This window comes from Synechococcus sp. 1G10 (assembly GCF_002252625.1).
In the GTDB taxonomy this organism is placed as follows: domain Bacteria; phylum Cyanobacteriota; class Cyanobacteriia; order PCC-6307; family Cyanobiaceae; genus Regnicoccus_A.
In genome coordinates, this window is record NZ_NQKW01000001.1 from 1 (window position 1) to 55,899 (window position 55,899).

At 66.5% G+C, this 55,899-nt stretch carries 52 protein-coding genes, 2 tRNA genes and 1 pseudogene (1 of these 55 only partly in view); 30 read left to right on the forward strand and 25 right to left on the reverse strand.

The features are described from left to right. The coding region (locus CJZ82_RS00005) for a sigma-70 factor domain-containing protein (RefSeq protein ID WP_304442147.1) at positions 1–151 on the reverse strand (151 nt) is incomplete at its 3' end. A 148-nt stretch (positions 152–299) separates the two neighbouring features. Between CJZ82_RS00005 and CJZ82_RS00010 the strand changes: the two genes are divergently transcribed. After that, positions 300–1,025, forward strand: coding sequence for a pseudouridine synthase (locus CJZ82_RS00010; RefSeq protein ID WP_094553769.1), 726 nt, complete (start codon positions 300–302; stop codon positions 1,023–1,025). A gap of 32 nt (positions 1,026–1,057) precedes the next feature. Beyond that, the gene (locus CJZ82_RS00015; RefSeq protein ID WP_233129924.1) at positions 1,058–1,990 is read left to right on the forward strand and encodes a RodZ family helix-turn-helix domain-containing protein; all 933 of its coding nucleotides are present in this window, start codon (positions 1,058–1,060) and stop codon (positions 1,988–1,990) included. On the opposite strand, the gene malQ is transcribed toward CJZ82_RS00015, so the two are convergent. Continuing rightward, positions 1,933–3,537, reverse strand: a complete 1,605-nt coding sequence (gene malQ, locus CJZ82_RS00020) for a 4-alpha-glucanotransferase (protein WP_094553770.1) — start codon at positions 3,535–3,537, stop codon at positions 1,933–1,935. The genes CJZ82_RS00015 and malQ overlap by 58 nt on opposite strands. Continuing rightward, entirely contained in the window at positions 3,537–4,688 is a 1,152-nt protein-coding gene (locus CJZ82_RS00025) for a Coenzyme F420 hydrogenase/dehydrogenase, beta subunit C-terminal domain (protein WP_094554082.1), read from the reverse strand. The genes malQ and CJZ82_RS00025 overlap by 1 nt, the downstream gene beginning before the upstream one ends. Before the next feature lie 288 nt (positions 4,689–4,976). Between CJZ82_RS00025 and CJZ82_RS00030 the strand changes: the two genes are divergently transcribed. Continuing rightward, positions 4,977–5,858, forward strand: a complete 882-nt coding sequence (locus tag CJZ82_RS00030) for an LCP family protein (RefSeq protein ID WP_158218460.1) — start codon at positions 4,977–4,979, stop codon at positions 5,856–5,858. Here CJZ82_RS00030 and CJZ82_RS00035 read toward each other — a convergent pair. Continuing rightward, positions 5,855–6,448 (reverse strand): hypothetical protein, encoded by a 594-nt coding sequence (locus CJZ82_RS00035; RefSeq protein WP_143593484.1) that lies wholly within the window; start codon positions 6,446–6,448, stop codon positions 5,855–5,857. The two genes, CJZ82_RS00030 and CJZ82_RS00035, sit on opposite strands and share 4 nt — an antisense overlap. A 69-nt stretch (positions 6,449–6,517) precedes the next feature. Between CJZ82_RS00035 and CJZ82_RS00040 the strand changes: the two genes are divergently transcribed. After that, positions 6,518–7,513, forward strand: coding sequence for a ribose-phosphate pyrophosphokinase (locus CJZ82_RS00040; protein WP_094553773.1), 996 nt, complete (start codon positions 6,518–6,520; stop codon positions 7,511–7,513). Positions 7,514–7,611: 98 nt separating this feature from the next. Next, positions 7,612–8,823 (forward strand): glycoside hydrolase family 10 protein, encoded by a 1,212-nt coding sequence (locus tag CJZ82_RS00045; RefSeq protein ID WP_198949580.1) that lies wholly within the window; start codon positions 7,612–7,614, stop codon positions 8,821–8,823. On the opposite strand, the gene pepN is transcribed toward CJZ82_RS00045, so the two are convergent. From pepN to CJZ82_RS00065, 4 genes are all read right to left on the reverse strand, one after another. Next, positions 8,793–11,513 (reverse strand): aminopeptidase N, encoded by a 2,721-nt coding sequence (gene pepN, locus CJZ82_RS00050; protein WP_094553775.1) that lies wholly within the window; start codon positions 11,511–11,513, stop codon positions 8,793–8,795. The two genes, CJZ82_RS00045 and pepN, sit on opposite strands and share 31 nt — an antisense overlap. 40 nt (positions 11,514–11,553) lie before the next feature. Beyond that, a complete protein-coding gene (locus tag CJZ82_RS00055; protein WP_143593485.1) occupies positions 11,554–12,021 on the reverse strand; it encodes a glycine zipper 2TM domain-containing protein in 468 nt (155 codons plus the stop codon). A 135-nt stretch (positions 12,022–12,156) separates the two neighbouring features. After that, entirely contained in the window at positions 12,157–12,573 is a 417-nt protein-coding gene (locus tag CJZ82_RS00060) for a cAMP phosphodiesterase (protein WP_094553777.1), read from the reverse strand. A 33-nt stretch (positions 12,574–12,606) separates the two neighbouring features. Beyond that, complete coding sequence (locus CJZ82_RS00065) at positions 12,607–13,188, reverse strand: hypothetical protein (protein WP_233129925.1); 582 nt, start codon at positions 13,186–13,188, stop codon at positions 12,607–12,609. A 205-nt stretch (positions 13,189–13,393) separates the two neighbouring features. Here CJZ82_RS00065 and CJZ82_RS00070 point away from each other — a divergent pair. Together CJZ82_RS00070 and CJZ82_RS00075 are read left to right on the forward strand one after the other, a co-directional pair. Beyond that, positions 13,394–14,505: pseudogene (locus CJZ82_RS00070) on the forward strand (histidine kinase). A gap of 50 nt (positions 14,506–14,555) precedes the next feature. Then, positions 14,556–14,628 (forward strand) — tRNA-Glu (locus CJZ82_RS00075). A 478-nt stretch (positions 14,629–15,106) separates the two neighbouring features. Here the strand turns inward: CJZ82_RS00075 and CJZ82_RS00080 are convergent. Beyond that, positions 15,107–15,667 carry an SRPBCC family protein gene (locus tag CJZ82_RS00080; RefSeq protein ID WP_094553778.1) on the reverse strand — a complete coding sequence of 187 codons (561 nt, stop codon included), beginning with the start codon at positions 15,665–15,667 and terminating at the stop codon, positions 15,107–15,109. 159 nt (positions 15,668–15,826) lie between these two features. On the opposite strand from CJZ82_RS00080, the gene petH reads away from it, so the two are divergent. The 6 genes from petH to CJZ82_RS00110 all read left to right on the forward strand — a co-directional run bounded on the left by petH (position 15,827) and on the right by CJZ82_RS00110 (position 22,480). Then, positions 15,827–16,984, forward strand: a complete 1,158-nt coding sequence (gene petH, locus CJZ82_RS00085; protein ID WP_094553779.1) for a ferredoxin--NADP reductase — start codon at positions 15,827–15,829, stop codon at positions 16,982–16,984. A gap of 155 nt (positions 16,985–17,139) precedes the next feature. After that, positions 17,140–18,663, forward strand: coding sequence for a glucose-6-phosphate dehydrogenase (gene zwf / locus CJZ82_RS00090; protein ID WP_094553780.1), 1,524 nt, complete (start codon positions 17,140–17,142; stop codon positions 18,661–18,663). Between the two features lie 71 nt (positions 18,664–18,734). After that, complete coding sequence (locus CJZ82_RS00095; RefSeq protein WP_094553781.1) at positions 18,735–20,021, forward strand: glucose-6-phosphate dehydrogenase assembly protein OpcA; 1,287 nt, start codon at positions 18,735–18,737, stop codon at positions 20,019–20,021. Positions 20,022–20,041: 20 nt separating this feature from the next. Then, positions 20,042–21,520 carry a cobyrinate a,c-diamide synthase gene (locus CJZ82_RS00100; RefSeq protein WP_094553782.1) on the forward strand — a complete coding sequence of 493 codons (1,479 nt, stop codon included), beginning with the start codon at positions 20,042–20,044 and terminating at the stop codon, positions 21,518–21,520. Positions 21,521–21,522: 2 nt separating this feature from the next. Then, positions 21,523–21,771 (forward strand): acylphosphatase, encoded by a 249-nt coding sequence (locus CJZ82_RS00105; protein ID WP_233129926.1) that lies wholly within the window; start codon positions 21,523–21,525, stop codon positions 21,769–21,771. Positions 21,772–21,793: 22 nt separating this feature from the next. Then, positions 21,794–22,480 (forward strand): GAP family protein, encoded by a 687-nt coding sequence (locus CJZ82_RS00110; RefSeq protein WP_094553783.1) that lies wholly within the window; start codon positions 21,794–21,796, stop codon positions 22,478–22,480. On the opposite strand, the gene CJZ82_RS00115 is transcribed toward CJZ82_RS00110, so the two are convergent. The 4 genes from CJZ82_RS00115 to folD are packed head-to-tail and all read right to left on the reverse strand — an operon-like array spanning position 22,477 to position 26,330. After that, positions 22,477–23,949 carry an AAA family ATPase gene (locus CJZ82_RS00115; protein WP_369819994.1) on the reverse strand — a complete coding sequence of 491 codons (1,473 nt, stop codon included), beginning with the start codon at positions 23,947–23,949 and terminating at the stop codon, positions 22,477–22,479. The two genes, CJZ82_RS00110 and CJZ82_RS00115, sit on opposite strands and share 4 nt — an antisense overlap. Next, positions 23,931–24,476: a divergent PAP2 family protein gene (locus tag CJZ82_RS00120; protein ID WP_094553784.1), complete on the reverse strand. Its 546-nt coding sequence runs from the start codon at positions 24,474–24,476 to the stop codon at positions 23,931–23,933. The genes CJZ82_RS00115 and CJZ82_RS00120 overlap by 19 nt, the downstream gene beginning before the upstream one ends. Further along, a complete protein-coding gene (crtE, locus tag CJZ82_RS00125) occupies positions 24,473–25,375 on the reverse strand; it encodes a geranylgeranyl diphosphate synthase CrtE (protein WP_198949581.1) in 903 nt (300 codons plus the stop codon). The genes CJZ82_RS00120 and crtE overlap by 4 nt, the downstream gene beginning before the upstream one ends. Positions 25,376–25,427: 52 nt before the next feature. Then, positions 25,428–26,330 carry a bifunctional methylenetetrahydrofolate dehydrogenase/methenyltetrahydrofolate cyclohydrolase FolD gene (gene folD, locus CJZ82_RS00130; RefSeq protein ID WP_094553785.1) on the reverse strand — a complete coding sequence of 301 codons (903 nt, stop codon included), beginning with the start codon at positions 26,328–26,330 and terminating at the stop codon, positions 25,428–25,430. 75 nt (positions 26,331–26,405) lie between these two features. Between folD and CJZ82_RS00135 the strand changes: the two genes are divergently transcribed. The 3 genes from CJZ82_RS00135 (at position 26,406) to CJZ82_RS00145 (ending at position 30,322) form a co-directional block, all read left to right on the forward strand. Further along, positions 26,406–28,499, forward strand: coding sequence for an HDIG domain-containing metalloprotein (locus CJZ82_RS00135; protein WP_094553786.1), 2,094 nt, complete (start codon positions 26,406–26,408; stop codon positions 28,497–28,499). A 103-nt stretch (positions 28,500–28,602) separates the two neighbouring features. Further along, positions 28,603–29,766 (forward strand): sirohydrochlorin chelatase, encoded by a 1,164-nt coding sequence (locus CJZ82_RS00140; RefSeq protein ID WP_094553787.1) that lies wholly within the window; start codon positions 28,603–28,605, stop codon positions 29,764–29,766. Between the two features lie 322 nt (positions 29,767–30,088). Further along, on the forward strand, positions 30,089–30,322 hold the full coding sequence (locus tag CJZ82_RS00145) for a DUF2811 domain-containing protein (RefSeq protein WP_094553788.1): 234 nt from the start codon (positions 30,089–30,091) through the stop codon (positions 30,320–30,322). 167 nt (positions 30,323–30,489) lie between these two features. Here CJZ82_RS00145 and CJZ82_RS00150 read toward each other — a convergent pair whose 3' ends face one another. The 6 genes from CJZ82_RS00150 to CJZ82_RS00175 form a co-directional block, all read right to left on the reverse strand. Next, on the reverse strand, positions 30,490–32,169 hold the full coding sequence (locus CJZ82_RS00150) for a GMC oxidoreductase (RefSeq protein WP_233129927.1): 1,680 nt from the start codon (positions 32,167–32,169) through the stop codon (positions 30,490–30,492). A 103-nt stretch (positions 32,170–32,272) separates the two neighbouring features. After that, positions 32,273–32,349, reverse strand: a tRNA-Met gene (locus CJZ82_RS00155). 51 nt (positions 32,350–32,400) lie between these two features. Continuing rightward, positions 32,401–33,384: an asparaginase gene (locus CJZ82_RS00160; RefSeq protein WP_094553790.1), complete on the reverse strand. Its 984-nt coding sequence runs from the start codon at positions 33,382–33,384 to the stop codon at positions 32,401–32,403. Between the two features lie 31 nt (positions 33,385–33,415). After that, entirely contained in the window at positions 33,416–33,919 is a 504-nt protein-coding gene (locus tag CJZ82_RS00165; RefSeq protein ID WP_094553791.1) for a CGLD27 family protein, read from the reverse strand. Positions 33,920–33,982: 63 nt separating this feature from the next. Continuing rightward, the gene (rsfS, locus tag CJZ82_RS00170; protein ID WP_094553792.1) at positions 33,983–34,390 is read right to left on the reverse strand and encodes a ribosome silencing factor; all 408 of its coding nucleotides are present in this window, start codon (positions 34,388–34,390) and stop codon (positions 33,983–33,985) included. Beyond that, entirely contained in the window at positions 34,383–35,018 is a 636-nt protein-coding gene (locus CJZ82_RS00175) for a DUF3318 domain-containing protein (protein ID WP_094553793.1), read from the reverse strand. The genes rsfS and CJZ82_RS00175 overlap by 8 nt, the downstream gene beginning before the upstream one ends. 117 nt (positions 35,019–35,135) lie before the next feature. Between CJZ82_RS00175 and carB the strand changes: the two genes are divergently transcribed. Both carB and CJZ82_RS00185 read left to right on the forward strand, forming a co-directional pair. Then, entirely contained in the window at positions 35,136–38,441 is a 3,306-nt protein-coding gene (gene carB, locus CJZ82_RS00180; protein WP_094553794.1) for a carbamoyl-phosphate synthase large subunit, read from the forward strand. A 26-nt stretch (positions 38,442–38,467) separates the two neighbouring features. Continuing rightward, a complete protein-coding gene (locus CJZ82_RS00185; protein ID WP_233129928.1) occupies positions 38,468–39,202 on the forward strand; it encodes a DUF3386 domain-containing protein in 735 nt (244 codons plus the stop codon). A 27-nt stretch (positions 39,203–39,229) separates the two neighbouring features. On the opposite strand, the gene CJZ82_RS00190 is transcribed toward CJZ82_RS00185, so the two are convergent. The 3 genes from CJZ82_RS00190 to CJZ82_RS00200 are packed head-to-tail and all read right to left on the reverse strand — an operon-like array spanning position 39,230 to position 41,643. Further along, entirely contained in the window at positions 39,230–39,460 is a 231-nt protein-coding gene (locus tag CJZ82_RS00190) for a DUF6447 family protein (RefSeq protein ID WP_094554089.1), read from the reverse strand. 29 nt (positions 39,461–39,489) lie between these two features. Beyond that, positions 39,490–39,858 carry a hypothetical protein gene (locus CJZ82_RS00195; protein WP_233129929.1) on the reverse strand — a complete coding sequence of 123 codons (369 nt, stop codon included), beginning with the start codon at positions 39,856–39,858 and terminating at the stop codon, positions 39,490–39,492. Between the two features lie 45 nt (positions 39,859–39,903). Further along, positions 39,904–41,643 (reverse strand): ABC transporter ATP-binding protein, encoded by a 1,740-nt coding sequence (locus CJZ82_RS00200; protein WP_094553795.1) that lies wholly within the window; start codon positions 41,641–41,643, stop codon positions 39,904–39,906. 38 nt (positions 41,644–41,681) lie between these two features. Between CJZ82_RS00200 and CJZ82_RS00205 the strand changes: the two genes are divergently transcribed. Next, a complete protein-coding gene (locus tag CJZ82_RS00205) occupies positions 41,682–41,867 on the forward strand; it encodes an RNA-binding S4 domain-containing protein (RefSeq protein WP_094553796.1) in 186 nt (61 codons plus the stop codon). Positions 41,868–41,899: 32 nt separating this feature from the next. Further along, the gene (gene tpiA / locus CJZ82_RS00210; RefSeq protein ID WP_094553797.1) at positions 41,900–42,640 is read left to right on the forward strand and encodes a triose-phosphate isomerase; all 741 of its coding nucleotides are present in this window, start codon (positions 41,900–41,902) and stop codon (positions 42,638–42,640) included. Between the two features lie 28 nt (positions 42,641–42,668). On the opposite strand, the gene CJZ82_RS00215 is transcribed toward tpiA, so the two are convergent. Further along, positions 42,669–44,192 carry an FAD-linked oxidase C-terminal domain-containing protein gene (locus CJZ82_RS00215; protein ID WP_233129930.1) on the reverse strand — a complete coding sequence of 508 codons (1,524 nt, stop codon included), beginning with the start codon at positions 44,190–44,192 and terminating at the stop codon, positions 42,669–42,671. Positions 44,193–44,478: 286 nt separating this feature from the next. Here CJZ82_RS00215 and hemL point away from each other — a divergent pair, with 286 nt between their 5' ends. From hemL to CJZ82_RS00245, 6 genes are read left to right on the forward strand one after another with little or no spacing between them, the layout of a single operon-like run. Continuing rightward, entirely contained in the window at positions 44,479–45,765 is a 1,287-nt protein-coding gene (hemL, locus tag CJZ82_RS00220; RefSeq protein ID WP_198949606.1) for a glutamate-1-semialdehyde 2,1-aminomutase, read from the forward strand. Further along, positions 45,765–46,982, forward strand: coding sequence for an ABC transporter substrate-binding protein (locus CJZ82_RS00225; RefSeq protein ID WP_094553799.1), 1,218 nt, complete (start codon positions 45,765–45,767; stop codon positions 46,980–46,982). The genes hemL and CJZ82_RS00225 overlap by 1 nt, the downstream gene beginning before the upstream one ends. Positions 46,983–46,989: 7 nt before the next feature. Beyond that, on the forward strand, positions 46,990–47,922 hold the full coding sequence (locus CJZ82_RS00230; protein ID WP_094553800.1) for a branched-chain amino acid ABC transporter permease: 933 nt from the start codon (positions 46,990–46,992) through the stop codon (positions 47,920–47,922). Then, positions 47,919–48,800 (forward strand): branched-chain amino acid ABC transporter permease, encoded by an 882-nt coding sequence (locus CJZ82_RS00235; protein ID WP_233129931.1) that lies wholly within the window; start codon positions 47,919–47,921, stop codon positions 48,798–48,800. Before CJZ82_RS00230 ends, CJZ82_RS00235 begins: the two co-directional genes overlap by 4 nt. Then, positions 48,800–49,597 carry an ABC transporter ATP-binding protein gene (locus CJZ82_RS00240; RefSeq protein ID WP_094553801.1) on the forward strand — a complete coding sequence of 266 codons (798 nt, stop codon included), beginning with the start codon at positions 48,800–48,802 and terminating at the stop codon, positions 49,595–49,597. The genes CJZ82_RS00235 and CJZ82_RS00240 overlap by 1 nt, the downstream gene beginning before the upstream one ends. Positions 49,598–49,602: 5 nt before the next feature. Further along, positions 49,603–50,352 (forward strand): ABC transporter ATP-binding protein, encoded by a 750-nt coding sequence (locus CJZ82_RS00245; protein ID WP_094554093.1) that lies wholly within the window; start codon positions 49,603–49,605, stop codon positions 50,350–50,352. Positions 50,353–50,373: 21 nt separating this feature from the next. Here CJZ82_RS00245 and CJZ82_RS00250 read toward each other — a convergent pair whose 3' ends face one another. Next, on the reverse strand, positions 50,374–50,814 hold the full coding sequence (locus CJZ82_RS00250; protein ID WP_094553802.1) for an Rrf2 family transcriptional regulator: 441 nt from the start codon (positions 50,812–50,814) through the stop codon (positions 50,374–50,376). A gap of 24 nt (positions 50,815–50,838) precedes the next feature. Beyond that, the gene (locus CJZ82_RS00255; protein ID WP_094553803.1) at positions 50,839–52,404 is read right to left on the reverse strand and encodes a UbiD family decarboxylase; all 1,566 of its coding nucleotides are present in this window, start codon (positions 52,402–52,404) and stop codon (positions 50,839–50,841) included. Positions 52,405–52,457: 53 nt separating this feature from the next. On the opposite strand from CJZ82_RS00255, the gene CJZ82_RS00260 reads away from it, so the two are divergent. The 4 genes from CJZ82_RS00260 to murI all read left to right on the forward strand — a co-directional run. Next, positions 52,458–53,213 carry a 2-phosphosulfolactate phosphatase family protein gene (locus CJZ82_RS00260; RefSeq protein ID WP_094553804.1) on the forward strand — a complete coding sequence of 252 codons (756 nt, stop codon included), beginning with the start codon at positions 52,458–52,460 and terminating at the stop codon, positions 53,211–53,213. Positions 53,214–53,295: 82 nt separating this feature from the next. Further along, positions 53,296–54,114: a carbon-nitrogen hydrolase family protein gene (locus CJZ82_RS00265; protein ID WP_094553805.1), complete on the forward strand. Its 819-nt coding sequence runs from the start codon at positions 53,296–53,298 to the stop codon at positions 54,112–54,114. A gap of 35 nt (positions 54,115–54,149) precedes the next feature. Then, positions 54,150–55,223: an N-acetylmuramoyl-L-alanine amidase gene (locus tag CJZ82_RS00270; protein ID WP_094553806.1), complete on the forward strand. Its 1,074-nt coding sequence runs from the start codon at positions 54,150–54,152 to the stop codon at positions 55,221–55,223. Next, positions 55,223–55,899 carry the 5' portion of a glutamate racemase gene (gene murI / locus CJZ82_RS00275; RefSeq protein ID WP_094553807.1) on the forward strand. The gene runs 154 nt beyond the window's last position, so 677 of the gene's 831 nt are visible here — the first part of the coding sequence; it begins with the start codon at positions 55,223–55,225; its stop codon lies beyond the right edge, outside the window. The genes CJZ82_RS00270 and murI overlap by 1 nt, the downstream gene beginning before the upstream one ends.

Below are 55,899 nucleotides of genomic sequence, written 5' to 3' on the forward strand. Positions count from 1 at the left end.
TCAGGTCCTGCACCTGACGACCCAGGGTGATCTCCTGCTCATGGGTCAGCAGCGGCACGCGGCCGATGTCGCGCAGGTAGGAGCGCACCAGGTCGCCGGTGGGGACCAGGGACGAGGCGGAGGCTGCGGCGGCCACGGGGAGAGAGGGCATGGGGCCGAATCGGTGAGTTAGGAAACCTTTGTGTTTCGTAAATTACCATCAACCTGACGGTCCACGCCATCTCTTCCGCCTGCTCAGTGGTGAACCGGCCTCGCCCGTCCTGCCATTCCCGGTCAGAGACCAAACACGGCACCCAGGCATGACGGCGCAACGAATCCAGAAATTGCTGGCCAGTGCCGGACTCTGCTCCCGACGTCGGGCCGAGGAGCTGATCCTGGAGGGGCGGGTGAGTTTGAACGGGACCGTGGCGCGGTTGGGGGACCAGGCCGATCTTTCCAGTGATCGGCTGGAGCTCGATGGGACTCCGGTGGGTGCGGCAGCCCGCACCATCACCGTCCTGCTCAACAAGCCCCGCGGCGTGATCTGCAGTTGCCAGGACCCCGAGGGGCGAACCACGGTGCTCGATCTGTTGCCGCCGGAGCTGAGCATGGGGACCGGCCTCCATCCCGTAGGGCGTCTTGATGGCGCCAGCCGGGGAGTGCTGCTGCTTAGCAATGACGGTGCGCTCACCCTTCGCTTCACCCACCCCCGCTTCGGTCACCGCAAGCACTACCGGGTGTGGGTCAGCGGTGAACCCGGGCCTGAGGTGCTGGAGCAGTGGCGCCGCGGTGTGCCGCTCGACGGCCGGCCCAGTCAGCCCGTGGTGGTTCGGGAGCTGGCGCGGGAGCGAAAAGGCACCCTGCTGGAGCTGGAGATGGGTGAGGGCAGGAACCGACAGATCCGGCGCACAGCCGAACTGCTGGGTCATCCAGTGCGCGATCTTCAGCGGGTGGCGATCGGCCCGCTGCGCCTCGGCGATCTGCCTGAGGGACGCTGGCGCCACCTTGCCCCCCAAGAATGGAAGGATCTGGAACCGCGGGATTGAGCCGTGGACCGATCGAACCACTGCCCTGATCGATGCCGCCAACCAGTAATCCCACGGCTGCACCGCGCCTAAGGCGTCGGTGGCCCTGGCAGAAAGCCCTGCCCAGCCTGCCGGTCGAGCCGCGGGAGGATCCCCTGCTCAACGCCGGCCGGCAGCTGCGGCAGCAGCGGGAAGCCCGGGGCCTGAGCCTGCGGGAGCTGGCGATCGAGACGCGGGTGAGCACCCCTGTCCTCGAAGCCCTGGAGCGGGGATGGCGCGAGCGACTGCCTGAGCCGGCTTATCTCAGGACCATGCTGCCGCTGCTGGAGCAGCACCTGGATCTTTCCGCCGGCGCCCTCGAAGGTGCCCTGCCGGACCGGGGCGAGACGACCAAGCAGGGCGTTTCCGGGCGTCAGGCCCTGCTCTCACGCTTCACTCCAGGCTCGATCGATGTCTTCACCACCTGGCAGGGGACCGTGCTCTACGGGGTGCTGACGCTGGCCCTGATCTATGGCGTGAATCTGCAGCAGCGGCGCTTGGCGGCAGAGAACCTGCTGGCCCTGAAGCCGATCCCACCCCTGCCGGCAGCTGAACAACGGGCTCCTGACCCCAACGCCGAACTGTTGCAGGCCTATCCGGACCTCAGGCCCCTGCAGCAGGCAGCCCAGGGTGTGGCAAGGCAACGCTTGCTGGAGGGGGGTGTTGAGCGCCGTCCCGCAGCCGGGGTGCTGCGGCTGCAGCTGGGGCAACCCACCCGCGTCAGCCTGGGCAGTGATTCAGGGGTGAAGACCGAGCTCAACGGAGCCACAGGTGAGCTGGTGCTGCAGCTGAGGCCTCCCCTGCGCCTGAGCCTGGAACCCGTGCCGTCACAGGGCTCGGTGCTCTGGGACGGCCAGCCATTGGCGCCGGAGCCTGGCGGAGCTGGCCGTTACCGGCTGCCGCCGGCCACAGCCCCAGGGACGCCAGGCTCCCCAGTGCGCCCGTAGCGCTTTGCCAGCCCCTGGAGCCCCTGAAGAGGGTCATCGAGGCTGGCGATCGGTTGGCTCAGACGCCAGGTCCAGTTTCCCGAGGCGGTGCCAGGGGTGTTGAAGCGGGCCTGATCATCGAGGTGGAGCAGATCCTGCAGGGGTACTACCGCCAACTGGGCCGAGGAGCCCAGAGCCAGCTCCAGCAGCTGCCAACCGGGTGCGTCGATGGTGTGTCCCACCAGCTCCCCCACCTGACGCCGCTGGTCTTCCTCCAGATTCCGCCACCAGCCCAGGCAGGTGGCGTTGTCATGGGTACCGGTGTAGACCACCCAGTGATCACCCAGGTAGTTCGCCGGCAGGTATGGGTTATCTGGCTTGCCATCAAAGGCGAACTGCAGAATCTTCATCCCCGGCAGGGCGAAGCGATCGCGCAGGGCCTCCACCTCCGGGGTGATCACACCCAGGTCTTCGGCGATCAGGGGCAGGGCTGAGGCTGATGCTGAGCTGCTGCTGTTGCCGGCCTGCTGCCTCTGCCAGCGGGCCTGAAGAGTGGCGAGCAGGGCCACCCCAGGCGACGGGCGCCAGCGGCCCTCCTGGGCCGTCTCGGCCTGGCCAGCCACGCTCCAGTACGACTCCAGAGCGCGGAAATGGTCGAGCCGCAGCAGGTCGAGCAGCTGCATCTGCCGCTCCAGCCGGCGCATCCACCAACGGAACCCCGTGAGCCGGTGCAGGCTCCAGCGGTAGACCGGCGTTCCCCACAGCTGGCCGGTGTCGGAGAAGTAATCGGGGGGAACGCCGCTTTGCTCAGTGAGCGAGCCATCGGCGCGCACGGAGAACAGGCGGCGGTTTGCCCAGACATCGGCGCTGTCGTGGGCGACATAGAAGGGCAGATCACCGATCAGGCGCACGCCCTGCGTTCTGGCGTGTTGGTGCAGCAGCTGCCACTGCCGCTGCAGCTGCCACTGAACCAGGGCCTCCTGCAGCAGCGGACCGCAGGCTTCCCGATCAAGCTGGCGCAGGGCCAGGCGGCCGCGCCGCGCCAGAGCCCTGGGCCAGGTCCACCAGGGCTGCTGGCCCTGGCGATCGCGCAAGACCATGAAGCGGCAATGGTCTCGCAGCCAGTCGTCCTCCTGACGCCGCCAGCTGGCGAATGCCTGCTGGCGCTCCAGGCTCTGAGCAGACCAGCGTTTAAGCAAGCGCTCTCCCAGAGCCGCAGCCCGCAGCCGTGCCGCCTCCAGGTCAAGACGCTCGAAGCTGCCGCTTGGCAGAGTCTCGAGGTCGACGGGGTCAAGGAATCCCTCGTCCACCAGCTCGTCGGCATCGAGGAACCAGGGGTTGAGAGCGAAACCGCTGGGAGAGCTGTAAGGGGAGCCGGTGCCGTCAGTGGGAGCCAGCGGCAACAACTGCCAGGCGGCGATGCCGGCCGCGGCCAGCTGGTCGATCCACTGGCGAGCCGCCATGCCGAAGGTTCCACAGCAAGGTGTGCCTGGAAGGGCGGTGGGATGGAGCAGCACGCCGCAGTGCCGGCTGGAGGGCCCGTGGTCGGGGCCAGAGGGCACGGGCATCAATCGGGCAGGCGATATCGGCTGATGATGGCCTTGGCGAAGGCAGGGATGTGGCGATCCGCCTGATCCGGGTGGTTACGTCTCACCCAGATGGCATTGCGGGTGAAGTGGGAATCGATCGAGAAGCGACCGTATTCCAATCCCTTCGGACCGAAGCGCTTCACGAAGAATCCCACCAGTTCCGCCAGCCAGAGGGGAAGCTTCACGGCCTTGTCATAGGCCTCGATCCCCTGCTGAACCGCGGCGCGGCGGTCCCCCTGGCTGGTGACCGGGGCGGTGTCGAGCTCGGCCTCCACCAGATCGAGCAGCAGCTGACCCTTCGGGTTGCGCACCACCAGCCACTGGCGGCCAAAGGTGGCTCCCATGTAACCCACCACCAGGTCGGCGCCGGCGTTGGTGTAGTCGAAGCAGCTCAGGCAGCTGGGGGCAAAAACGCTCTTGAGATTGGGGGTGTCGAGCCCGAAGAACGGCACGGTTTCCTCGCTGCCGTCGCTGTGGCGGAAATGGATGCGGAAGTCCTGCATGAACTCGTAGTGCACCACCGTCTCCGGTGAGCGGCTGGCACTCTCCAGAAAGGTCTGCAGCCCGCTGCGGCTGACGTTATCGACGCAGGGCATGCCCAGCACGTAGAGCTCGTCGAGCGGCAGGGTGTCCTGCACGGCCCGCAGAGCCTGGATCTGGCAGCCCACCCCAATCGCCAGCAGGCGGCGGATGCCGCTGCCTGGCAGCTGCTGCAGCACCTCCAGATTGGGCGAGAGGGTGGGCTTGTTCACCCGCGCCGCCAGCACCTGCTCTGGGGTTCGCGCCAGCACCGGCACCGGCGTGAAGCGATCGTCGGGACTCTGCTGCACGCACAGCACCGCATCCACCAGGCCGCTCTCAAGGGCGCGCACGCCGATCCGGCTGACGATGCCGGTCCACTGGGCGCCATCGATCGGGGCTTGCAGGCGAGCGCTGAGCATGAGCTGATGCACACCGAAGTAGAGCTCGTCTTCGTCGGCCAGATCGCGACTGCGACCGTGGGCCCGCTCCTCCATCCGGTCGAAGCCCTGGGTCAGGAAGGCGCAGGCGCTGCGCACGTAGGCCACCCAGCCCGTATCGCACAGCCCGCACTCACTGCAGAGATCCCTGGCCGGCTTGACACTGCCCATGGCCAGGGGCCGGGCCCGCTCGTGGGGGGCCAGCTCTTCGCCACGACCGGGACCGGCGGCCTGGGCGGGACCTGAACGGGAAGCGGCGCTCAATGCTGAATCCCGACGGGAATGGTGGAGTTCCTCAACTTATCGGCCACTGCACCGACCCTGAACAAGCTGCGTCAAAGTGAGGCGATTCCTCAAGCCAATTCAGTCGTGGCAGGCAAGTCAGCACCTCCAGCGGGGCCACGACGTGGCGGGCCATGGAAGCTCCTGGCTGGGCTGGGCCTGGGCGCCCTCGGGCTGGTGGCCTCGTTGGGCCTGATTGGCCGGCTCTGGCCGCAGCAGGATCAGGGACTGAGTAGTGAGGAGCAGAACGGCGAGGCCGCACCCTTGGCCAGTCCCCCCTCCAGGCCGATCACGGTGCTGCTGATCGGCAGTGATGCCGATCGTCTGGCGGCCGCCAGCAACGGTGCTGCCCCGGCCGGGGCAGCCAACAGCGACACCCTGATGCTGCTGCGGGTGGACCCCGCCGGCCCCCTGCAGGTGCTCGCCATTCCGACCGAACTGGCCGTGAAGCTGCCCGGGCAGACGAACGTGCAGCCGCTGGGATCGCTCTACAAGCAGGGGGGCGCTGCCCTGAGTGCGGGAGCGGTGGCCGAGCTGGTGGGACTTGATTCCGGCCAGCCCGAGCGCTACGTGGTGCTGCCGCGCTCGGCTCTGCGGGAGCTGGTGGACGGATTGGGGGGACTGGAGGCGAACCTGGATCAGCCCCTCAGTTACAAAGACAAAAGCCAGGCGTTCAGCATCGATCTCCAGGGCGGGTTGCAGCGGCTCAAGGGTGCTCAGGTGGAGCAACTGGTGCGCTACCGCAACAAGGACCAGGGGGAAGCCGGCCGCCGGGAACGGCAGGAGAAGGTGGTCGGTCTGCTGGTGAGCGAGCTGACCCGCCCGGACCAATGGGCCCAGTTACCGGAGCGCTGGCAGCGGCTCACCTCCCAGCTCGACACCAACCTCACTCAGGAGGAAGCCCTGAGCCTGGTCACGGCCGGCCTGCGCCAGAACAAGCCGGTGCGCTATAGCCGGGTGCCGCTCGAAGCTCCGTCCAAGCCGGATCAGACCCTGCGCCAGATCAGCGCCAAGGCCCCCACACCTCTCTGGCCGCTGAAGCCCTCAGCAGCCGACTAGATCGCCTCGGCGGCGATCTGGCTCCAGCGCCGACTCAGGTTCAACAACAGATCCGCACAATCGTCAGCGGCTTCGTCCTGAGCCAGCACCCCCAGCCAGGGGAGTCCATCGCGACGGCGGGCCTCCTGATCGAAGCGGCCGCCCCACTGGATCAGGCCCAGGAGCGGCACCCCACAGCGCTGCATCAGGGCAGTGCAGGCCGCGGGCAGGCCTCCATCCGCCTGGTGGGCCTCGATCAGCAGCACGGTCGGCTGGCGCCAGGCTCCCAGCAGCTCCGACCAGCGCCCACCCCAGGGCTGAAAGCGACCTGGATCCTGGAGTAACGGCACGATCCAGGAGCCGCTGCGGCCGCTCAGCTCTGTCATCAACACGTTCACATCCGTGTCCGGACAGTCTGAGGTCGTTCCTCCTCTGCCCTCATCGCTGGCCGCCACCAGCGGCGGCAGGGAGCACACTCCGACCAAGGCCGCCAACCTGCCGGCGGCCTCCTCGATGCCAGCGGCGGCATCTGCAGCCGCAGCACCCGCCAGCACCACGCGCAGGGGGGGGATCGAGCCCGCGGCGGTGGGGGGCGAACCCGCTGGCTTCATCATTGTTTGCCTACGCCGGGCCGGGAGGCTTCTACCATCAGGCTCCAGCCCTGCTTGATCACGCCCCCCGTGACCAGTTTCTTGACTGCTGAACGGGTGGAGCAGGACAGCAAGCCCCACGACACCCGCCGTCTGCGCTTGTTCAGCGGCACCTCCAACCCCGCCCTGGCCCACGAGATAGCCAGCTACCTCGGCGTGCCGGATGGTCCGCGAGTGATCAAGCGCTTCGCCGACGGTGAGCTCTACATCCAGATCCAGGAATCAATCCGGGGTTGCGACGTCTTCCTGATCCAGCCCACCTGCGCCCCGGTGAACGATCACTTGATGGAGCTGCTGATCATGGTGGACGCATGCCGCAGGGCCTCCGCCCGCCAGATCACCGCCGTCATCCCCTACTACGGCTACGCCCGTGCCGACCGCAAGACCGCCGGTAGGGAATCGATCACCGCCAAGCTGGTGGCCAACCTGCTGGCTCAGTCAGGAGTTGACCGGGTGCTGGCCATGGACCTGCATTCCTCCCAGATCCAAGGATATTTCGACATTCCCTGCGACCACATCTACGGCTCACCGGTTCTGGTCGACTACCTATCAGCCCGCGACCTAGGCGAGATGGTGGTTGTTTCCCCAGATGTCGGCGGTGTGGCGCGGGCACGCGCCTTCGCCAAACGGATGCACGATGCGCCCCTGGCGATCATCGACAAGCGGCGCTCAGACCACAACGTGGCCGAAAGCCTCACCGTGATCGGCGATGTGGCCGGCAAGACGGCGGTTCTGATCGACGACATGATCGACACCGGCGGCACGATCTGCCAGGGCGCCCGTCTGCTGCGGCGCCAGGGGGCCCGTCGCGTGCTGGCCTGCGCCACCCATGCGGTCTTCTCGCCCCCTGCCATCGAGCGTCTCTCGGAGCCGGGACTGCTTGAGGAGGTGCTGGTCACCAACAGCATCCCGATCAGCGACGAACGTAACTTCCCTCAGCTGAAAGTGCTGTCGGTGGCCAAGATGCTCGGCGAGGCCATCTGGCGCATCCACGAAGAAAGCTCCGTGAGCTCGATGTTCCGTTGAGCCATTCCGATCAATCCTTCTGTTAGGCCACTCCGCTCAGTTCCACCCTGTTCAGACATCTGTTGCCGCGTCCCACTCCCCCTGGCCTGAACGGGCCAATGCCCCGCAGGGTCCGGCTGAAGAGGGCTCTGCCGGCCCTGGCCACCGTGCTGCTCACCTCCACCCTGCAGGCCCTGGGAGCCCTGCCAGCCCTGGCTGCCAGCCAGCGGGTCGGTGTCTGGCTCACCAACAGCCCCAGCCCCCTCTATTACGACGCCAACCTGATCGAGAAGGCCGTTGCCGAACTCGATGCCGCTGGCTTCAACACCCTTTACCCCAACGTCTGGAGCCGGGGGTTCACGTTCCATCGCAGCCGCTACGCGCCGATGGAGCCGAAGCTGAAGCAGGTAAACGCCTCCCTCGATCCGATCTGCCGTCTGACCAAGGCCGGTCAGCGGCGGGGCATGAAAGTGATCCCATGGTTCGAGTACGGCCTGATGGAGCCGGCCGATGCCGAAGTGGTGCGCCTCCATCCTGAGTGGGTGCTGCAACGCAGCGACGGCTCCACCTTGTACGCCATGCATGGGGCCAACCTCAAGACTTCGCCGCTCAAGGATCTGCGGGTCTGGCTGAATCCGTCCCATCCCGGCGTGCGCGAGCGGGTAATCGGGCTGATCGGTGAGATCGTCGACCGCTGCGGCGTCGACGGGATCCAGCTTGATGACCACTTCGCCTGGCCAGTGGAGCTCGGCTACGACCCCCATACCCGCGCCCTGTTCCGTCAGGAGAAAGGTCGCGAGCCCCCCCGCGACTACAACAACCGGGAGTGGATGACCTGGCGGCGCCAGCAGCTCACAGGATTGCTGCGCGACTTGCGCGCCAGGATGAAGAAGGAACGCAGCGGTGCTGTGATCAGCCACTCCCCCGGGCCCTTCCGTTTCGCCTACAACCACTGGCTGCAGGACTGGGAGATCTGGGCTCTGGGGGAGCTGGTGGATGAACTGGTGGTCCAGAACTATGCCCACTCCGTGGCCGGGTTCACCAAGGACCTCGACCAGGCCGCGCTGGTGAAGGCCCGGCGTTGGGGCATGCCTGTGCAGATCGGCGTGCTGGCGGGCTTTGGGGGCCGCACCACCTCCTCAGCAGTACTGGAGAAGAAGGTGGAGCAGGTGGCCAGGCGTGGCCTGGGAGTGATCTACTTCTACTGGGAAGGGCTCTGGGGAACCTATGGGGGGCCGGAGGGTGCGAGTGCGCGCCGCTCCAGCTTCCAGCGACTACACGGGACCCTCTACCCGGATCCTTACCCGCGCAGCTCCCGCCCCAGGCTCTGATCCAGCACTTCCCGGGTATTGGTAGAGAGTTCGGCGGCCGCGAGCTGCTCCATCGCCTCCCGCATCCGCTCCCCCCGCTCGGGCGCGTAGCTCTGCCAGCGGCTGAACACTTTGGCCATCCTCGAAGCGGTGATCGGATTGCGCTGGTCGAGCCGAGCGATCTGATCGGCCATGTAGCGGTAGCCGCTGCCATCAGCGGCATGGAACACCGGTGTGTTGGCCACCAGGCCGCCGAGCACGGCCCGCACGGAGTTCGGAGCTGCCGGGTCATAGCGCGGATGAGCCAGCAGGGCCTCCACCCGCTCGAGCCCATCAGGGAAGGGGGCGGAGGCCTCCAGGCTGAACCAGGCATCGAGGATCACCGGTCTTGCCTGCCAGCGCTCGTAGAAGGCCGCCATCGCCCGCTCCCGCTCGGGCCCCTCCAGGGGTTGCAACGCCCGCAGCCCGGCCCTCGCGAGGGTCATCGAAGGACCCTCCACTGCTGCTGCGGCCTCGGCCATCACTGGCCCATCGCCGGCGGCAGCACGCCAGGACCAGACCAGTCCTGTGATCTGGCGATCGCCGACACCCTTGGGCCAGGGGAGCCCCCACTGGGGACGGCAGCGCTCAAGGCAATCGCTGAGGGGATCGGCGAGGGCTTCACCGAATCGGGTTTGCAGTGCCCTGATGGCCAGGAACAGCGCCGGCGGATCAGGCTGAGCGGTGGCTGCCTCCAGTTCCGCCAGACCCGGCATTGTCAGCAGGGCACAGCGGTTGCCGTCGCTGAGAGTGCCCTCCAGCAGAATCCGCCTGAACGCCGCCACCAGCCCATCTTCGAGGGCCTCATCCGAGGCTCCTGCCGCTCGGCGCAGCAGCACCTCAGACAGCAGTCGCTGGCCGGTATCCCAACGGGCCAGCGGCTCGCCATCAGTGCTGAGCAGATGCAGCAGTTCCTCGTGCGGGCGATCTAACTCCAGTTGCACCGGAGCGGAGAAGCCGCGCAACAGGGACAGGGCCGGCGGGTGGCTGTGGGGCTCGAAACCCTCGAACACCACGGTCTGCTCGGGTTTATCGATCACGAGCAGCCGCGTCAGCGGCCCCCAGGCATGGTCGAGGCTGGCGGCCTCAGCTGTGGCTGTGGTTTCGCCTGGGTATTGCAGCAGCAAGGGCTCTCCGGCCTGGTCCACCGCCCCAAGCGCCAGCGGGATCACCAGTGGCAGCTTGTCGGGCTGGCCAGGGGAAGGCGGGGTGTGCTGGCGGATGGTCAGCGACAGGCGGCCCTGATCCCCATCCCAGTGGCGCTGCAGCTCCAGTCGCGGCGTTCCCGCCTGGTGATACCAGCGGCGGAACTGTTCGAAGCAGAACTTGCTGGCGGCGGTCTTGCCGTCATCGCTTGGCGTCGCGGCAGCATCCTGCATGGCCTGAATGAAGTCGTCGCAGGTGGCGGCAGTGCCGTCATGGCGCTGCACATAGGTGGCAATGCCACGCATGAAGGTTTCCGGGCCGATCAGGGTATGCAGCATGCGGATCACCTCCGCACCCTTTTCGTAGATCGTGGTGGTGTAGAAGTTGTCGATAGCCTGATAATGATCCGGTTGCACCGGGTGGGCAGTGGGACCTGCATCTTCGCGGAACTGGGTATTGCGCAGCATCGCCACATCTTCGATCCGCTTCAGCGACGGCGCATGCAGATCCGCTGTGAAGCACTGATCTCTGAAGACGGTGAGTCCCTCCTTGAGTGAAAGTTGGAACCAGTCGCGGCAAGTTATGCGATTGCCCGTCCAGTTGTGAAAATATTCATGGGCAATCACGCTCTCGATCCTCTCCAGTTCGGCATCGGTGGCCGTGGCTGCATCGGCGAGCACCAGCTTGGAATTGAAGATGTTGAGGCTCTTGTTCTCCATCGCGCCCATGTTGAAGTGGCGGACGGCCACGATGTTGTACTCGTCGAGGTCGTATTCCAGCCCATAGACGCGCTCATCCCAGGCCATCGAGCGCTGCAGGGAGGCCATGGCATGACCCGTGTAGGGCGCATCGCCAGGCTCCACATGCAGGCGCAGCTGCACAGTGCGGCCACTGGCGGTGGTGAAGCTGTCGCGGACCTCCTCCAGCACGCCAGCCACGAGGGCGAACAGGTAGGAGGGCTTGGGAAACGGGTCGTCCCAGACCACATAGTGACGCTCCCCTTCGCCGGCCTGGGCCGGCAGGATGCCCTGCTCGATGCGGTTGCCGTTTGAGAGCAGAACAGGGAAGGCGGCACGCTCGGCCTCGATGCGCACCTGGAACAGGCTGAGCACATCGGGGCGATCGGGGTGGAGGGTGATGCGACGGAACCCCTCCGCTTCGCACTGGGTGGTGACCATGCCTCCGCTGGCGTAGAGACCCTCGAGGCTGCAGTTGGCACGGGGGTGCAGGCGCACCTCGCTGGTCAGGCGAAACGGCCCAGCGGGAGTGCTCGAGATGATGTACGCGTCGCCGTCGCGCCCGATCTCGTCGAGCAGCAGGGGCCGGCCATCGAGGCTGAGGGAGAGCAGCTCCAGCCCCTCACCGCGAAGCACCAGCGGATCTCTGGCTTCACCAACTGCGGCGAGGGACTCAAGCAGCAAGGTGGTTTCCACCAGGGCCTCGTCACCGAGGAAGCGCACCGTCATGTCGGTGCGCTCAAGCCGGTAGGGGAAGGGTCGATAGTCGGCCAGCCGCACAACGCTCATCAGGCCAGGGGGAGAAGACCCCCTGATCCTGACGCCCCGCTCACCAGGGCAGAGGCCCACGGCCCTGTCCGGCGTTGCATCCCACCTGGGATCCGAGCAGGGCTCCCAGGGGCACCGCCCAGGTGCGGCCGTCATCGCGGGAAGCGGCATAGCCGAGGCCACCACCGATGACACCGCCCACCAGCCGACCGATCGAGCAGCGCTGCTGCAGGGCCTGGGCTTCCTCCCAGGTGGTGGGCACCGGCTGCCTGTAAGGGGTGCTGCCGTTGGGCAGTTGGCTGTTGTAGTCCCGGCTGTCGTAGTCCTGGTAGGGAGCCGGCGGCCAGTTGCGGACTGGAGTCACGCCATAACCGGCGTTGCGGGAGATCGGGTACCGATCCGTAGGCAGCCGGTAGCCCTCATAGCCCCATCCGTACTCCTGGGCTGAGACTGAGGCGGGCAGCGAAGCGCCGAGGCCACAGACCCCGGCAGCGAGGAACAAGTGAAGACGACGAATGAAGACGGTCATGGTGATCAAGCTGGAGGACAGCCCCGAGGGGATGCCATCAGCAAAGCCAAAAGGACCGTCTGAATTGCAACTCTGGCTGGGGCCGGATGTGTCCGGATGCGTCCGCCCCAGGGCCAGCGGAGTTGGCTCTCGGGACTACTTGCCGCCCTGCTGCTTGAGGGCATCATTCACCTTCTTGACCACATCCGGCGGCACCTCCTTGGGGCAGAGCTCAACGGCACCGATCACCGCGGAGTTCACAGAGCCGCGCCGCAGCTCCTCGATCGTGAGGGCTTTGGTGCCTACCTGCTTGATCTGACCTTGGTGCTGGCCCATGATCAGCTGGGCGATGGTTTCCCCGGCGATGCTGGCTGCCTTGTCGAATTCGACTTTGGCGCCACGGGCAATGCAGACATTGACGGCCGCAATCCTGGTGTAGAGCGACATCTCGCTTTCGCTGGCGGGTGCCGCCTGGGCGGGGGCAGCTCCTGCAGAGGCTGGAATGATCAGAGCGGCAGCCAGCAACAGGAACCGGCGGAGGCGGTGTGTGAGGCGCAAGGGAAGCGTGTTCATCAACGTCCATGCTGATGCACAGGGGCGCGAACTTCAATCGGCGGGGAGAGGATCTCCGGGACCCTCCAGACGGATCTCATGGTGCGTCTCGGTGATGTCGAGCTCTCCGTCCCGCCAGGAGAAGATCGAGCTGCTCCGAAAGCGATCCCAATCGATCAGCCGGATGTGCTGCTGGATGTCCCAGTTCTGGTGCTGCGACTCGAACATCAGTTGATGCTCATCCACCTGGCGAATCTGGGATCGCATCGGCTGCTCCACGAGATACCCCCTGCTGCGCCGCAGCTGGTGTCCGCAGAGATAGACGTCAAGGCTGCCCTCTGGCTGGTACTGGGGCTTGCGGGCATAGAAGCCGAAATCCTGCTCCGGCTTCCAGCTGAAGCGGTAAGCCGCCTCCCCCTCCACCGGCTGCTGGAAAGCTTCAATCCGCAGCAGGAGGTCGAGGCGCAGGGGCTCCTCCTCGCCACGGAAGAAATAGAGGCGCCGGGAGCGCCACAGTCCGAGGTTGCGCGAAAACCACCGCCGCAGGCTGCTGTCCAACTGGATACGGCTGTCCTGGGGGGGTCGACTCGAAGGCCCGGACGGGTCCAGCGGCACCCGTTCCGTGGATGGGGTCATGAAGTGCGTGAACGTCAGAGGGACGGTTGACAGGTTCGTCATAGCCAGCCCTCGGCCCAGTGTTTGAAGCCATAAGGTGATCTGCACGATCTCGCCTGCCCCCAAGGTGCCTGAAGCGGGAAACCCTGACTCCGGCACGCCTGCCCCGGGGCCCGTCCCTGCCAACACCAAGGGCAGCCTCCCGGCGAAGCGGCGGCCGCTCACACTGCTGTTGGTGGCGGCCCCGCACCATCTCGCTTCCGCCGATCTGACCGGGGTCCTGCGTTATCTCGAAACCTGCGACTGTGGTCTCGACGTGGCCCTTGAGCTGGCCGACCCGGCCCTGCGCCCTGATCTGCTGGAGCTGCACCGCCTGGTGGCCACCCCGGCCCTGGTGAAACTGGAGCCGCCCCCTCGCCAGGTTCTGGCCGGGAATGCGGTGCTGGATCAGCTGAAGGGCTGGTTGCCCCGCTGGCAGCAGCAGGAGGTGGTCAGCGATCTGGGCATGAGTCTGCGGCCCGCCGAAATGGATGGCAGCCGCTCCCAGCGGGAGCTGCAGCTGGAGGATCAGGTGCTGGTGCTGCGTCAGGAGAACGAAACCCTGATCGAACGCCTGCGGGAGCAGGAGAGGCTGCTGCGCATGGTGGCCCATGAGTTGCGCACCCCTCTCACCGTTGCCAAGTTGGCTCTGCAAAGCCTGCAACTCGGGCACATCAACAACACCCGCTGCAGGGATGTCCTCGACCGCCGCCTCGATGACATCGAGCATCTGTCCAAGGATCTGCTGGAGGTAGGCACCACCCGTTGGGAGGCCCTGTTCAACCCCCAGCGGCTTGACCTGGCGCCGGTGGCCGCGGAGGCGATCCTGGAGCTGGAGAAATTATGGGTTGGCAGGACGCTGCGCCTGACCACCGACATCCCCGCCGACCTGCCGGATGTGTTCGCAGATCAGCGGCGGATGCGACAGGTGCTGCTGAACCTGCTGGAGAACGCACTGAAATTCACTCCCGACGAGGGCGAGGTGACCCTTTCGCTGCTGCACCGCACCAGCCAATGGGTGCAGGTGAGTGTCTGCGATACCGGTCCTGGAATTCCCCGCGGTGAGCAGGAGCGGATCTTCCTTGAGCGGGTGCGGCTTCCGCAGACCTCTGGAACGACCTCTGGCTTCGGGGTGGGCCTCTCGGTCTGTCGCCGCATCGTCGAAGTGCATGGCGGGCGAATCTGGGTGGTTTCCGAGCCAGGTGAAGGGGCCTGTTTCCACTTCACCGTTCCGGAGTGGTCAGGGCAGAACTCCCCCAGCCAGGTCTTGCCTTGACGAAGGGACACTCCGACCCGTAGCGTCCGGATATCGGAAACGGCGCCTGAAAACGCTCTCACTCCGTGGCCTCGCCCCCATCGTCTAGAGGCCTAGGACACCTCCCTTTCACGGAGGCGACAGGGGTTCGAATCCCCTTGGGGGTATACCGATCAATTTTTTTGTCAATATTCTATATTTGATTTTTGCCTGAGCAAGCAGAGCAAACATAGATTTCCCTTCTCGACTGGAACTGAACTGTCAGCTGTTTCAGATGGTATGCTGATTGCTTGGATTCGTGGAATGACCTGATCTTGGTTAATAAGATATTTTCATTTAGCTCTCATCGGGGTAATCTTCATCCGATATGAACTTTTATATTGGAATAACAACAACTGCAGCTGAAGCTCTATTTTGTCGCGAGCTGCCCTGAGCAAGGGGTTGCTCGATATCTCTATTCTTCTTGCTGGCTTAAGCGATATAAGGCCAATCGTTAAGAACTTATTTCGGTGCTGCCAACTTCTTTCGGTGCGGTCAATATTTTCTTGAGATCCAGCATGAGCCCTACTCCAATCAGTTGTGGCTGGGGGCAAGTTTGGTCGGGGCGGGAAATGATCCCAATTCGTCGCTGATGGCGCGTTGCTTTCAGGTTTTCCGGGCGCGGCTCAGGGCTTCCCGCTGCACGGCGCGAAGGTTGGCGGCGAGGTCTTCGCGCAGGCGCTGCTCGATCAGCCCGATCGGCATGCCCTGGCGACCCTGCACGGTGAGTTCGTAGAGCAACCGCGATCCACCGGGCTCGCCGCTGACCTGCCAGGCCCCCTCGAAGCGGCGGAAGTCGCCCTCGCGCATGCTGAAGCTGAGCAGGCCGTCGTCGTGATGCTCCTGCAACTCGAGCTCCACGCGGGCGCTGAACCGCAGGCCGCAGAACTGCTGACAGCCCACCTGCTCAAGTCCCACGGTGTTACCCCGGCGCCAGAGCAGCCGGGAGGTCGAGAGGTTGGGGATGAAGCGGCTGAGGTTCTCGTAATCGGTGAGAACAGCCCAGATCTGAGGTGGTGGTAGCTCGAGGCGCAACTGAACCGCCAGACGGCGAGCTCCCTGGGGCAGCCGCTCCATGTCCTGCTGGATCGTGTCCAGAGAACAGGTGTCCTGGCTGCTGAGCAGGCCCTGGATGGAAGGATTTGTCAGAACCGAAAGTTGCGCCAAGTGGGGGGAACGCCGGATTCGGGGCAAGCCGGATCAACCCAGCCACCTCCAAGCCTAACCGCAACACTCGGTTGCTGGTGCGGAAAGGCCAACGGTCTGGGGAGGAACGATCTTTGGCGTTCCCTATGATCGTACGGATTTTCAGGAGTTTGAGGGTTCATGCGCATCTCGACCGCAGCGCTTCGTCAGTCCGATGCCCGCATGTTCACTCTTGTGGTGGAGGGCCTCAAAGCTGCTGGCACGCGCACGGCCGAGCGTTGCTTCACCATCCCTTTTTCTCAGATGCAGGCCACCCTGCGCATGATCAACCAGCAGGGCGGACGTCTTCTCTCGGTCACCCCGGCTGACCAGGCCTCCGCCGCTCCCACTCCCGAGCCCGCCTCGATCGCTGCCAACGCCGCCCCTTCTCCCGTGACCACCCCCGTCAAGCACGAAGCTGTTCCCGTCAATCTCTACAAGCCGAAGGATCCCTACATCGGCACCGTGCTCGGAAACTATTCGCTTCTGGCTGAAGGGGCGATCGGCAGGGTCAATCACATAACCTTCGATCTCTCCGAGGGCAACCTTCACTACGTGGAGGGCCAGAGCATCGGCATCATTCCCGATGGAGTCGACAGCAATGGCAAGCCCAACAAGCTTCGTCTCTACTCAATCGCCAGCACCCGCCACGGCGACAACCTCGAAGCCAAGACCGTTTCCCTCTGCGTCCGCCAACTTCAGTACGAAAAGGATGGCGAGACGATCAATGGAGTTTGCTCCACCTTCCTCTGTGACATTGAACCTGGCGCCAAGGTAAAGATCACCGGCCCAGTGGGCAAGGAGATGCTGCTTCCCCCCGATGAAGACGCCAATGTGATCATGCTGGCCACCGGCACCGGCATCGCCCCCATGCGGGCCTACCTGCGCCGCATGTTCGATCCAGGCGAGCGGGCCAAAAACCCCGGCTATCAGTTCCGGGGCAAGGCCTGGCTGATCATGGGTGTTCCCACCACTCCGAACCTGCTTTACGAAGAGGACCTCCAGAGCTACCTTTCCGAATTCCCCGACAACTTCCGCTACACCAAGGCGATCAGCCGTGAACAGCAGAATCCCAGCGGTGGTCGGATGTACATCCAGGATCGTGTTGCTGAGCACGGCGATGAGATTTTCACCATGATCGAAGACCCCAAGACTCACGTTTACATGTGCGGCCTGCGGGGTATGGAACCCGGCATCGATGAAGCGATGAGCAAGGCCGCCGAAAGCAAGGGTCTCAACTGGTCAGAACTTCGTCCCCAGCTCAAGAAGGCCGATCGCTGGCACGTGGAAACCTACTGATCAGGCACCCTCAGCACAGCCCTTGCCGTACCGCTTCAGCCCGCCATGACGGCGGGCTTTTTTTTGCCGAAATCAGCACAGAGGGGGCCTGCCCATGCCCTTTGCTGGGTGTTCCCCGCTTTCGTGGGTAAACCAGTGTCATCACCTGCAACTCCATGACCGTCACGCTCACCAATCCACTGAGGGTCGGGCTACGCCAGGAGCGTGTGGTCTCGCCCCAGTGCCTGGTGATTTTCGGGGCGAGCGGAGACCTCACCTCTCGCAAGCTGGTGCCGGCCCTGTTCGAGCTGTTCCGCCAGCGGCGGCTCCCCACCGAGTTCGCCGTGCTGGGCTGCGCCCGGCGCCCCTGGAGCGACGAAGAGTTCCGCGGCCAGATGGCCGAAGCCCTCGGTGACCTGATCCATGAGCACCGCGGAGCCTGGGACCAGTTCGCCGCCGGTCTGTTCTATGAGCCGGTGGATCTGCAGCAACCCGAGCACCTGGTGCGCCTGGCCCAGCGGCTCGAGGTGATCGACCGCCACCGGGCTACGCGCAATAACCGCACCTTCTACCTCTCGGTGTCGCCGAAGTTCTACGGCAGTGGTTGCAGCGCCCTGGCCGCCGCTGGCCTGCTCAGTGACCCCGAGCGCAGCAGGGTGGTGATCGAGAAGCCCTTCGGTCGTGACTACGGCAGTGCGCAGGAGCTCAACCGGATCGTGCAGACCAGCGCCAAGGAGAGCCAGGTCTTCCGCATCGACCACTATCTCGGCAAGGAGACGGTCCAGAACATCCTCGTGCTCCGCTTCGCCAACACGATCTTCGAGCCGATCTGGAACCGGAACTACATCGCCAGTGTCGAGATCACCGCGGCTGAAACCGTGGGTGTGGAGGAGCGGGCTGGCTACTACGAAAGCTCCGGCGCCCTGAGGGACATGGTGCAGAACCACCTCACCCAGATGCTTGCGCTCACAACGATGGAAGCCCCGGGACGCTTCGATGCGGAGGCGATCCGCAATGAGAAGGCCAAGGTGCTGCAGTCGGCGCGGCTGGCCGATGAGCTTGAACCCTGGAACTGCTGCGTGCGCGGCCAGTACGGCCCCGGTGGCACCGCCAGGCGCCCCCTGACCGGTTACCGCCAGGAACCCGGGGTGAATCCCAACAGCACCACGGAAACCTATGTGGCGATGAAGCTGTTCATCGACAACTGGCGCTGGCAGGGGGTGCCCTTCTACCTGCGCACCGGCAAACGCCTGCCCAAGCGCATGAGCGAGGTCGTGCTCACCTTCCGGGAGGCACCTGTGCATCTGTTCGATGCAGCCGGCGGCAGTCCCACCGCCAACCAGCTGATCCTGCGCATCCAGCCCGATGAAGGGGCCGGCTTCCGCTTTGAAGTGAAATCCCCGGGATCGGGGATGCGCAGCCGTCCGGTCGACATGCACTTCTCCTACGACGAATCCTTCGGTGAACCCTCCGACGAGGGCTACGTTCGCCTGCTCGCTGACGCCATGCTGGGAGACCCCACTCTCTTCACCCGCGGCGATGAGGTGGAGGCCGCCTGGCGGCTGTACACCCCGTTGCTGGAGCTGATCGAGGACAGCCCCTGGCAGCTGCCCGTCCACCCCTATGAAGCCCGCACCTGGGGCCCCGCCGCTGCCGACAACCTTCTGGGCCGCGATGGCCTGATGTGGCGCCGCCCCTGAGGTGCGCCCCGCTCCGAGCCCAATTCCGATGGCTGCCCCCGGCATTGCCCCTCTCCTAACGAGCCAACCCCATGTCCCCCCAGCTCACCCTTCAGGCCCCCGTGGCCCTGCCACCGCCCGAGCTCACCGACTACCTCGAGAAGCTCTGGAGCCAGGACCTCGAATCCGCCAGCGGGGCCTCCACCTTCACTCTGCTGGTCTGGCAACCGGCCTGGGTTGAGCAGCATCTGGTGCGTACCGGCCGCCTCGACGGCCCCGTCACCGGTGTGGTCCGCACTGAACTGCTGGAGGCCGCGCGGGAGGCCGTGCTCACCTGTGATCTGCCCCTGAGCATCTCCCCCCTCTCGCCCAAGCTCGCCTGGGCCCTGGGTCAGCAGAGCGGTGACCATGCCATCGAAGATCTGCGCGGCCAGCACATTGACGCGGCGATCAGCGCCTTCCAGCCCCGTCGGCTGATCACTCTGGCGCCCACCCTCAACCACGGCCAGCCCCTGGAAACCCTGGTGGCGGCCTACTGCCCCCTGCCGGGCGAAGGCACCACCGCCGCCTGCGGCGATGTGGTGGTGCTGCGGGGCGATTTCGGTGCACTGCAACAGGGTCTGCAGTTGCTGCAGCCTCTCGTGCCCGCTGATCTGCCCTGCTGGGTCTGGTGGAACGGTTCCCTGGATGAGGCGCCTGAATTGCTGGAGGCTCTCGCTGAACCTGGTCGCCGCCTGGTGATTGACACGGCCCTCGGCACCCCGCGCCGTTGCCTGGACCTGCTGGAGAGCTGCGTGGGCAGCGGTCAGCCCGTTAACGACCTCAACTGGCTGCGGCAGCGCGCCTGGCGGGAATCGCTGGCCATGGTCTTTGACCCCCCCAGCCGCCGTGACGCCCTCAATCACGTGGTGCAGCTAGACATCGACGTCGAAGGCACCCATCCCGTGCAGGGCCTGTTACTAGCCGCCTGGCTGGCCGATCGCCTCGGCTGGCACTGGGTGGAGAGCAACGCCGCCGCTGAGGAGGGGATCAGTGCCGAATTCGAGCGTAACGATGGTATCCCCGTCCTATTCCATCTCACACCCGTGCCTGTGGGTGTGCCCAGCAGCCATCCGGGCAGCGTGGTGGGTCTGCGCCTGATCTGCCAACCGCCAGGCAGACAGCCCCTCTGCGTGATCCTCTGTTCAGAATCGGGCGGTTGTATGCGCCTTGAGGCCGGGGGCATGGCCCGGATGGAGCTGGCCGAGGAGGTGGTGCCAATGGCCCATGCCACTGATGAGTGGGAGATGGCCCGGCTGCTCGGGGGTGGACACGACTCCACCAATCCCCTGCTGGCCGCCGCGGCGCCGCTGGCTGCCAAACTCCTGCCCAACGCCTGACGGCCTGCGGGTTCGAAGCCATGGCCTGCCTGATCGCCGCCCCCTGCAGCGGCAGCGGCAAGACCCTGCTCAGCCTTGCCCTCAGCGCCCTGTTGCGCCGCAGCCGGGGCAGCGTTCAGGTCTTCAAGGTGGGGCCGGATTACCTCGATCCCCAGCTGCTGGGGCGGGTGAGCGGGCGCCCCTGCCGCAACCTTGACCGCCTGCTCTGCGGCCAGGAGTGGCTGCAACGGGCCTTCCATTGGTGGGGCAGCCAGGCCGACCACTGCCTGGTGGAGGGGGTGATGGGCCTCTTCGATGGCCGGGGGGCCAGCGCCGAAGGCAGCTCCGCCGAGGTGGCCAGCCTGCTGGGTCTGCCGGTGGTGCTGGTGGTGGAGGCCAGCCGGCAGGCGGGCTCACTGGCGGCCTTGGTGCGGGGCTTTCGTGATCACCAGCCGGGGCTTGAGCTGGCCGGGGTGGTGCTCAACGGAGTGAGTACTGAACGCCACCGGGCCCTGTTGAGCGAGGCCCTCGCCTCAATCGCCATGCCCTTGCTGGGGGCCTTGCCCCGCCACCCTGACCTGAGCCTGCCCTCCCGGCATCTGGGACTGCTGCCTCCCGATGAGCTGCAGGATTTCCAGGCCAGAAGCGAGGAGTGGGCCGCTCTGGCGGAGCGCCACCTGGATCTGGAGCGCCTGCTGCCTCTTCTGGCGCCGCCGCCGCCCCTGAAGGTCGCTGAGGGCAGCGCCCGCGATCCGATCCGCTGGTGCCTGGAGCGCTCAGCCCAGACACAAGCGGATCTGGAGTGCAACGAGCGCGGAGGGGAGCTGCCGATCGCCATCGCCAGCGACGCCGCCTTCCACTTCCGCTACCCCGAAGCCACGGAACTGCTCACGGCTCTGGGTGTGACCGCTCTGCCCTGGCAACCACTGGCCGATCAGCCCCTGCCCCAGGGGTGCCGGGGGGTGATCCTGCCGGGGGGTTACCCGGAGCTGCATGCCGCTGAGCTGGCCGTCAGCCAGCGCAGCCAGGGCGACCTGAGGCGGGCCGCCGCCGCCGGCCTGCCGATCTACGCCGAGTGCGGCGGCCTGCTGCTGCTTGGCCAGATGCTTGAGGATCCCCTGGGTGAGGCCCACGCCATGGCAGGCCTGCTGCCGTTCAGCGCCAGGCGCGGTTCGTTGCAACTGGGCTATCGCCAGGCCACTCCCCTCGGCGACGGTCTGGTGACCCGCCGCGGTGAGGTGCTCGCTGGCCATGAGTTTCACCGCTGGGAACTGAGCGACACAGTCATGGACGGCAGCGAACGGCTGTGGCAGCTTGAAGGCTGGGGTTGGGCACCGCGGCTGGAAGGATGGACGACACCAACAATTCACGCAAGCTGGCTGCACCTCCACTGGGCTGGATGTCCGGCGATCTGCCGGCGCCTGCGCAACGCGGCCGCCCAGGCGACTCCTTTCCCCGAGGCAGCAGGGACAGCCGGGGCCGCAGCGCTGGCGGTGCCTCCATTGAGCGCTGGCGCCTAATCGTGAGTGGCCGTGTTCAGGGGGTCGGCTACCGGCAGGCCTTGTGCCAACGTGCGCAGGCCCTTGGCCTGGGGGGTTGGGTGAGGAACCGCTCCGACGGTCGGGTGGAACTGGAGGCGGAAGGATGCAGCCACGACCTCGAGCAGCTCAGGATCTGGTGTGAGTCGGGCCCTGCCGGTGCCCAGGTGAGCAGCGTCAGCGAGTGCATGATTCCGCTCGATGGGCACGATTGGTTTGAGGTGCGTCGTTGAGTCCCGATCTCTCGCCAGCCCCATGACCGATGCCAAGCTCTGGGCCGAGCTGCTGACCTACGGCAGCGTCATCAGCCTCAGTCCGATCCACATCGGCCTGCTGTTGTTGCTGCTGCTCGGGCCCGATCCCCTGCGCCGGGGTGGTCTGTTTCTGCTGAGCTGGATTCTCACCATCGCCACGATGATGGCCTTGCTGCTGTCGGTTGGTCATGGCCTGCTGCTGACCATGGAGCAGGGCAGCGACCACCGCACCGGCCTGGATCTGATCGGCGCCGGGGCTCTGCTGGCCCTCGGGATCAGGGATCTGCTGCCCACCAAGGCCGGCGCAGAAGAACCCGCTGGTTGGATTCGCCAGCTGGATCGCTTCTGCGCCCTGCCGCTGCCGCTGTTGATCGGCGTGAGTGTGGCGATCGAGGTGGTCAGCCCCGACGACCTGGTCCTGCTGGCGAAGGGGGCCTCCGCCCTCCTTTCCGCCGGCCTGGGTCGCGGCCAGGAGGTGCTTTTGGCCGGCCTTTTCTGCCTGGCGGCCAGTCTGCTGCTGCTGTTGCCGTTGCTTGGGGTGGCCCTGGGCCGTAAGCGGGTGCTGCCACTGCTGCAGCGGGGCAAGCAGAGCCTCTACGCCAATGGTGAACTGGTGATGGGCACTATCAGCCTGGCCCTGGCGGCCTATCTGGCCTGGCAGGGCATCGAGGGGCTTCAGCTGGCCTAGGTAGCACTGGGATCTTCAGCAAGAGCCTCCTGCCAGCGGCGGCGATCCGCCGCATCACCGGGACCTCCTGCCAGCCATACGCCGCGCCGTGCCCTGGTCACGGCCACATAAACCAGCTGGCGACGCAGGCGCAGGTCGGACGGCCAGAAGACATCCCCATCGATGAACACCTCTCCGAACCCACTCCCCTGGGAGCGATGCACGGTGAGCACAGCGGCAGGGCCAAGCGAGGCGAAGGCATCACGCACCAGGAAGTAGCGGCGCCAGAGGGAGCGGCCCCTGTCCTGGCCCGCCTCCCGGGCCTGCCGCCGCAAGGACGCCAGCACGGTTTCCAGCTGCTCCCTGGCGGCGGTTCCAACCGGCGGCAGCAGGCGCAGACTCAGGGGGTTCTCCCCGAAGACCACCTCCACCAGCTGGGTGTCGATCACCGGGGCATCCGCTACGCCGAACTCGGCCAGGTCGCAGCGCTCCGGGGTCACATCCCGCACCAACAGCTCCAGGTTCGAGGCCAGCACCATGTCCGGTTCCTCACCCGCTGCGGCCCCCTGGCGGCAGGCCGGCGCCATCACCGCCATGCGGCTGAGCAGCACTTCGCCGGGCAGCACCGGCAGCTGGTCGGCCATGGCGCCATGGATGGCGCGGCGGGCCAGGGGCACCAACCGCTCCAGCGATCGATTGGTGTAGCAGAGAATACGCGCCTCATCGGGATCGTCGCTGGCGGCGGCCCTGCGCAGAGCCGCCTGGGCGGACTCCAGCCAGGCGCTGCGTTCCAGCACCACCACATCCCCCTGGGCCGTCTGTCGTCGGGGCCCCACCGGCGGTAATCGGCAAGGAAGCTGCTCCTGGCGCAGAGCGGTGGCCAGGCGCAACACGGGCCCCTGGTGGCGCACCACTTCGCTGAGATCGGCGCGGCAGGCCCGCTGCAGTGCGAACACCGGGCTGCTCGCTTCCCCCACCGGCGGCAACTGGGCCGGATCCCCCACGAACACCAGGCGGGTGCCGTAGGGATGGGCCCCCTGCAGGCTGAAGCGCAGCAGGCTGCCGTCCACCATCGAGGCCTCATCGATCAGCACCAGCCCCAGGTGCTCCAGGGCCAGGGCGGTCTGATCGGTCTCCTCGCAGACCTCGCGCCCCCCCTGGCGGCGCAGCTTCAACCGCAGCAGGCGGTGCAGGGTGGAGGGGTGCCAGGTGGGCCGCAGTCCCGCCCGCTCCAGATATCCCCGCAACACCCCGACAGCCTTGTGGGTCGGGGCCACCGCGGTCCAGCAGAGACCCCTGGCTTCTGCCGCGGCCAGGAAGACCATTGAGAGGAAGGTCTTGCCGGTGCCGGCATAGCCGCTGAGCACGAATGGCTCATCCCGGGCTGGCCTCGCCAGCCAGGCCGTGAAGGTGTCCACGGCGAGGCTCTGGGAGAGGGTGAGCTCCAGAGGGGCAGCGGCTGCGCTGTCGTTCAGGCCAGGGGCAGCCAACCCCACCCCTGGGCGATCTGCAGCGGGGATCCGGCCAGGGCCAGCCCTGTCAGGGCGATCGCCGGGCCGATCAGGCTGCCGGCCAGCACCTCCAAGCGGGTGTGGCCGAGGCTTTCTTTGAGGGGGTTGAGCGGTGCCGTGGCGGCCGCTGGCTGTGGCCGTGGCTCGGTGGCCCAGAAGGAGGCTGGCAGGGAGTTGAGGCGGGCGGCCTGCAGACCCGCGGCCCGGCGTACACCGCTGGCGTCGTACATCACGATGAAGGCGATGGTGCAGGCGAAGGCGAAGAGGGGATCAGCGAAGCCCAGCTCCCAGCCGATGCCGGCGCAGGCTCCGGTGACCAGGGCCGAGTGGCTGGAGGGCATGCCACCGGTTTCGAACAGCACAGCCGGCCGCCAACGGCCGTGCTCCACCAGTTCCACCAGCAACTTGCCGAGCTGGGCCAGACCACAGGCAATCAGAGCCCAGGCCAGCACTCCGTTGTCGAGCAACTGAATCAGGGGACCAGCCGAGAAGGGAGAACCGATCATCGGTCGCGGCTCGTGATGTAGTCGGCCAGAGCGAGCAGAGGCTGGGCATTGGCCTGCCAGGGCTGGAGGGCAGCCTTTGCCTCCGCCACCAGGGCTTCGGCCCTTTGCCTCGATTCCTCCAGCCCCAGCAGTTTGGGGTAGGTGGTCTTGTCGGCGGTGAGGTCCTTGCCTGCTGTCTTGCCCAGCACTTCGCTGCTGGCGGTCAGATCAAGGATGTCGTCGATGATCTGGAAGGCCAGACCAATGCCCCGGGAATAGGTGCGCAGCCCCTGCAGCAGGGGTTCTGAGGCCCCGGCGATCATGGCCCCGGTGAGCACACAGGCCTGCAGCAGGGCGCCGGTCTTGTGCAGGTGTATGTACTCCAGGGTGTCAAGGTCCACGTCCTTGCCCTCCGATTCCAGGTCGACCACCTGACCGCCCACCAGCCCCGGAGCTCCGGCGGAGAGGGAAAGTTCACCGACCACCTGCAGCAGCCGCTCCGCCGGCACGCCGGGGCTGCGCAGGGCAACCATCTCGAAGGCTCGGGTCAGCAGGGCATCACCGGCTAGGATCGCCTGGGCCTCGCCATAGACCTTGTGGTTGGTGGGACGCCCCCGGCGCAGGTCGTCGTTGTCCATGGCGGGGAGATCGTCGTGGATCAACGACATCGTGTGGATCATCTCCAGCGCCACCGCCGTGGGCAGGGCCAGGGCCACCTCGCCGCCGGCCAGCTCACAGGCCGCCAGACAGAGGATCGGACGCAGGCGCTTGCCACCGCCCAGCAGTGAATAGCGCATCGCCTCCCGGAGCGACTCCGGCCGCTCAGGCCCCAGAGCCGCCTCAAGGGCCAGTTCCACCTGCCCCCGGGCCGACTCCAGGTAGGCGGCGAAATCAAATTCCGTGCTCACCGCCACGGCCATGGATACCAGCGCGCTGGCGGGGATTCTCTCAGGCCACCGGTCCGGCAGTGGCTCAAGGCAGCAGATCCGCCAAAGGATTGTCAGCAGAACCTGGGCCCGGATCACCCCCCTCCGTCCGCCTCCACCAGCTCACCACGGTGTTAACCAGCAGCATCGTCACCGTCATGGGCCCCACACCACCCGGCACGGGTGTGATGGCGCTGGCCAGCGGCTCCACCTCCTCGAAACGGACATCACCGCAGAGGCCCCCATCCAGGCGGTGAATGCCCACATCCACCACCACCGTCCCGGAGCTCACATGCTCTGCGCCCACCAGGCGCGGCCGACCTGCTGCCACCACCAGAATTTCCGCCTGGCGGGTGAGACCGGCCAGGTCGGTGGTGCGGGAATGGGCCACGCTCACGGTGGCATCGGCGGCCTGCAGCATCAGCGCCATCGGCTGACCCACCAGAATGCTGCGGCCCACCACCACTGCCCGGCGGCCGGCGGGATCGATCCCATGGCGGGCCAGCAGGGCCATCACACCCGCCGGTGTGCAGCTGCGCGGGCCCGGCTCTCCCTTGAGCAGCCGGCCGAGGTTGAGGGTGTGCAGTCCATCTGCGTCCTTGGCCGGATCGATCGCCGCCAGCAGGGCTGCTTCCTCCATACCTGCCGGCAGGGGCAGTTGCAGCAGGATTCCATCCACCGCCGGGTCATTGTTGAGTGCCGTGATCGCGGCCAGCAGTTCTGCCGGAGCGATGTCAGAGCCCAGGTGCTTCACCACGCTGTGGATGCCCACCCGGGCACAGGCCTTCGCTTTATTGGCCACGTATACGCCACTGGCGGGATCATCTCCCACCCGCAGCACCGCCAGACCGGGTGCGCGGCCTGCCCGCTCAAGCCTGTCGCTGATGACTGCGCGCAGGCGATTCTCCAGCTCGGACGCCAATTGGCGGCCATCGAGGCGAAGGGCCATCGGTTCATGCTTGCTGTCAGCCCAGCATGCAGTGGAGCGTGCGCAGGCGCCCTGGCTAGCGTTTGACCTCAGGCAATGGTGAAGGTGCTGCGACGGGGTCGCCTCAAGAACATCTGGCGGCAGCTGTTGCGGCAGGAAAGCCCATGCCAGGCCCTCTGCTCCTGGCGCCGGCTGGACTGGGCTGCGATCCTGCTGGCCAGTGCGCTGGTGGCCCTGATCTCCAGCTGGCCCTGGCTGGTGGAGCCGAGCCTGCGGCCGGGCATTCCTGCACCGATCAGCGTCAGTGCGCCCAAGGACGCCACCGTCATCAACAGCGAGGCCCTGGAGCAGCGTCGCTCCCAGCTGGGGACCCGGACCCATGTGCAGGTGGTGGATCTGGAGGCCAACAGGGTGCTGCAGGAGCGGCTGGAGCGCCAGCTGCTGGAGCTTGATCAGGTGTCGCGCAGCAGCCAGACCCGTGTTGGACCCCTAAACCTCAGCTCCCTGGAGCAGACCTGGCTGGTGGGCCGCGACCCGAAGGATCTCAACAGCTGGAAGCTGGCTCTGCGCAAGTCCCAGCAACGCATGCTCAGCCAGGGGATCGTGGGCAACCTCGCCAAGCGCCAGCTGGAGCAGGCTGCCCGCCTTCAGCTTTCGCCGATGGAGGAACCCGGACTGAGCCTGGGTGGGCGCCTGTTGGCCACGAACCTGCAGGGGCGCACCAATCTGCGCACCGACACGCTGATGAGCCAGCAGCTGATCGAGGAGCTGCTCAGCCAGCAAGGCATTCCCCGGATCGTGGTCAAGAAGGGGGATCTGATTGCCCGCCGCGGGGAACCGATCAGTCCCCAGGCCTACGACGTGCTCGATTATTTCGGGATGGTGAACCGCAGGCCGCTGCTCTGGGCCTGGATGGGCTATTCCATCGAAGCCCTGGCCGGCTGCATCGTGATGGTGCTGATCATGCGGAGATGGCGCTGCAGCCTGGAGCCACGCCACGCACTGCTGGCCCTGGCGATGCTGGCTGTGGTGCAGGGTTTCAAGCTCTGGCTGGGAAACGCCGCCAGCCCCCTGGCTCTGCTGGTGCCCCCCACCCTGCTGTTGGCCCAGGCCCTGGGAACACCGGCTGGCCTGGCCTGGCTGGCGGTGGCCAGCCTGATCTGGCCCCAGCCGCTGGATGATTTCAGCGAAATCCGCCTGCTGGTGGCGGCCCTGGTGGCGCTGGCTGGGGCGCTGCTGGCCGGACGCCAGCGCAGCCGGGCTCAGCTTGTGCAGCTGGCGACCCTGCTGCCGGTCGGTGCCCTGGTGCTGCAGTGGCTCGTGCTGCAGAGCGTGGCCCTCTGGCATGGGCGCACCCAGGTGCTTCCCAGCGGCACCGAACTGGCCGCCGAGGCCCTGCTGATGGGGGGGCTGCTGATGGGGGTCCTGCTGCTTGGCCCTCTGGTGGAGAGCTTCTTCGGGCTGCTGACGCGGGCTCGCCTGCTGGAGATGGCCGATCTGGAACGTCCGCTGTTGCGCCGCCTCTCCACCGAGGCCCCGGGTACCTTTGAGCACACCCTGATGATCTGCGGTCTGGCCGAGGAGGGTGCCCGGGCTATCGGTGCCGACGTGGACCTGATCCGCACAGGCTCGCTCTATCACGATGTGGGGAAATTGCATGCGCCCCAGTGGTTCATCGAGAACCAGTCCGAGGGGCCCAACCCCCACGATCAGCTCGATGATCCCTTCGGCAGTGCCAAGGTTCTGCAGGCCCACGTGGATGAGGGCCTCAAGTTGGCGCGGAAGTACCGCCTGCCCCGCCCCCTCGAAGACTTCATTCCCGAGCACCAGGGCACCCTGCGGATGGGCTATTTCTTCCACCAGGCGCGTGAGCGCGATCCCTCCACTCCGGAATCCGCCTTTCGCTACCGCGGCCCCACTCCCCAGAGCCGGGAAACGGCGATCCTGATGCTCGCCGATGGCTGCGAGGCCGCCCTGCGCTCGCTGCCTCCGGGAACGTCGGAGCAGGATGCTGCGGCGATGGTCCGGCGCCTGATCGATGCCCGGCGCCTCGATGGACAGCTCCGAGACAGCGGCATCAGCCGCGGCGAACTTGAGCTGGTGATCCGCGCTTTCGTGAAGGTGTGGCGGCGTATGCGCCACCGCCGCATTCCTTACCCGATTCCGGCGCGCAAGGCCTACAGCGCCTGAGCTGGCGAACAAGCGTCCATATCGCCAAGCATTTCTGCCCTCTGCCTGCGGCCCCTGAACTGCCCCGGGGGGAGCGATAGGGTCCCTCCAGGCAGGACGGCCCATGGTTTTTTCTCCAGCGCAACCCCTGGCGGCCCTTGGCCCCCACGGCAAACTCGGTGTGATGGTCTGCGGCCATGGCAGCCGCAATCGACTTGCCGTGGGCGAGTTCGCTCAGCTGGCCGAGGGGTTGCGCACCCTTCTGCCGGGCGTTCCAGTCGACTACGGCTACCTGGAATTCGCCCGCCCGATCCTGCGGGATGGCCTTGACAATCTGCGCAGCCAAGGCGTGGAGCACGTGCTGGCGGTGCCGGGAATGCTGTTCGCAGCCGGTCATGCCAAGAACGACATCCCCTCGGTGCTCAACACCTATGCGGCCGAAACCGGCCTGCGCATCGATTACGGACGGGAGCTGGGCATCGACCGCAAGATGATCCAGGCTGCGGCCGCCCGGATCTCCGCCTGCCTGGAGCAGGCGGGCCCCTCCGTAGCCCTGCACGACACACTGCTGGTGGTGGTTGGACGCGGTTCATCCGATCCCGATGCCAACTCCAACGTCAGCAAGGTGACGCGGATGCTGGTGGAGGGCATGGGCTTCGGCTGGGGGGAGACCCTGTACTCCGGGGTCACCTTCCCGCTGGTCGAGCCGGGCCTGCGCCATGCGGTCAAGCTGGGCTTCCGTCGCATCGTGGTGTTCCCCTACTTCCTCTTCTCGGGAGTGCTGGTGAGCCGGATCCAGCAGCACAGCCAACGGGTGGCGGCTGATCACCCCGAGATCGAGTTCCTCTCAGCCAGCTACCTGGGGGATCACCCGCTGGTGCTTGACACTTTCCGTGAGCGGGTGGAGGAGGTGATCCGGGGGGACACGCAGATGAACTGTTCCCTGTGCAAGTACCGGGCCCAGGTGCTGGGCTTCGAGAGTGAGGTGGGGGCTCCCCAGCGCAGCCACCACCACCACGTGGAGGGTCTGGTGGAGAGCTGCACTCTCTGCGAGCGGGAGTGCACCGGCGCCTGCCAGCCCGACGGGGTGCCGATTCCCCTGAGTCACGGCCACAGTCATGACCACAGCCACAGCCATGACCACAGCCATGGCCATGAGCACGGCCCAGCAGGTCATGCCCACACCCACGCGCCCTATCCCCAGGCGGACCATCCGCTCGGCCCCCGCAGCCTGGGGGCGGCTGGCTCACCTGTCTCGGTCCCAGCCGAGTCTCAGGAGACACGTTAGGCATCAGCAGGGCTGATGTATCAACGATTTCCCCAGGTCAAGGGGGTTTTCCCCAGGTCGAGAGGGGTTTTTCCACAGGTTTAGGGGTCGAACAGGCCGCCACGGCGTTGGGCCTGGGGATTCCGCTCTTCCCCAGGCCCAGAACTTGACAGTCCTCTCCCAGCCCTTTACGCCCCCCTGCCGGGATCTCGCCAAGGCCTGCCAGGCCGCTCATGGGCTGGCTGTCTCAGGCTTGGGCCAGGTGGATTCGACGCCACCAGGCCGCTTTGACGTCACCCCCCTCCCCGTGTCTTTCTGGGTGCACCCAAGAGGATCCATGCCCATGCATCACGATGGCCGAGAGCCCCTGAGCCGCGCAGACATCAGCCTGGAAGCGGAGATCCCCGAAGACCTCTTCAATGGCATGCACGAGTTCATGCGCAGCCACCCCCATTGGGATCAGTACCGCCTGATCACCTCCGCCCTGGCCGGCTTCCTGTTCCAGAACGGCTGCAGTGATCGCTGCGTCACCCAGCACTACCTGGATGGACTGTTCATGAAGGCCGGCTCAAGTTGAAGTAAGGGCAGGCAGCGGCGAAAAAACGCCAAAAAAAAGCGGAAGCTGCCGCTCCCGCCGTTTCTCCCTTGCCCGACCCGTTGAAAGGTCGCCTGCAGATTGTGCGGCCTGAGATCCAGCCTGGTTGTGGTCATCGACACCAGTTGCAGCCGCTGGTGTGCAGCCGCTCACATCCCGGAGCGCCGCAGCTCCGCCGCCGCTCGCTCGCAGGCCCGCCAGGTGATCGCCATCTCCGTCAGGGTCGGGCTTTGCCAGCCGGCACTTGGCCAACAGGACCCGTCCGTCACCAGCAGGTTCGGCGCTTGCCAGTGGCGGTTCCAGGGATCAAGCACCCCGTCATCCCGACTCGCAGTCATGCGTGCGCCGCCCAGCTCGTGGACGTAGTAACCGGGCGGTGCGGCCGTGGGGGCGAGGGCCACGCTGCGGCGAAGCAGGGGTTCAGCCAAAGGGAACAGGAACAGGTCCTCGAGGGGGTGGATCTCTCCGCCACCGGCTGTCACCACCTGCTGCATCCGCTCCTGCATGTGCGCCACCATGCGCAACTCGTTCTCCCCCCAGTGGCAGTCGATGTGAGCGGCCGGCAGCCCCCAGGCGTCGCTGACGGAAGTACTGAGCGTGAGCCTGTTTCCGGGGTGGGGCAGCACCTCGCCGTGACCGATCAGGAAACCCACCGCCTCGCGGGGGTGGCGCTTGAACGGCGCTGGTGGATCGAAGCGCTGCACCCCCACCCAGAGGCCATAGCCGCGCAGGAAGGGCAGATCACCGCCGTGATCGAGATTCAGTGTGTTGGGAATGAAGGCGCTGCCAGCCCCTGACAGCTCCGCCACCTCAGCTGGTGGCGGCTGATCGGGCAGGGAAAAGAAGCGGCTGCTGGAGATGTGATCCATCAGGTACCGCCCCAGGCAGCCCGAGCCATCAGGCAGTCCCCGGCTCTGGTGCGCTTCGCCGGAGTGAAGCAGGATCCGCACGCTCTCGAGCGTGGAGGCACAGAGCACCACCAGCCGGGCCCGGGCGTGGTGGCGAGCGCCGCTGAGTCGATCGAGAAAAACGACCCCATCTGCGAGCCCGTCCCTGCCGATCTCCACATGGCTCACCACCGCATTGCTGCGCAGGCAGACCCGGCCGATTTCCAGGGCACGGGCCAGGGCACCACCCTGGGAGCAGGAACGGGGCCATGGACTGCTGGCCGTGCGCTGCTGTAGCCGGAAGCCGCGCGAGTGGATCAGGGGCAGGCCCAGCTCGCGGGAGATCGCGCCACCCAGGTGCTCCTCCGCGGGAGTGAACGGCAGGGGAGGCAGGTACTGGCCGTCTGGAAGCTGGGGCAGCCCGTCGCACTGGCCGTGCACCCCGAGCATGCGCTCGAGCCGGTCGTAGTAAGGGTTGAGATCCTCCAAGGCGATCGGCCAGGGGAGGCCATGGCCATCACGCTCGGCCGCCTTGAACTCGTGGTCGGAGAGGCGCAGCGTGATGCCCCCCCAGGTGAGGCTCCTGCCGCCCACCTGCCGTCCGCGGCTCCACAGGAAGGGACGCTGCTCGGGAGTGGTGTACGGGTTCTCGACCTCATCGACATAGAGATCAGGGTTGGCCTTCCAGTACCCCGGATGCTGGCTCTGCAGGTTTTGGCGTCCGCTGCTGAGGTTGGCCAGCCGGCGCAGGCTGTTGCCTGGCTCTCGACCGAAGGCCCTCTCCGGGCTCAGATCGGGGCCCGCCTCCAGCACCAGCACCTCCAGGCCTGCCTGCGCCAACACCATCGCGGCCACACCGCCCGTGGCTCCTGAGCCCACCACCACGGCGTCGTAGGTGAGGGATGGATCGAAGCTTGGAGAAGTGGCAAGGCCAGACGACATCCGATGGCTTCTCAGCCGGCAGCAGGGGGCGACGCTAGGGCAGAGCTTCGTTGGCTCGCCATCAAAAAGCCCGGCCATCTGAAGATGACCGGGCTTTTTGATTTGGTGGCGGGGAGGAGATTTGAACTCCTGACCTTCGGGTTATGAGCCCGACGAGCTACCAGACTGCTCTACCCCGCGGCGCCCAAGTGAGAGTACCACCCCGAGGTGCCCGCCAGCAATCCGATGCCCTCAGGGGTTGGCGGCGTCGAAGCGCAACTCTCCGCTCACTGCCAGTTCGAGTCCCTCCCCGGGCACCAGGAACTGGCGCTTGAGGTCTTCGAGGGTGATCGGGGTGAGCCAGTCGAGCTGCTCGAGCAGGTGCAGAGCCACGGCGTGCTTAGCCCGGCTGGCGCCGTCCTCCACCTTGATCGCCAGACCAAGACCCTCGCCCACCCGGCTGAGGCACTGAATGCCCTCGGCACCACCCTTGCTGATCACCATGCCGTGACCCCGGGCCATCAACTCGGTGTCGAAGCGGCCCTCCCCGGCCACCAGTTCCGGGTGGGCGAGCATCGCCCGGCTGAGCCGTTCCAGATCCGCATGCTCGGAGGAGCCGAGGTGGGCGAACAGCAGGGCCATCTGGGCCAGGGGCAGCTGCAGAGTCGGTGCACCGCAGTCGTCGCGAGCGGTGACCAGCTCGGCCCCTGGCAGCCCCAGCAGCTCCCCGACCCGGCGCAGCATCTGTTGCTGCAGGGGATGGTCCACGTGCAGATAGCTTTCGAGCGGCCAGTGCATACGCCGGCAGGTGGTGAGGAAAGCCGCGTGCTTGCCGGAGCAGTTGTGCTGGAGCGGGCTGTCGGCCCCCACTGGGGTCGGACATTGAAGCTGTTCGGCTTCGATGTCCGCGCTCCAGAGGAGCTTGAACGCCTCGCGGGCGTGGGCGGCGGTGCCGGCATGGGAGGAACAGGCAATCGCCAGTCCGCGGTCGCCACTGCCGGTCTGATCGGCGGCGCCGCTGCTCACGAAGACCATGGCCTGGAACGGCTTCAGCGCCGAGCGCACGAAGCTGAGCTGCTGGGGATCACCGGCGCGCATCAGAACCCTGCCGCGCTTGTCGCAGACAACCGCGTGGACGCGATGGAACGACTCCGCGATGCCGTTGCGCAGCAGGCGCACCTCCAGGGGTGGAACCCCGGGGCGCTGAGGGCTGCCGAAACTGGAAGACAGGGTCATCGGGGAGGGAAAGGGACCGCGGTTGGAGCGTTCAGAGAGCCTGGCAGAGGCCTGAACCCCCAAGGAGCAGCAGAATGGCGAGGCTGAGAGCCTGGCGCAGCCGCACCAGAACGGGCCGCACCTGATGGCGGGCCACCAGCAGATCCTGCTGGCGCCAGGCCAGGGGCTTTTCCCACACCTGGCCGTCGTACCACCCTGATTCCTCGTACTCCACCCGCTCGGAGAGCAAGCGACGGTTCACATAGGACCAGCCCAGCCACTGACGCGTCAGCAACAGCAGGGCCGGCAGCACTGCCGCTACGGCGGCCGTGGCCGCCAGACGCAGGGGCGCATGGCGCAGGGGCCAGCTGCCTGAGCTGATCAAGGCGGTGAGCGGCAGAGCCAGAAGCCAGCTGATCAGCAGGGGCCGCCTCAGACCTGCGTTGGTGAGCGATGGCCAGGCGAAAAACCAGGAGGCGCAAAGCTGGCGGTATTCCTCGAGGGGACGCTGCTCGGGCGGTACCGGGCAGGGACTCTCCGAGCAGGCCTGATCCATGGCAGTCACAGGGAAGTCACCGGAAGGTCTCTGGGCTGCTGTCGAACTGCCCAGTGGGACCATTCATTGGGACAGGGGCTGAGTCGAGCTTAGGAATGGCTCGTGCTCTCCGTGCCCCCAGAAGGATTCCAGGTCGTAGTAGCGGCGCTCCGCTGGGGTGAGCACATGCACGATCAGCTCGCCGTAGTCGAGCAGCACCCAGCGGCCTTCGCTCTGACCTTCCTTGCGCAGGGGCAGGCGACCTGCCTCAAGCTCAAGCCGGTCCTCCACCGAGCGGGCAATGGCCCTCACCTGCACTTCGGAAAGGCCGGAGCAGATCACGAACCAGTCGGCCAGGGAGGAGACCTCCTCAACCCGGATCAGACAGATTTCAACGGCCTTGCGGTCGTCACAGGCCTCTGCAGCAAGCAGGGCAAGCGCCCGGCTGTCTCCGGACGCCAGCACAGTGGGGCTGGGAGCTGATTCAGCCATAAACGTTCTCACTGGTCACTGACTGGCGGCTTCCCTGCTGTTGAGCCATTTCAGCGCGGGCTCGTCCAGCACTCTTGCGCAGGGCCTCGAGGCGGTCTTCGTAAAAGGAGCGACGACGTTTCTTGCGGGTTTGCTCAAGCAGTTCCTTTAGAGCTCCCCCCAGGCTCTTGTAGGCGTTGGGGAGGGTGTAGCCGAAACGGCAGGCCAGGGAAATGGCTCGCTCGTCGGCGGCGATGGCGTCCTGCAGGCGCTTCTCGTTGTTGTTTTTTAGGTAGAGGCGGTAGCCGGCGAAGCCGGAGAGCCCCAGAGCCATCATCAGCAGCAGTCCGTCCTGCACCCAGAGTTCGCCGATGGCGCCGCCCAGGCCGATTGCCAGGGCCGCCATCTCCCAGCCGTCGCGAGGGACGGCGTCGTTCTGGATGCGCCCCACCTCATGCCAGAAGAGCAGGTTGCGGTGATCGAGGGCGAAAGGCTCCCACTTGAGCAGATCGACCTGAACCTCCACCTCGTCGCGACCGATCTCCTCAATCGTGATCAGAGGGGGATCGGCGGAAGCGGCCGCTTCCACGAACACCCAGCTCTGCATCTCCGGAGGGAGGAGCCCCTTCAGGCGCTGGAGTTCGCTCATGGAGCCACTTTCGCTGATCACAAGATGCTCACGTTAGCGAGGACACAGCGCCCCACCGCCAGGCTTCGTGGTGGGGCCGTGAGAGGCTGGCGTCGTTTGGCAGTTCAAGCGCCGCCCATGCCCCGCCGGTCGGATCTGCGTCGCATCCTTCTGCTGGGCTCGGGACCGATCGTGATCGGCCAGGCCTGCGAATTCGACTACTCGGGCACCCAGGCCTGCAAGGCACTGCGTGATGAGGGTTACGAAGTGGTGTTGGTGAACTCCAACCCCGCCTCGATCATGACCGACCCGGAGATGGCGGATCGGACGTACATCGAGCCGCTCACCCCCGCCGTGGTGCGGCAGGTGATCGAGCTGGAGCGTCCCGATGCCCTGCTGCCCACCATGGGCGGCCAGACAGCTCTCAACCTGGCCGTCTCCCTGGCGGAGGACGGCACCCTCGAGCGGTTCGGAGTGGAGCTGATCGGGGCCAACCTCGAAGCGATCCAGAAGGCCGAGGACAGGCGCCTGTTCAAGGAAGCCATGGAGCGGATCGGGGTGGCGGTGTGCCCCTCCGGCATCGCCTCCTCCCTGGAGGAAGCCGAGCGCGTGGGTGAAGAGATCGGCACCTATCCACTCATCATCCGGCCGGCTTTCACCCTGGGCGGCTCCGGCGGCGGCATCGCCTACAACCCTGAGGAGTTCCAGGCCTTCTGCAAGAGCGGACTGGTGGCCAGCCCGGTGTCCCAGATCCTGATCGAGCGCTCGCTGATCGGCTGGAAGGAATTCGAGCTGGAGGTGATGCGCGATCTGGCCGACAACGTGGTGATCATCTGCAGCATCGAGAACCTCGACCCGATGGGGGTGCACACGGGCGATTCGATCACCGTGGCGCCGGCCCAGACCCTCACTGACCGCGAATACCAGCGACTGCGCGACCAGTCGATCGCGATCATCCGTGAAATCGGCGTGGAGACCGGCGGCAGCAACATCCAGTTCGCCATCAACCCCGCCAATGGCGATGTGGTGGTGATCGAGATGAATCCGCGGGTGAGCCGCTCCTCAGCCCTGGCCAGCAAGGCCACGGGCTTCCCGATCGCGAAGATCGCCGCCCGCCTGGCGGTGGGCTACACCCTCGACGAGATCATCAACGACATCACCGGCGCCACACCGGCCTGCTTTGAGCCCACGATCGATTACGTGGTCACCAAGATCCCCCGCTTCGCCTTCGAGAAGTTCCGCGGCAGCCCGGCGGTGCTCACCACCTCGATGAAATCGGTGGGTGAGGCGATGGCGATCGGCCGCTGCTTCGAGGAATCGTTCCAGAAGGCGGTGCGTTCGCTGGAAACCGGCCATGCCGGCTGGGGCTGCGATCGCCCCGATCAGTCGCTGGAATCCAGCGACCTGGAGCGGATGCTGCGCACCCCTTCCCCGGATCGCATCTTCGCGGTGCGCGCCGCGATGGTGGCGGGCCGCAGCGACACCGAGATCCATCAGCTCAGCGCCATCGATCCCTGGTTCATCGCCAAGCTGCGGCGCCTGATCGAGGCCGAAGACCGCCTGCTGCGCGGACGGTCTCTCGATGCGCTCTCCGCTGCGGATCTGCTGGAGCTGAAGCAGCTGGGCTTCTCCGACCGCCAGATCGCCTGGGCCAGCGGCAGCGATGAGCTGAGTGTGCGCCGCACCCGCCAGGGGCTCGGTGTGAACGCCCTGTTCAAGACGGTAGACACCTGCGCGGCGGAATTCGCCTCCACCACCCCGTATCACTACTCCACCTACGAGCGCCCCATCGAGCACCTCGACGACGCCGGCATTCCAATCCGCCTTGCACCCCAGGATGAGGTGCAACCGGAGTCACGCCGCAAGGTGATGATCCTGGGCGGCGGTCCCAACCGCATTGGCCAGGGCATCGAATTCGACTACTGCTGCTGCCACGCCTCCTTCGCACTGCGGGCCGATGGCTTCGCCACCGTGATGGTGAACAGCAACCCGGAGACGGTCTCGACCGACTACGACACCAGCGACCGTCTCTACTTCGAGCCACTCACCCTTGAGGATGTGCTCAACGTGATCGAAGCGGAGAAACCCGAGGGAGTGATCGTTCAGTTCGGTGGCCAGACCCCGCTCAAGCTCGCGCTCCCCCTGCTGCGCTGGCTGGCAGGACCGGAGGGCCAGGCCACCGGCACCCGCCTCTGGGGCACCTCACCGGAGTCGATCGATCAGGCCGAAGACCGGGAGCAGTTCGAAGCGATTCTGCGCCGCCTGAACATCCGCCAACCCAGTAACGGACTGGCCCGCAGCGCGGCCGAGGCCCGCGCCGTGGCCGATCGGGTGGGCTATCCGGTGGTGGTGCGCCCCAGCTATGTGCTCGGGGGACGCGCCATGGAGGTGGTCTTCGATGAAGCCGAACTCAACCGCTACATGGTGGAGGCGGTGCAGGTGGAGCCCGATCACCCTATCCTGATCGACAAGTACCTCGAGAACGCCATCGAGGTGGACGTGGATGCCCTCGCCGATCGGCAGGGGTCCGTGGTGATCGGCGGCCTGATGGAGCACATCGAGCCGGCCGGCATCCACTCGGGCGATTCGGCCTGCGCCCTGCCGGCGGTGTCGCTTTCGGAGCAGGCCCTGGCCACGATCCACCAGTGGACCGAGGCTCTGGCTCTGGCCCTCGATGTGAGTGGCCTGATCAATCTCCAGTTCGCCGTGCAGGCCGAGCGGGTGTTCATCATCGAGGCCAATCCCCGCGCTTCGCGCACGGTGCCGTTCGTGGCCAAGGCCACCGGTGTGCCCCTGGCAAAGATCGCCAGCCTGCTGATGGCCGGCCACAGCCTCAGCGAGCTGGGCCTCAGCAGCGAGCCCAGACCACCCCTGCAGAACGTGAAGGAAGCGGTGTTGCCCTTCAAGCGCTTCCCCGGCTCCGACACCCTGCTCGGACCGGAAATGCGCTCCACCGGTGAAGTGATGGGCAGCGGCGCCAGCTTCGGCATGGCCTACGCCAAGGCCGAGATTGCCGCCGGTGAAGCCCTGCCCCTCGGCGGCACTGTCTTCCTCTCCACCCACGACCGGGACAAACCCTCGCTGGTGCCCGTCGCCCAGCGCCTCTCGGAGTTAGGGCTCGCTCTGATCGCCACCACCGGCACCGCAGCGGTGCTGCGGGATGCGGGCCTGGAGGTGGAGTCGATCCTGAAGGTGCATGAAGGCCGCCCCAACATTGAGGACGCGATCCGCTCCGGCCGCATCCAGCTGATCGTGAACACCCCGATCGGCCGCCAGGCCACCCACGACGACCAGTACCTGCGCCGCGCAGCCCTCGACTACGCCGTGCCCACGGTGACCACCCTGGCCGGTGCCCGCGCGGCGGTGGAGGCGATCGCCACCCTCCAGAGCCAGGAGCTCACCGTGGCCGCGCTCCAGGACATCCACGCCGATCCCGCTCGTTAGGGTTGAGGACCTTCGCCCTCGGATCCTTGACCGGCACCGCCACTCCCATCAGCGCCAGCGTCAACCCAGCCACCAGCGCCTCGATCGCTCCTGGGAGCGACATCCGCGAGCTGTTCCGTGCCGCCTACGAGAACCGCTACACCTGGGCTCCGGGCTTCGGCGGCTACCGGGGCCGCTGCGTCTGGGAGCAGGGTGAGCAGCGGGTGGAGGGTCAATTCCGCGTGGGCGCCGACCTCAAGGCCAGTGTTGAGGGCATCGAGGACGAGGAGATCACCAAGTCGATCGGCTCCCAGCTCTGGGAAGTGTGCATCCACCGGGTGCGCCGCAGCTTCGAGCAGACCCACGGCGCCAACACATTCAGCGCCGGCGATACCGATGCCGTGGGCCTCGAGGTGATCGTGGGCGGCAAGAACGCCGGTGATCGCTACCGCATCAAGGATTCGGTTGTCACGATGGTGCACCGCCAGATCCACGGCACCGTGGTAACGATCTTCACCGGCAGCACCACCGACACCGGTGCTGGCTATCTCAGCCACACCTACAGCAGCCGCTACAGCGATCCGGCCACGGGCGAAGCCCGCGGTGGCACCAGCCGGTTCAGCGACACCTTTGTTCCCCTGGCCGGCGTAGGGCCCTGGGTGCTCGCTGAGCGGGTGATCACCAGCGACGATCCCGAAGCACCGGGGTGCAGCAGCGTGCAGACCTTCCGCTTCGAGGCCCTCGAGCCGCTGCCACAGGCCGCCGCTGAACCCTCCGCCTAGATCACTCGCTCACCCGCTCGCTCAGGTTCAGACCCCGTCCGGAAGGGCGGGGATGCTCTTGAGCCGTTCGTTCAGCTGGAAGGCCATCGACTGGCGGCCCACTGCCAGCACCTTGAGGGTGTCCTCGTAGAGACGAAGCTGGGCATCGGCCACCTGCATGCCCCGCACCAGTTCCTTGACGTCGTCGGGAAGAACGTTGAGTTCGTAGCGCTTGCCCTCGAAGGTGAGCACGGGGGGCTGGTTGGAAGAGGCCGTCAAGGTCACCACTGTGTCGTCGCGGAGGCAGGTTAAGCCGCTCCCGGCGGGCCTTCCAAGGCTGGGGCAGCAACCGAGGTGCCAGCCGGCGGCAGCTTGGCCGGGGTGGGCCGGCGAATCCGTTTGAAGAAGAACATCAGCAGGGGGCCCACCTGGGCCGCCTCCACCATCTCCCAACCCTCCTTGCCGAGCAGGTTCATGAAGAACTGCAGTTGCTCGGCCGGGTGGCGGGGCGTCTGGGAGGCGCCATAGAACTCGGGAAACTCCCGGGCGATGAATTCGGGGCTGAGGATTCCCTGCAACTTCTGGCTGGCGGCCTGGGGGTCGGGGGGTGCGGGTGGGGAGCTGTTCTCCACGTTGATGTGGATCACCCGGTACTCCCACTGGGGCATCTCAGCCATGGTCGCTCGAGCGTGGAACTGGACTTCATCACCGATGGTGGCGGTTCAGGCCGCCACCCGGATCAACTGACGGTCGCACAGCTCGCGGTAGCGGCCGGGACGTGCCATGAGCTGATCATGGCTGCCGCGCTCGATGATGCCGCCTCCTTCGAGCACCAGGATCTGGTCGGCGCCCTGAACTGTGGAGAGGCGGTGAGCGATCACCAGAACGGTGCGACCGGCCATCGCCTGCTTCAGGCCCTGCTGCACCGCCTCCTCCGCTTCGGCGTCGAGGGCGCTGGTGGCCTCATCCAGCAACAGGACAGCGGGATCACCGAGCACTGCCCTGGCGATGGCGATGCGCTGGAGCTGGCCGCCGGAGAAATTGCTGCCCCGCTCCTCGATGCGGGAGTTGTACCCCTGGGGAAGGGCCTCGATGAAGCCCGCTGCGTTGGCCAGCTGGGCCGCCTGCTGCACCTGCTCGTCGCCGGCAGCGCGCCCGAAGCGGATCGCCTCGGCCACGCTGCCGGAGAACACCCGGCTCTGCTGGGGCACCAGGGCCACGGCCCGTCGCAGGTCTGCGGCCCGCAGGCCCGCCAGGTCCTGGCCGTCGAGCAGCACCCGGCCGCGCTGGGCGGTGTTGAAACGCAGCAGCAGCGAAAACAGGGTGCTCTTGCCAGCACCTGAGGGACCCACGAGGGCCACCAGCTGGCCGGGCTCGGCGCACAGATCAAGATCCCGCAGCACCGGCTGTTCGGGGTCGTAGCCAAACCAGACGTTCTCCAGCCTGAGGCCACCGCGCACCGGGCCCAGGGGCTTGGCGCCGGGGCGGTCAGGGATCTCCATCGGCTCGCGCTCGATCTCGCGCAGACGGCTGAGGGATGCCTTTCCCTGCTGAAACTCGTTGTAGTTGGTGGTGAGGTGTGAGATCGGATCGATCAGCATCAGCAGCGCAGCCACGTAGGAGCTGAACCCCTGACTGTCGAGCCCGCCGGCCTGGATACGGGCCGCACCGATAAGCAGCACCGAGAGAATGCCGGCCGCTTCGATGAAGCCCACCACCGGATGTTGCAGGGCCAGCAGGCGCATGGTGCGGTAGCGAGCGCGCCGATGCAGATCGATTTCCTGCTCGAAGCGGTTCTGCAGCCAGGCCTCGGCCGCGAATGCACGCACCAGCGGCAGGCCACCGATGGCCTCCGCCAGCAGGCCCGCCAGCTCGCTCACCTGTTTCTGACTGCGCTCAGCTGCTCCCATCACCCGGGCGCCAAAACCGCTGACCATCAGCGCCACCAGCGGTGCCAGTACCAGCGTGGCCAAGGACAGCTTCCAGTCGAGAAACACCATGTAGCCGAAGACCACCACCAACTGGAGCAGGCTTGGGGTGGTGTCCTGGATCGTTTTGTAGATCACCTCTCCGACCCGGTCGGCGTCTTCGGTGAGGCGGTAGGTGAGATCACCGGCCGAGAGTTTCTCTAACGCCGAGAACTCCAGCCGTTGCAGTCGGGCGAACAACTGGCTGCGCAGTGCTTGACTCACCTGCAGCGCCGGGGAGGCCAGCAGGGTGTCCTGGCCGAACTGGGCCAGCTTCTGCACAAGGAACACCGCCAGGGCCAGGGCGATCGCCCGCAGAACCCGAGGGAAATCGCCCGCGCCGATAGCCGGAATCAGCTGGCCTGCCAGGGCGGCGAGCAAGGGCCAGCAGGCCACGAACACGAGCATGCATAGGCCACCGGCCACCAGCCTGCGGCGGTGGGGCTTCAGCAGCGGCAGCAGCTCTCGAAAGCCGGCCGGTGGGGGTGCGAGCATCGGCGAACCTTATCAGCGCCGATCCGGCCCCCATTCTTTTGCGGCTTGATCAATTCCTCAAGTTTCAGGCCCTGGTGGCAACCGGTGGCGAAGCCAAGCTGCGGGTGCAGGGCGGAGAGGTCAGGGTCAACGGAGCGGTGGAGCGTCGACGCGGCCGTCAGCTGCTCCCTGGAGACACGGTTGAACTCGCGCGCATCAAGCTTGTGGTCCCCGCTGAGATCTAGGTTGTGGGGCACTTCTGGGCGAGGACAATCCTGTGCGCAAGGCCGTGATTGCAGGGAACTGGAAGATGCACATGACCTGCGCCGAGGCGCGGGCCTACGCCACCGCCTTCCTGCCGTTGCTGGCAGACCTGCCCGGTGATCGGGAGGTGTTGCTCGCTCCTCCCTTCACCGCCATTGCAGCTCTGAGTGAAGCCCTTGCGGGTTCTGCTGTGAAGATCGCCTCCCAGAACGTGCACTGGGACGATGTCGGCGCTTACACCGGCAGCATTTCGGCACCGATGCTGCTTGAGCATGGTGTCAGCCACGCGATCGTGGGCCACAGCGAACCGCGCAAGTACTACAGCGAAACCGATGAGCAGATCAATCTGCGGGCTCGCACGGCCCAGAAGTCGGGGATGATTCCGATCCTGTGTGTGGGCGAAAGCGATTCCCAGCGCGAGGCCGGCGAGGCCGAGCGGGTGATCCGCCGCCAGGTCGATCAGGGCCTCGAAGGCCTTGATCCCACTCAGTTGGTGGTTGCCTACGAACCGATCTGGGCGATCGGTACCGGCAAGACCTGCGGCGCCGAAGAGGCCAACCGGCTCTGCGCCCTGATCCGTGACTGGGTCGGCTATCAGGATGTGGTCATTCAGTACGGCGGCTCGGTCAAGGCGGAGAACATCGACCTGCTGATGGCCCAGCCTGATATCGATGGCGTCCTGGTGGGCGGAGCCTCACTGGATCCCACCGGCTTTGCACGCATTGCCTGTTACCAGGTGCCTGTGGCCGCCTGAACCAGATTGGGCAGCCAGGGGTGCGCCCTCAGAACACCTCGATCGGGGCCGCCAGGGGCTGATCGGCCTGCTCAGCTGTGTCCACCTGCACGCGCACGCTGCGGGCACGACGAGCCGATTCGCCGCAGCTGCGGGGCGTGGGGAAGAGCTTGCCGGGGTTGGCTCGACCCTCGGGATCGAAGGCGTTGCGCACCAGTTGCATCGTGCCCAGGTCGTCAGGGGAGAACATCCAATCCATGTAGCAGCGCTTGTCGGCTCCCACTCCGTGTTCGCCGGTGATGCTGCCACCGGCGTCGATGCAGAGTCGCAGGATGTCGGCGCCGAGGGACTGAACCCGTTCCTGCACGTCGTGCTGGTTGGCGTCGTAGAGGATCAGCGGGTGCAGATTGCCGTCGCCGGCATGGAAAACGTTGGCCACTGGCAGGGAGTAACGGCGGCTGAGCTCCTCGATCGCTGCCAGCACTCGGGGCAGGGCGCTGCGGGGAACGACTCCGTCCTGAACGTAATAGGTGGGGGTGATCCGGCCGACGGCCGCAAAGGCTGATTTGCGGCCCTTCCAGAGCAGGGCCCGATCGGTCTCTGATTCAGCCCGGCGCAGGGAACGGGCTCCGGCCTGGCGGCAGAGCTCCATCGCCCTCTCCGCCGCGGCGCTCACCTCCTCGAGTCGGCCATCGAGCTCGATCAGCAGCACCGCTGCGGCGTCACGGGGGTATTCATCGCAACCGAAGAGGTCGTCGACTGCGTTGATCGTGAAGTTGTCCATGATCTCCATCCCCGCCGGCAGCACCCCCGCTTCGGTGACGAGGCGCACGGCCTCACCAGCCGCTTCCATCGATGGGAAATCCGCCAGCAGCACCTGCACCGTCTGGGGCTGGGGCAGCAGCCGCAGGGTGATGGCGGTGGCAATGCCGAGGGTGCCCTCGCTGCCGATGAAGACCCCACGCAGATCCAGGCCCGGCATTTCCGCCAGGCTTCCCCCCAGACGGGTGATGCTGCCATCGGGGAGCACGACCTCCAATTCCAGGACGTGGTTGCTTGTGACGCCGTACTTGAGGCAGTGCACCCCCCCGGCGTTCTCGGCCACGTTGCCGCCGATGCTGCAGACCACCTGGCTTGAGGGGTCGGGGGCGTAGTAGAAGCCATCGCCGGCCACGGCGCGGGTCACCCAGCTGTTGATCACCCCCGGCTGAACGGTGATGCGCTGGTTCTCCAGATCCAGGGCCAGCACCGAGCGCATGCGGCTGGTCACCACCAGCAGCGACTCCTGCTCGGCCACGGCTCCACCGGAGAGACCGGTGCCACTGCCCCGGGCCACAAATGGCACGCCCTCCTCCTGGCAGAGGAGAAGCACCGCGGCCACCTGCTCGGTGGTTTCGGGCAACACCACCAGGGGTGGTTCATGTCGATGCAGGGTCAGACCATCACTGTCGTAAGTGAGCAGCTCCGCGCGACGGGCCACCACAGCCCTGGTGGGCAGCAGCTGGCGCAGGCGCCGCTCGATCCGCCTCCAGGGCAGGGTCAGGGCATGCGGCTCGGCCAAGGGGTCAGCCAACAACAGGGTGCAGCTCCGTGACCATAGCGAGCATGGCGAGTGGTCAATCCCCCAGAGCCCCGGGCTGGCAAGACTCGTCGCGAAGTCATGAGCAAGCGGGATCGGCTGGAGTCTGGAGGGGTGATCCGCCAGTTGGAGCCCAGTTGACACGAACAGCAGGGCGTTGGGCGAGAATGCAACATGGTCTGGAAGTGCGGAAGCAGTCCTCAGCGTCGGCTCAAGCTCTTCACCCCTTTCAACGTTCGCGGATCAAGCCTTGACTTCGGCCCCTGTTTCGGTTCCTGCCCTGAACACCTCCCGTTCCCAGGAACTCTTCAGTGCCGCCCAGACCCTGATGCCCGGTGGGGTCAGTTCGCCAGTGCGGGCATTCCGCTCGGTGGACGGTGACCCGATCGTCTTCGACCGGGTCAAGGGGGCCTACGCCTGGGACGTGGATGGCAACCGCTACATCGATTACATCGGCAGCTGGGGGCCGGCGATCTGCGGCCATGCCCACCCGAAGGTGATCGGCGCCCTGCGCAACGCCCTCGGCAAAGGCACCAGCTTCGGCGCCCCCTGCGCCCTGGAGAACCAGCTGGCCGAGATGGTGATCGATGCCGTGCCTTCCGTGGAGATGGTGCGCTTCGTGAACTCCGGCACCGAGGCCTGCATGTCGGTGCTGCGGCTGATGCGGGCCTTCACCGGGCGCGAAAAGCTGATCAAGTTCGAAGGCTGCTACCACGGCCACGCCGACATGTTCCTGGTCAAGGCGGGCTCGGGCGTGGCCACGCTCGGCCTGCCCGATTCCCCCGGCGTGCCCCGCAGCACCACTGCCAGCACGCTGACTGCTCCTTACAACGATCTGGAAGCGGTCAAGCGGCTGTTCGCCGAAAACCCCGGTGAAATCGCCGGTGTGATCCTGGAGCCGGTGGTGGGCAATGCCGGCTTCCTGCCTCCCGAACCGGGTTTCCTGGAGGGCCTGCGTGAGATCACAGCCGAAAACGGAGCCCTGCTCACCTTCGATGAAGTGATGACCGGCTTCCGGATCAGCTACGGCGGCGCCCAGGCCAAGTTCGGCATCACCCCTGATCTCACCACCCTCGGCAAGGTGATCGGCGGCGGCCTGCCCGTGGGTGCCTACGGCGGCCGCGCCGAGATCATGGCGATGGTGGCGCCGGCCGGTCCGATGTACCAGGCGGGCACCTTGAGCGGCAATCCCCTGGCGATGACCGCCGGCATCCACACCCTGGAGCTGCTGCGCCAGAGCGGCACCTATGAGAAACTCGAGGCCACCACTTCGCGGCTGCTCGCCGGCATCCTGGCCGCCGGCAGGGATGCCGGCCTGCCGATCTGCGGCGGCAGCATCAGTGCCATGTTCGGCTTCTTCCTCTGCGACGGGCCGGTGCGCAACTTCGAGCAAGCCAAAGCAGCCGACACCAAGCGGTTCGGCAAGCTGCACCGGGCCATGCTCGAGCGCGGCGTCTACCTGGCGCCGAGCGCTTTCGAAGCCGGCTTCACCTCGCTGGCCCACACGGACGAAGACATCGATATCACTCTGGAGGCGTTCCGCGACTGCTTCGCCGCCATCGCCTGATGCAGGCTGGACAGCGCTCCCGGATCGCGGTCGCCCTGGGGGCTGCAGCTGCCCTGGCGGCCGGACTGGCGGCGTGCGGCCCCCGCGCCGAGGATCAGCCGCTGCAGCTCAAGGGCGGCGTGCCCGTCGGGGCGGTGCTCTCGCTCACCAGCAATGCCAATGCCTACGGACAGGATCAGCAGATCGGCCTCAAGCTGGCTCAGGCCTGGTTCCAGCAACGCCGGAACGCCAACTCTCAGAAAGCGCTGGAACTGAACCTGCGGCTGGAGGACGGCGGCGGCGATGAGGCCACCGCCAGCCAGGCCTTCAACCTGCTGATCGATGCCGGGGTGGTGGCCCTGATCGGACCCACCCTCTCCCAGCAGGCCTTCGCGGCCGACCCGATCGCCCAGCGCCGCGGTGTGCCGGTGGTGGCGCCCTCCAACACCGCCACCGGCATTCCCCAGATCGGCAGCTTCATCAGCCGGGTGTCAGCCCCCAGCACCGAAATTGCGCCCCTTTCGATCGCCAAGGCCCTGCAGCTGACACCCTCGATCAAGCGGGCGGCGGTGTTCTACGCCCACGACGACGCCTACAGCACCTCCGAGACCGTCATCTTCCAGAAGGCGCTCACCGACAAAGGACTCAAGCCGGTGACGGTGCAGCGCACCCAGCTCAATGACCAGGATTTTCAGAACCAGATCACCTCCGCCCTGCGCGAGTCACCCGATCTGATCGTGATCTCGGCTCAGGCGGTGGATGGGGGCAATCTGATCCGTCAGTTGCGGGAGCTGGGCTACAGGGGCGCGATCGTGGTGGGGAACGGGATGAACACTCCGAACATCTATCCGATCTGCCAGCGCTATTGCGACGGCATCCTGATCGCCCAGGCTTACAGCCCCGAGCTCGACACGCCCGTGAACCGCGAGTTCGTGGCTCTGTATCAAAAGGCCAAAGGTGGAGCGATTCCCCCCCAGCTCACGGCCCAGGCCTTCACGGCCTACCAGGTGGTGGCCGAAGCGTTGCAGCGGCTGAACAAACGTCAGCCGCTGGCCCAGTTGTCCCTGGGGGAGGCGCGCAAGGCGCTGATGGCCGAACTGCTCGGCGGCCAATACGACACTCCCCTGGGCGAGATCAGCTTCACCTCCGATGGTGAGGTGGTGCAGCAACGCTTCCATGTGGCCCAGGTGCAGATGCAGCCAGACGGCCGCAGCGGCCGTTTCCTGCTGCTTCCCTGAGCCTGGCGTGGTTCATCTCCTGCAGATTCTGATCAACGGACTGGCCTCTGGTGCGGTCTATGCCCTGTTCGCACTCGGCTACACCCTGGTGTTTTCGGTGCTAGGTGTCATCAACTTCGCCCATGGAGCGATATTCACGATTGGGGGTTACCTCACTTACCTGCTGATCGGTGGTGCGGTGGGTGCCAATGGTTTGCTGGCCAGTTGGCAACTGCCTGTTTCCCTGCCGTTCTGGCTGGCCCTGGCCCTGGCTGGAGCCGGCTCCGCCCTGGTGGGCCTGGGGGTGGAGGCGGTGGCGTTCCGCCCCCTGCGCCAACGCAACGCCGAGCCGTTGCTTTATCTGATCTCCAGCCTGGGAGCCGGGGTGGTGCTGGTGAACCTGGTGCAGCTGCTGATGGGAGCCGAGAGCTACTCGATCCCCGCCTCCACCCTGGCCGCACTGCCGTCGGCACTGGCCCAGGGCGGCGCCCAGATCCGCACCGTGCAGGTGCTCCTGCTGCTGGTGGCAACCCTGCTGGTGGCGCTGCTCACGCTCTGGCTGGAGGGTAGTCGGGGCGGCAAAGCCCTGCAGGCGGTGGCAGAGGATCCGGTCACCGCCCGTCTGCTCGGAATCGACTCCGGCGCCATGATCCGCTTGGCCTTCGCGCTGAGCGGTTTCCTTGCGGGAGTGGCCGGTGGGCTGGTGGGGCTGAGCGTGAGCATTGCCGGGCCCTACTTCGGCATCGGCTATGGGCTCAAGGGGCTGGGGGTGCTGGTGCTGGGCGGTCTGGGCAGCGTGCCGGGAGCGGTGCTCGGCGGCCTGATCATGGGACTGGCCGAAGCGCTGGTGCCTGCGGAGCTCTCCGGCTACAAGGACGGGGTGGCCTTCGCGATCCTGTTTCTGGTCCTTCTGTTGCGTCCCCAGGGACTGCTCGGCAAACCTGTGGCGAGCAGGGTGTGAGCGACCTTTCGCTGCTGGTGCAGATGGGCTTCGGCGCCCTGCTGGCCCTCTCCGTCTACCTGCCCCTGCGCTGCGGTCAGCTCTCGCTGGCCACTCCGGGTTTCTATGTGATCGGCGGCTATGTGGCTGCCTTGCTCTCCACCCGCTGGCCTGCCCTTTCGGGCGATGGGGCCGGCTACCCCCTTACCTCCCTGGCCCTGGAGCTGGTGGTTGCGGCCCCGGTGGCAGCAGCAGTGGCGCTGGTACTCGGCAGACCCGTGCTGCAGCTGCGCGGCATCTATCTGGCCATCGCCACCATCGCCCTGGTGGAGATCCTGAGAGTGCTGAACCTGAACCTCGCCTGGAGCGGTGGCGCAGTGGGGATATTCGGCATTCCCCAGCCTTTTGCCGGCCCTGGGGGCTATGCCCTGGCCACTTGGGTGCTGCTGGCCCTGGTCTGCTGGTTGTGTGCCCGTCTGGAGGCCATGAGGCTGGGGCGTGCGATGGCCGCCATCCGCGATGACGAGCTGGCCGCCCGTTGCATGGGCATTCCCAGCGCCGACGTGAAGCTGACCGCTTTCGTGATCAGCGCCGTGATTGCCGCGCTCACCGGAGTGCTGGCTGCTCACTTCCTCAACACCTGGAATGCCCGTCAGGGCGGCTTCGACGCCAGCATCACCACCCTGGCCTTCGTGGTCTTCGGCGGCTCCCGGATCTGGCTGGGGCCTGTGCTGGGTGGGCTGGTGATCACGGCCCTGCCCGAATTGCTGCGGCCGGTGGGGGATCTGCGCCTGATCCTCTTCGGCCTGGTGATCCTGTTGGGGCCGATCCTCTTTCCCCAGGGCCTGATCACCCCGGAGCGCCTGGCCAGGCTTCAGCAAACCCTGCGACGCCCCTGATGCAGGTTCCCTCAGCCCAGGCAACAGCTGCAGCCTCCCTGTTGGCCCTGGAGGAGGTGAGCTGCCGCTTCGGTGGCCTGCTCGCTCTCGATCGCGTTTCCCTGCAGGTGCAGCCGGGGGAGATCTTCGGGTTGATCGGCCCCAATGGAGCCGGTAAGACCACTCTGTTCAACCTGATTTCCGGCGTGGGCCGCCCCACGGCGGGGTCGATCCGCTGGAGTGATGGAGCGATCAACGGCCTGCCCCCGGATCGGATCAACCGCCTGGGTATTGGCCGCACTTTTCAGAACCTGCGCCTGTTCCAGCGGTTGAGCTGCCTGGAGAACGTTCTGATCGGCCTGCACCACAGTGCGCGCGCTCCCCTGCTCCCTGCCCTGCTGGGTCGACGATCGTTTCGCCAGAGCCAGGGGGAGTTGCGACAACGGGCATTGGAGCTGCTGGAGCTGGTGGACCTGGCCGACACAGCCCGGCAGCCGGCGGGCAGCCTGCCCTACGGCTCACAACGGCGGCTGGAGATCGCGCGCGCCCTGGCCACCGCCCCGCGCCTGTTGCTGCTGGATGAACCGGCCGCCGGCATGAACCCGATCGAAAAGGAGGAGCTCTCGGCCCTGATCCGGCGCCTGCGCTCACGCTTCGATCTCACCGTGCTCGTGATTGAGCACCATGTGCCGCTGATGATGAGCCTCTGCGACCGCCTGGCGGTGCTGAATTTCGGCCGCCGGATCGCCCTGGGCACGCCTGAGAGCGTGCGCCATGACCCAGCAGTGATCGAGGCCTACCTGGGGGTGAGTTCATGAGCGCCATGAGCGTCACTGCCGCAGGCACGCCGTTGCTGGCCATCCGGGGGCTCTCGGTGCGCTACGGGCCCATCAACGCCCTGAGCGCGGTCGACCTGCACATCCATGAGGGGGAACTGGTGGCGCTGCTGGGCTCCAATGGCGCCGGCAAGAGCACCACCCTGCGAGCGATTTCGCGGCTTGTGAAGCCGGAGGCGGGCAGGATCGAATGGCAGGGCCGCTGCCTGGCCAGGGTCGCCACCGAGGGAACGGTGCGGCTCGGGATAGGTCACTGCCCGGAAGGGCGGCGGGTGCTGGCACGCCAGACCGTGGCTGTGAATCTGGAGCTCGGGGCCTATCTCCGCCGGGATCGGCGCGGAATCGAGCGGGATCTTCAGCGCTGCTACGAGCGCTTCCCCCGCCTGCGCGAACGCCGCTCGCAGCTGGCCGGCAGTCTCTCGGGCGGGGAGCAGCAGATGCTGGCGATCGCCCGCTCGCTGATGGGGCGTCCGCGGCTGCTGCTGCTGGATGAGCCCAGTCTGGGGCTGGCGCCGAAACTGGTGGCCGAGGTGATGGCGATTCTTCGGCAGCTTCATCGCGAAGGGCTCACGATCCTGCTGGTCGAACAGAACGCCCAGGCGGCCCTGGCCATCGCCGACCGGGGGGTGGTGCTCCAGTCCGGCAGTGTCAGCCTCAGCGGCAGCGCCACCGAGCTGCTGGCCCACGAGGATCTCAGGACCACCTATCTGGGAGCTGAGCAGCCCGGTGATGGCTGATCTGATTCATGGGCGGCTGGGTCAGCCCAGCATCAGCCCTCCCTCCTGACGCAGGCACTCCTGGGTACTGCGCAGGTCGTAAAGCAGCTCCTCGAGGCTGAGCCGGGCCAGCTCCCGCTCCAGTGCCAGTTGTAACCGCCGCTCCAGGGCAAGGGCCACCTGCTCCCCCGCCTGCTGTGCGGCCGCAGCGGTGGCCGGCTCCTGCGACGGGTCCGCTTCCACCGCCCGCAGCACCTCCAGCAGAGGAATGGCGGCGGCAGCGCGCTGAAGCCTGTAACCGCCATGGCGACCTCGTCGGGCCTCCACCAGCTCAGCGCGGCGCAGCTGCTGCAGCACCTGCTCCAACATCGGTTCGGGGATCGCCTGGCTGGCAGCCAGATCGGGCCCAGAGCGCCAGCGCTCAGGCTCCAGTGCCAGCTCCAGCAAGGCCTGGATCGCTTGGAGGCCCCGGCGCTTGAGCATCACCGCCTGGGAGAGGGCATTGGCCTAGCCGCCGCGGGCGGAGAGCCGCTCGAGCACGTGCTCGAGGGTGTAGCCGAAGAGCACCGGATCGGGATCGCTGGCATCGATGTCGGACAGGCCCAGCTCGGCCCAGCGCTGATCCACACGGGCCTCCTGCTCCGCTGTGCGCCGCAGCGGTTCGCCCCAGTCGTGGCGTTTCTCCGGGCCGATCTTGGTGGTGGCATCGATTGCCAGACGGCCGCCGAGCCCCAGCCGCTCGCTGGCGAAATCCAGGCTGTCAAAGGGGGTGTCCTCGAGCACGAACAGATCCCGCTGGGGATCCACCTGGGCGCTGATTGCCCAGATCACCTGACGCGGATCACGGATGCTGATCGCCTTGTCGACCACCACCACGAACTTTGTGTAGGTGAACTGGGGCAGAGCGCTCCAGAAGGCCATCGCCGCCCGCTTGGCCTGGCCGGGATAGGCCTTGTCGATCGCGATCACCGCCAGTTTGTAACTGAGGCCTTCCATCGGCAGGAAGAAATCGACGATCTCCGGCACCTGCTGGCGAAGAATCGGCGTGTACATCCGGTTGAGGGCGATCGCCAGCATCGCTTCCTCTTTGGGAGGGCGGCCGCTGAAGGTGGTGAGAAAAACGGGATCACGCCGCTGGGTGACGCAGTGGAAGCGCACCAGGGGGGAATCCTCCAGGCCGCCGTAAAAGCCCATGTGATCGCCGAACGGACCATCCGGCAGTACCTCCCCCGGTGCGATCGTGCCCTCCAGCACCACCTCGCTGTGGCTCGGCACCTCCAGGTTGAGGGTCTTGCACTTCGCCAGTCGCACCCCTTCCCCGGCATAGATGCCGGCGAACAGCCACTCAGAGAGTTGCACCGGAATCGGGGTGGCGGCGGCCATCACCAGCAGTGGGTGCACGCCGATCGCCACCGCCACCTCCAGGGGCTTGCCCAGGGCCGCGGCCTTGCGCAGGTGGCGGGCACCACCGCGCACGCTCAGCCAGTGCACGGTCATGGTGTTGCTCGACTGGCGCTGGAGGCGGTACACGCCCACGTTGGGTACGCCGGTTTCCGGATCCTTGGTGATCACCAGACCGAGGGTGACCACACCGCCGGCGTCGCCGGGCCAGGGGCGCAACAGCGGCAGGGCATCGAGATTCACCTGATCCCCCTTGAACACCTGCTGGTGGCAGGGGGGAAGCAGATCCAGGTCGGGGCGTGCCTTGACCACATCCCAGAGCACCCCGCCGAAACGAACCGCCTCGCGCAGGCCCTTGGGGGGGCGGGGCTGCTGCAGCAGGGCCAGCCGCTCTCCGAGATCTTCGAGTTGCTCAGCTCGCTCCAGACCCATGCTCCAGACCACGCGCTCCACCGTGCCCAGCAGGTTGACCGCCACCGGCATCGGGCTTCCGATCACGTTTTCGAACAACAGGCCTGGTCCGCCACGGGCCAGCACCCGGTCGGCGATGGCGGCCAGCTCCAGATCGGGATCGACCGGCGCGGTGATCCGCCGCAACTGACCGCGCTGTTCCAGCAGCGCCAGAAAACCCCGCAGGTCTCGGGTGGTGCTTCGCGGCAACACTGCCGGCATCAGTTCAGTTCCGTTGCTGCTTACTGTGACGCACCCTCACCACTCGCCGCGCCGTGCTGATCCATACCTTCCACACCTCAGAGTGCGTGCCGGCTGTGGGATCTGCCGAAGGCGGCAGCCCCGATGCTGCAGTGGTAATCGATGTGCTGCGGGCGACCACCACGATGGCCTGGGCCCTGGAGAACGGCGCCGAGGCGATCCAGGCCTTCGCCAATCTCGAAGACCTCAAGACCAGTGCCGCCGCCTGGCCCGCTGAGCTCCGTCTCACAGCCGGTGAGCGCGGTGGTGCCCGGGTGGAGGGCTTCGACATGGGCAACTCGCCCCTTGGGGTGACCCCCGAGCTGGTCGCGGGCAAGCGCATCTTCATGAGCACCACCAACGGCACCCGCTCCCTCGACCGGGTGAGGGATCTGCCCCTGCTCCTCACCGCCTGCCTGCCGAACCGCACAGCTGTGGCCCAACGGCTGATCGAGCGGGGTGTTGAGAACGTCTGGATCGTGGGCAGCGGCTGGGAGGGTGCCTATTCGCTGGAGGACAGCCTGGCGGCGGGCGCCGTGGGCGCCGCTTTGATCGACCTGGCCCCTGCCGCGGGGATCAGCGTGGCAGCCGGCAACGATGAGATGGTGGCGGCCCTGGCCCTCTGGCAGCAGTGGCGACACAACCCCGAGGGCTGCCTGCGCACCGCCAGCCACGGCCAGCGCCTGATCCGGCTGGGCAATCATGACGCCGACTTCCAGTGCTGTGCCGCGCTCGACACCCTCACGATCGTGCCGATGCAGGCGGAACCAGGCGTGCTCAAGGCCAGCTGAAGCCAGCCCAAGAGTGGGCGTCCCGGTCCGTAGCCCTGACGGACCTCCCCCTAAAGTTCGGCCGATCTGACACTTCCTTCTGGTGACGAGCTTTCTGGCTGCCGCTGTGCAACTCACCAGCACGCCTGATCCGGACGCCAACTTTGCCGCCGCCGAAGAGCAGATCGACCTGGCCACCCGTCGTGGCGCCGAGCTCGTAGGCCTGCCCGAGAACTTCGCCTTCATGGGCGATGACGAGCGGCGGCTGGAGCTGGCCCCCAGCCTGGCGGACCGGTGCAGCCGTTTTCTAGTCACGATGGCGCGGCGCTACCAGGTGACCCTGCTGGGTGGTGGCTTCCCCGTTCCCGCGGGCGAGCGAGCCACCTACAACCGGGCGGAACTGGTGGGCCGGGACGGCCAGCTGTTGGCCCGCTACGACAAAATCCACCTCTTCGATGTGGATCTGCCCGATGGCAACACCTACCGGGAATCGGAAACCGTCCGCTCGGGCACTGCCCTGCCGCCCGTTGTCGATGCCCCGGGCCTGTGCAGGATCGGACTTTCGATCTGCTACGACGTGCGCTTCCCCGAGCTCTACCGCCATCTGGCCGGCGCCGGAGCTGAGCTGATCATGATTCCGGCGGCCTTCACCGCCTTCACCGGCAAGGATCACTGGCAAGTGCTGCTTCAGGCCCGCGCGATCGAGAACACGGCTTACGTACTGGCACCGGCCCAGACCGGTCTGCACTACGGGCGACGCCAGAGCCACGGCCATGCCCTGGTCATCGATCCCTGGGGAACGGTGCTCGCCGATGCGGGCGTCGGAGTGGGGCTTGCCGTGGCCCCGATCGACCCTGACCATGGCCAGCGGGTCCGCGCCCAGATGCCGAGCCTCAACCACCGTCGTCCTTCGCTGTTCTGAACCTGAGGAAGCCACGCCCACTCCGTTTCGTCTCAATGCGCGGTGTTCTCCTCGGCGGAGTTCTTCAGGCCGCCCTGCTCCTGGCAGCATTGCCGGCCAGGGCTGCCAGTGCCTTGGCAGCTTGGCGCATCAACAGCGATGGGGTGCTGGAGCTGCGCACCTCCCCGTCGATCTCCCTGCAGGCTTTCTTTGAGGCGGGACGGGGCAACATCGGGCCCAGGGTCTGGGTGGATCTGCCGGGAGTACCCATCCGCACACGCAGCATCCGCGGCAACGGCGTCCTGCGGGAGGTGCGCATCGGCAAGCCCGATCCCGAGACCACCAGGCTGGTGATTGAGTTCCAGCCCGGCACCCAGCTCGATCCCAGACGTCTGAGGTTGGTGGGCACGTCCCGGGACCGCTGGAAGCTCGAATTCGAGGGTCTACCCAATGGCAGCCTGCGCACGTTTGGTGAAGGGGATGTGAACGCCGCTTCCGTGCCCTGGCGCTCCAATCCGGGCTTCACCCCCGGTTACAGCCGGGTCCCAGTCTCCTCAGCCGGACTTCCCGATGTGCCCCGCGGCCGCTATCGGGTGGTGATCGATCCAGGCCATGGGGGCCCGGATCCTGGAGCGGTCGGTATCGGCGGGCTGCGTGAAACCGATGTGGTGCTCGACATCAGTCTCCAGGTGGCGCGGCTTCTCCAGGCCAAGGGGGTTCAGGTGGTGCTCACCCGCACCTCGGAAATAGACGTGGACCTGCCACCGCGGGTGTCATTGGCCAACAGCAGCCGCGCCGATGCCTTCCTGAGCATCCACGCCAACGCTTTGAGCATGGCCAGGCCCGATGTCAACGGCATTGAAACCTTCTATTTCCAGAGCTCTCTGTCGAGGGCTCTGGCGGCGGCCATCCAGTCGGAAGTACTCGCGGTGTCTCCGGGCAGCCCGGATCGGGGTGTACGCACGGGGCGATTCTTCGTGATCCGCCGCACCGTGATGCCCGCAGCCCTGGTGGAGACGGGATTCGTCACCGGTGACATCGACTCGCCCCGCCTGGCGACCGCCTCGCACAGGCAACGTCTGGCTCAGGCGATCACAAGAGGTATTCTCGGTTTTCTGGCAGGGGGCTGATGGATCAGCGGATCGGCCTGCTGGACAGCGGACTTGGCGGGTTGACGGTCTTGCGGCGGCTGCTTGAGCATCACCCCGACCTTCCCTTCGTCTATCTCGGCGACACCGCCCGGGTTCCCTACGGCCAGCGCTCCCCCAATGAAATCCGCCACATCGCCGCGGAGGTGGTGAGCTGGCTGCGGCGGCAACAGGTGGATGTGGTGCTGATGGCCTGCAACACCACCAATGCCCTGGCCTTCGACGTCGCCGAAGCTGAGGCCGGATGCGATCTGCCGGTGCTCGGACTGATCGACTGCCTCGCCAGCCAGCTGAACTGCAGGCGGGTGGGGGTGCTCGCGACCCCGGCCACCGCCTCCAGCGGTGCCTACGGACGGTCCCTGCGTAAGGCTGATCCCTCCTGCCATGTGGTCGAAATCGGCTGTCCCGCCTTCGTGCCTCTGATCGAGGACGGAAATTTCGCCGATCCACGCCTGCGCGCTGCGGCAATCGCCTACCTCAAGCCGCTGCTGGAGGAGAGGGTGGAAGCGATCGTGTTGGGCTGCACCCATTACCCCCTGCTGGAGGAACTGCTGCGTGAGCTTCTTCCTCCCGAGGTTGTGCTCGTTGACCCGGCCCAGGCGGCGGTGGTTCAGCTGGGCCAGCTGCTGGGCAAGACACCCCTGCTTCAGTCCCGTGC

Excerpts from the sequence above, each read along its gene's own strand:
- CJZ82_RS00010 (WP_094553769.1), top strand. The coding sequence starts at position 300 with ATGACGGCGCAACGAATCCAGAAATTGCTGGCCAGTGCCGGACTCTGC.
- CJZ82_RS00015 (WP_233129924.1), top strand. The coding sequence starts at position 1,058 with ATGCCGCCAACCAGTAATCCCACGGCTGCACCGCGCCTAAGGCGTCGG.
- malQ (WP_094553770.1), bottom strand. The coding sequence starts at position 3,537 with ATGCCCGTGCCCTCTGGCCCCGACCACGGGCCCTCCAGCCGGCACTGC.
- CJZ82_RS00025 (WP_094554082.1), bottom strand. The coding sequence starts at position 4,688 with ATGGGCAGTGTCAAGCCGGCCAGGGATCTCTGCAGTGAGTGCGGGCTG.
- CJZ82_RS00035 (WP_143593484.1), bottom strand. The coding sequence starts at position 6,448 with ATGAAGCCAGCGGGTTCGCCCCCCACCGCCGCGGGCTCGATCCCCCCC.
- CJZ82_RS00045 (WP_198949580.1), top strand. The coding sequence starts at position 7,612 with ATGCCCCGCAGGGTCCGGCTGAAGAGGGCTCTGCCGGCCCTGGCCACC.
- pepN (WP_094553775.1), bottom strand. The coding sequence starts at position 11,513 with ATGAGCGTTGTGCGGCTGGCCGACTATCGACCCTTCCCCTACCGGCTT.
- CJZ82_RS00055 (WP_143593485.1), bottom strand. The coding sequence starts at position 12,021 with ATGACCGTCTTCATTCGTCGTCTTCACTTGTTCCTCGCTGCCGGGGTC.
- CJZ82_RS00060 (WP_094553777.1), bottom strand. The coding sequence starts at position 12,573 with ATGAACACGCTTCCCTTGCGCCTCACACACCGCCTCCGCCGGTTCCTG.
- CJZ82_RS00065 (WP_233129925.1), bottom strand. The coding sequence starts at position 13,188 with ATGACCCCATCCACGGAACGGGTGCCGCTGGACCCGTCCGGGCCTTCG.
- petH (WP_094553779.1), top strand. The coding sequence starts at position 15,827 with ATGCGCATCTCGACCGCAGCGCTTCGTCAGTCCGATGCCCGCATGTTC.
- zwf (WP_094553780.1), top strand. The coding sequence starts at position 17,140 with ATGACCGTCACGCTCACCAATCCACTGAGGGTCGGGCTACGCCAGGAG.
- CJZ82_RS00095 (WP_094553781.1), top strand. The coding sequence starts at position 18,735 with ATGTCCCCCCAGCTCACCCTTCAGGCCCCCGTGGCCCTGCCACCGCCC.
- CJZ82_RS00100 (WP_094553782.1), top strand. The coding sequence starts at position 20,042 with ATGGCCTGCCTGATCGCCGCCCCCTGCAGCGGCAGCGGCAAGACCCTG.
- CJZ82_RS00110 (WP_094553783.1), top strand. The coding sequence starts at position 21,794 with ATGACCGATGCCAAGCTCTGGGCCGAGCTGCTGACCTACGGCAGCGTC.
- CJZ82_RS00120 (WP_094553784.1), bottom strand. The coding sequence starts at position 24,476 with ATGATCGGTTCTCCCTTCTCGGCTGGTCCCCTGATTCAGTTGCTCGAC.
- crtE (WP_198949581.1), bottom strand. The coding sequence starts at position 25,375 with ATGGCCGTGGCGGTGAGCACGGAATTTGATTTCGCCGCCTACCTGGAG.
- folD (WP_094553785.1), bottom strand. The coding sequence starts at position 26,330 with ATGGCCCTTCGCCTCGATGGCCGCCAATTGGCGTCCGAGCTGGAGAAT.
- CJZ82_RS00135 (WP_094553786.1), top strand. The coding sequence starts at position 26,406 with ATGGTGAAGGTGCTGCGACGGGGTCGCCTCAAGAACATCTGGCGGCAG.
- CJZ82_RS00140 (WP_094553787.1), top strand. The coding sequence starts at position 28,603 with ATGGTTTTTTCTCCAGCGCAACCCCTGGCGGCCCTTGGCCCCCACGGC.
- CJZ82_RS00145 (WP_094553788.1), top strand. The coding sequence starts at position 30,089 with ATGCATCACGATGGCCGAGAGCCCCTGAGCCGCGCAGACATCAGCCTG.
- CJZ82_RS00150 (WP_233129927.1), bottom strand. The coding sequence starts at position 32,169 with ATGTCGTCTGGCCTTGCCACTTCTCCAAGCTTCGATCCATCCCTCACC.
- CJZ82_RS00160 (WP_094553790.1), bottom strand. The coding sequence starts at position 33,384 with ATGACCCTGTCTTCCAGTTTCGGCAGCCCTCAGCGCCCCGGGGTTCCA.
- CJZ82_RS00165 (WP_094553791.1), bottom strand. The coding sequence starts at position 33,919 with ATGGATCAGGCCTGCTCGGAGAGTCCCTGCCCGGTACCGCCCGAGCAG.
- rsfS (WP_094553792.1), bottom strand. The coding sequence starts at position 34,390 with ATGGCTGAATCAGCTCCCAGCCCCACTGTGCTGGCGTCCGGAGACAGC.
- CJZ82_RS00175 (WP_094553793.1), bottom strand. The coding sequence starts at position 35,018 with ATGAGCGAACTCCAGCGCCTGAAGGGGCTCCTCCCTCCGGAGATGCAG.
- carB (WP_094553794.1), top strand. The coding sequence starts at position 35,136 with ATGCCCCGCCGGTCGGATCTGCGTCGCATCCTTCTGCTGGGCTCGGGA.
- CJZ82_RS00195 (WP_233129929.1), bottom strand. The coding sequence starts at position 39,858 with ATGGCTGAGATGCCCCAGTGGGAGTACCGGGTGATCCACATCAACGTG.
- CJZ82_RS00200 (WP_094553795.1), bottom strand. The coding sequence starts at position 41,643 with ATGCTCGCACCCCCACCGGCCGGCTTTCGAGAGCTGCTGCCGCTGCTG.
- CJZ82_RS00225 (WP_094553799.1), top strand. The coding sequence starts at position 45,765 with ATGCAGGCTGGACAGCGCTCCCGGATCGCGGTCGCCCTGGGGGCTGCA.
- CJZ82_RS00240 (WP_094553801.1), top strand. The coding sequence starts at position 48,800 with ATGCAGGTTCCCTCAGCCCAGGCAACAGCTGCAGCCTCCCTGTTGGCC.
- CJZ82_RS00245 (WP_094554093.1), top strand. The coding sequence starts at position 49,603 with ATGAGCGTCACTGCCGCAGGCACGCCGTTGCTGGCCATCCGGGGGCTC.
- CJZ82_RS00250 (WP_094553802.1), bottom strand. The coding sequence starts at position 50,814 with ATGCTCAAGCGCCGGGGCCTCCAAGCGATCCAGGCCTTGCTGGAGCTG.
- CJZ82_RS00255 (WP_094553803.1), bottom strand. The coding sequence starts at position 52,404 with ATGCCGGCAGTGTTGCCGCGAAGCACCACCCGAGACCTGCGGGGTTTT.
- CJZ82_RS00270 (WP_094553806.1), top strand. The coding sequence starts at position 54,150 with ATGCGCGGTGTTCTCCTCGGCGGAGTTCTTCAGGCCGCCCTGCTCCTG.